General features: G+C 71.8%; 63 protein-coding genes and 1 pseudogene (1 of these 64 running past the window's edge). 32 read left to right on the top strand and 32 right to left on the bottom strand.

The genetic code is table 11. From position 1 onward, the window contains the following. The 3 genes from BLV96_RS11980 to BLV96_RS11970 form a co-directional block, all read left to right on the top strand. Positions 1 to 42, top strand: the end of a protein-coding gene (locus BLV96_RS11980) for a TetR/AcrR family transcriptional regulator (RefSeq protein ID WP_158104210.1). 495 nt of this gene lie to the left of the window's left edge; the window shows 42 of its 537 coding nt (coding positions 496-537); its start codon lies off the left edge, out of view; it ends in the stop codon at positions 40 to 42. Positions 43 to 123: 81 nt separating this feature from the next. After that, on the top strand, positions 124 to 336 hold the full coding sequence (locus BLV96_RS11975; protein WP_143050956.1) for a hypothetical protein: 213 nt from the start codon (positions 124 to 126) through the stop codon (positions 334 to 336). Next, positions 333 to 2585 carry a TOMM precursor leader peptide-binding protein gene (locus tag BLV96_RS11970; RefSeq protein ID WP_086680612.1) on the top strand — a complete coding sequence of 751 codons (2253 nt, stop codon included), beginning with the start codon at positions 333 to 335 and terminating at the stop codon, positions 2583 to 2585. Before BLV96_RS11975 ends, BLV96_RS11970 begins: the two co-directional genes overlap by 4 nt. On the opposite strand, the gene BLV96_RS11965 is transcribed toward BLV96_RS11970, so the two are convergent. Next, entirely contained in the window at positions 2582 to 3790 is a 1209-nt protein-coding gene (locus BLV96_RS11965; RefSeq protein WP_086680613.1) for an extracellular catalytic domain type 1 short-chain-length polyhydroxyalkanoate depolymerase, read from the bottom strand. The genes BLV96_RS11970 and BLV96_RS11965 overlap by 4 nt on opposite strands. 188 nt (positions 3791 to 3978) lie before the next feature. Here BLV96_RS11965 and BLV96_RS11960 point away from each other — a divergent pair, with 188 nt between their 5' ends. Continuing rightward, complete coding sequence (locus BLV96_RS11960) at positions 3979 to 5307, top strand: 3-hydroxybutyrate oligomer hydrolase family protein (RefSeq protein ID WP_086680615.1); 1329 nt, start codon at positions 3979 to 3981, stop codon at positions 5305 to 5307. A gap of 78 nt (positions 5308 to 5385) precedes the next feature. Here BLV96_RS11960 and BLV96_RS11955 read toward each other — a convergent pair whose 3' ends face one another. Next, complete coding sequence (locus tag BLV96_RS11955) at positions 5386 to 6252, bottom strand: glycoside hydrolase family 6 protein (protein ID WP_086680616.1); 867 nt, start codon at positions 6250 to 6252, stop codon at positions 5386 to 5388. Between the two features lie 284 nt (positions 6253 to 6536). Between BLV96_RS11955 and BLV96_RS11950 the strand changes: the two genes are divergently transcribed. Both BLV96_RS11950 and BLV96_RS11945 read left to right on the top strand, forming a co-directional pair. Continuing rightward, entirely contained in the window at positions 6537 to 6938 is a 402-nt protein-coding gene (locus tag BLV96_RS11950; RefSeq protein WP_086680617.1) for a hypothetical protein, read from the top strand. A 65-nt stretch (positions 6939 to 7003) separates the two neighbouring features. Next, the gene (locus tag BLV96_RS11945; RefSeq protein WP_086680619.1) at positions 7004 to 7588 is read left to right on the top strand and encodes a dihydrofolate reductase family protein; all 585 of its coding nucleotides are present in this window, start codon (positions 7004 to 7006) and stop codon (positions 7586 to 7588) included. Here BLV96_RS11945 and BLV96_RS11940 read toward each other — a convergent pair. Genes BLV96_RS11940 through BLV96_RS11930 form a run of 3 tightly spaced genes read right to left on the bottom strand, consistent with a single transcriptional unit; the run spans position 7563 to position 10676 of the window. Beyond that, entirely contained in the window at positions 7563 to 8558 is a 996-nt protein-coding gene (locus tag BLV96_RS11940) for a TolB family protein (RefSeq protein ID WP_086680621.1), read from the bottom strand. The two genes, BLV96_RS11945 and BLV96_RS11940, sit on opposite strands and share 26 nt — an antisense overlap. Beyond that, a complete protein-coding gene (locus BLV96_RS11935; RefSeq protein WP_167379579.1) occupies positions 8555 to 9799 on the bottom strand; it encodes an MFS transporter in 1245 nt (414 codons plus the stop codon). The genes BLV96_RS11940 and BLV96_RS11935 overlap by 4 nt, the downstream gene beginning before the upstream one ends. A gap of 4 nt (positions 9800 to 9803) precedes the next feature. Continuing rightward, positions 9804 to 10676 (bottom strand): alkaline phosphatase family protein, encoded by an 873-nt coding sequence (locus tag BLV96_RS11930; RefSeq protein WP_086679524.1) that lies wholly within the window; start codon positions 10674 to 10676, stop codon positions 9804 to 9806. Between the two features lie 235 nt (positions 10677 to 10911). Here BLV96_RS11930 and BLV96_RS11925 point away from each other — a divergent pair, with 235 nt between their 5' ends. The 5 genes from BLV96_RS11925 to BLV96_RS11905 are packed head-to-tail and all read left to right on the top strand — an operon-like array spanning position 10912 to position 13967. After that, the gene (locus BLV96_RS11925; protein ID WP_086679522.1) at positions 10912 to 11151 is read left to right on the top strand and encodes a hypothetical protein; all 240 of its coding nucleotides are present in this window, start codon (positions 10912 to 10914) and stop codon (positions 11149 to 11151) included. Further along, a complete protein-coding gene (locus BLV96_RS11920; protein WP_086679520.1) occupies positions 11148 to 12092 on the top strand; it encodes an FAD:protein FMN transferase in 945 nt (314 codons plus the stop codon). The genes BLV96_RS11925 and BLV96_RS11920 overlap by 4 nt, the downstream gene beginning before the upstream one ends. Then, positions 12092 to 12649, top strand: a complete 558-nt coding sequence (locus BLV96_RS11915) for a ferric reductase-like transmembrane domain-containing protein (protein WP_086679518.1) — start codon at positions 12092 to 12094, stop codon at positions 12647 to 12649. The genes BLV96_RS11920 and BLV96_RS11915 overlap by 1 nt, the downstream gene beginning before the upstream one ends. Further along, the gene (locus tag BLV96_RS11910) at positions 12646 to 13776 is read left to right on the top strand and encodes an NADH-ubiquinone oxidoreductase-F iron-sulfur binding region domain-containing protein (RefSeq protein ID WP_086679516.1); all 1131 of its coding nucleotides are present in this window, start codon (positions 12646 to 12648) and stop codon (positions 13774 to 13776) included. The genes BLV96_RS11915 and BLV96_RS11910 overlap by 4 nt, the downstream gene beginning before the upstream one ends. Beyond that, a complete protein-coding gene (locus BLV96_RS11905; protein WP_167379578.1) occupies positions 13773 to 13967 on the top strand; it encodes a ferredoxin in 195 nt (64 codons plus the stop codon). Before BLV96_RS11910 ends, BLV96_RS11905 begins: the two co-directional genes overlap by 4 nt. A gap of 2 nt (positions 13968 to 13969) precedes the next feature. Here the strand turns inward: BLV96_RS11905 and BLV96_RS11900 are convergent, their stop codons facing one another. Next, complete coding sequence (locus BLV96_RS11900) at positions 13970 to 14809, bottom strand: hypothetical protein (RefSeq protein WP_086679514.1); 840 nt, start codon at positions 14807 to 14809, stop codon at positions 13970 to 13972. Between the two features lie 107 nt (positions 14810 to 14916). On the opposite strand from BLV96_RS11900, the gene BLV96_RS11895 reads away from it, so the two are divergent. Together BLV96_RS11895 and BLV96_RS11890 are read left to right on the top strand one after the other, a co-directional pair. Next, complete coding sequence (locus BLV96_RS11895) at positions 14917 to 15654, top strand: SIR2 family NAD-dependent protein deacylase (RefSeq protein ID WP_086679512.1); 738 nt, start codon at positions 14917 to 14919, stop codon at positions 15652 to 15654. Then, positions 15651 to 16136 (top strand): GNAT family N-acetyltransferase, encoded by a 486-nt coding sequence (locus tag BLV96_RS11890; protein WP_244180175.1) that lies wholly within the window; start codon positions 15651 to 15653, stop codon positions 16134 to 16136. Before BLV96_RS11895 ends, BLV96_RS11890 begins: the two co-directional genes overlap by 4 nt. 1 nt (position 16137) lies before the next feature. On the opposite strand, the gene BLV96_RS49805 is transcribed toward BLV96_RS11890, so the two are convergent. Continuing rightward, positions 16138 to 16509: a MerR family transcriptional regulator gene (locus BLV96_RS49805; RefSeq protein WP_158104199.1), complete on the bottom strand. Its 372-nt coding sequence runs from the start codon at positions 16507 to 16509 to the stop codon at positions 16138 to 16140. A 73-nt stretch (positions 16510 to 16582) separates the two neighbouring features. On the opposite strand from BLV96_RS49805, the gene BLV96_RS49800 reads away from it, so the two are divergent. Further along, positions 16583 to 16909 (top strand): hypothetical protein, encoded by a 327-nt coding sequence (locus BLV96_RS49800; protein WP_158104198.1) that lies wholly within the window; start codon positions 16583 to 16585, stop codon positions 16907 to 16909. On the opposite strand, the gene BLV96_RS11880 is transcribed toward BLV96_RS49800, so the two are convergent. From BLV96_RS11880 to BLV96_RS11850, 8 genes and pseudogenes are all read right to left on the bottom strand, one after another. Continuing rightward, positions 16906 to 17199 (bottom strand): putative quinol monooxygenase, encoded by a 294-nt coding sequence (locus tag BLV96_RS11880; protein WP_086679508.1) that lies wholly within the window; start codon positions 17197 to 17199, stop codon positions 16906 to 16908. The two genes, BLV96_RS49800 and BLV96_RS11880, sit on opposite strands and share 4 nt — an antisense overlap. A gap of 65 nt (positions 17200 to 17264) precedes the next feature. Then, positions 17265 to 18470 (bottom strand): glycosyltransferase, encoded by a 1206-nt coding sequence (locus tag BLV96_RS11875; RefSeq protein ID WP_086679506.1) that lies wholly within the window; start codon positions 18468 to 18470, stop codon positions 17265 to 17267. A 192-nt stretch (positions 18471 to 18662) separates the two neighbouring features. Continuing rightward, positions 18663 to 19166 carry an HAD-IA family hydrolase gene (locus BLV96_RS11870; RefSeq protein WP_086679504.1) on the bottom strand — a complete coding sequence of 168 codons (504 nt, stop codon included), beginning with the start codon at positions 19164 to 19166 and terminating at the stop codon, positions 18663 to 18665. Between the two features lie 34 nt (positions 19167 to 19200). Next, positions 19201 to 19284, bottom strand: coding sequence for a hypothetical protein (locus BLV96_RS50640; RefSeq protein WP_244180193.1), 84 nt, complete (start codon positions 19282 to 19284; stop codon positions 19201 to 19203). Positions 19285 to 19484: 200 nt separating this feature from the next. Next, positions 19485 to 20027 (bottom strand): annotated as a pseudogene (locus BLV96_RS51225) (aldehyde dehydrogenase family protein); the annotation flags it as partial. A gap of 34 nt (positions 20028 to 20061) precedes the next feature. After that, positions 20062 to 20373, bottom strand: coding sequence for a hypothetical protein (locus BLV96_RS11860; RefSeq protein ID WP_091389066.1), 312 nt, complete (start codon positions 20371 to 20373; stop codon positions 20062 to 20064). 196 nt (positions 20374 to 20569) lie between these two features. Then, a complete protein-coding gene (locus BLV96_RS11855; RefSeq protein ID WP_244180174.1) occupies positions 20570 to 22156 on the bottom strand; it encodes a serine/threonine-protein kinase in 1587 nt (528 codons plus the stop codon). Positions 22157 to 22200: 44 nt separating this feature from the next. Continuing rightward, positions 22201 to 23160: an SDR family NAD(P)-dependent oxidoreductase gene (locus BLV96_RS11850; protein WP_086682821.1), complete on the bottom strand. Its 960-nt coding sequence runs from the start codon at positions 23158 to 23160 to the stop codon at positions 22201 to 22203. Positions 23161 to 23264: 104 nt separating this feature from the next. On the opposite strand from BLV96_RS11850, the gene BLV96_RS11845 reads away from it, so the two are divergent. After that, on the top strand, positions 23265 to 23804 hold the full coding sequence (locus tag BLV96_RS11845) for a DUF6069 family protein (protein WP_086682824.1): 540 nt from the start codon (positions 23265 to 23267) through the stop codon (positions 23802 to 23804). Next, positions 23801 to 24235 carry a nitroreductase/quinone reductase family protein gene (locus tag BLV96_RS11840; RefSeq protein WP_244180173.1) on the top strand — a complete coding sequence of 145 codons (435 nt, stop codon included), beginning with the start codon at positions 23801 to 23803 and terminating at the stop codon, positions 24233 to 24235. Before BLV96_RS11845 ends, BLV96_RS11840 begins: the two co-directional genes overlap by 4 nt. Positions 24236 to 24260: 25 nt before the next feature. Here the strand turns inward: BLV96_RS11840 and BLV96_RS11835 are convergent, their stop codons facing one another. The 5 genes from BLV96_RS11835 to msrA form a co-directional block, all read right to left on the bottom strand. Continuing rightward, entirely contained in the window at positions 24261 to 25064 is an 804-nt protein-coding gene (locus tag BLV96_RS11835) for an ABC transporter permease (RefSeq protein ID WP_086682826.1), read from the bottom strand. Continuing rightward, complete coding sequence (locus BLV96_RS11830; protein WP_086682829.1) at positions 25061 to 26032, bottom strand: ATP-binding cassette domain-containing protein; 972 nt, start codon at positions 26030 to 26032, stop codon at positions 25061 to 25063. Before BLV96_RS11830 ends, BLV96_RS11835 begins: the two co-directional genes overlap by 4 nt. Positions 26033 to 26096: 64 nt before the next feature. Further along, positions 26097 to 26612, bottom strand: coding sequence for an OsmC family protein (locus BLV96_RS11825; protein ID WP_086682832.1), 516 nt, complete (start codon positions 26610 to 26612; stop codon positions 26097 to 26099). A gap of 73 nt (positions 26613 to 26685) precedes the next feature. Next, positions 26686 to 28968, bottom strand: a complete 2283-nt coding sequence (locus BLV96_RS11820; RefSeq protein ID WP_086682835.1) for a M4 family metallopeptidase — start codon at positions 28966 to 28968, stop codon at positions 26686 to 26688. Positions 28969 to 29285: 317 nt separating this feature from the next. Beyond that, positions 29286 to 29801, bottom strand: a complete 516-nt coding sequence (gene msrA / locus BLV96_RS11815; protein ID WP_086682838.1) for a peptide-methionine (S)-S-oxide reductase MsrA — start codon at positions 29799 to 29801, stop codon at positions 29286 to 29288. Positions 29802 to 30103: 302 nt separating this feature from the next. Here msrA and BLV96_RS11805 point away from each other — a divergent pair, with 302 nt between their 5' ends. After that, the gene (locus tag BLV96_RS11805) at positions 30104 to 30775 is read left to right on the top strand and encodes a TetR/AcrR family transcriptional regulator (RefSeq protein ID WP_086682844.1); all 672 of its coding nucleotides are present in this window, start codon (positions 30104 to 30106) and stop codon (positions 30773 to 30775) included. A gap of 89 nt (positions 30776 to 30864) precedes the next feature. Further along, positions 30865 to 31290 carry an STAS domain-containing protein gene (locus tag BLV96_RS11800; protein ID WP_425266173.1) on the top strand — a complete coding sequence of 142 codons (426 nt, stop codon included), beginning with the start codon at positions 30865 to 30867 and terminating at the stop codon, positions 31288 to 31290. Positions 31291 to 31620: 330 nt separating this feature from the next. Here the strand turns inward: BLV96_RS11800 and BLV96_RS11795 are convergent, their stop codons facing one another. After that, a complete protein-coding gene (locus tag BLV96_RS11795) occupies positions 31621 to 31968 on the bottom strand; it encodes a type 2 periplasmic-binding domain-containing protein (RefSeq protein WP_086682852.1) in 348 nt (115 codons plus the stop codon). Between the two features lie 90 nt (positions 31969 to 32058). Here BLV96_RS11795 and BLV96_RS11790 point away from each other — a divergent pair, with 90 nt between their 5' ends. Continuing rightward, a complete protein-coding gene (locus tag BLV96_RS11790) occupies positions 32059 to 32493 on the top strand; it encodes a nuclear transport factor 2 family protein (RefSeq protein ID WP_086682855.1) in 435 nt (144 codons plus the stop codon). A 1-nt stretch (position 32494) separates the two neighbouring features. Here BLV96_RS11790 and BLV96_RS11785 read toward each other — a convergent pair whose 3' ends face one another. Next, positions 32495 to 32800, bottom strand: coding sequence for a hypothetical protein (locus tag BLV96_RS11785; RefSeq protein WP_086682858.1), 306 nt, complete (start codon positions 32798 to 32800; stop codon positions 32495 to 32497). A 9-nt stretch (positions 32801 to 32809) separates the two neighbouring features. Next, entirely contained in the window at positions 32810 to 33037 is a 228-nt protein-coding gene (locus BLV96_RS11780; protein WP_086682861.1) for a three-helix bundle dimerization domain-containing protein, read from the bottom strand. A gap of 150 nt (positions 33038 to 33187) precedes the next feature. Here BLV96_RS11780 and BLV96_RS11775 point away from each other — a divergent pair, with 150 nt between their 5' ends. Together BLV96_RS11775 and BLV96_RS11770 are read left to right on the top strand one after the other, a co-directional pair. Continuing rightward, on the top strand, positions 33188 to 34108 hold the full coding sequence (locus tag BLV96_RS11775; protein WP_086682864.1) for a hypothetical protein: 921 nt from the start codon (positions 33188 to 33190) through the stop codon (positions 34106 to 34108). A 69-nt stretch (positions 34109 to 34177) separates the two neighbouring features. After that, positions 34178 to 34621 (top strand): L,D-transpeptidase, encoded by a 444-nt coding sequence (locus tag BLV96_RS11770; RefSeq protein ID WP_086682867.1) that lies wholly within the window; start codon positions 34178 to 34180, stop codon positions 34619 to 34621. On the opposite strand, the gene BLV96_RS11765 is transcribed toward BLV96_RS11770, so the two are convergent. Continuing rightward, complete coding sequence (locus tag BLV96_RS11765; protein ID WP_244180171.1) at positions 34576 to 35040, bottom strand: hypothetical protein; 465 nt, start codon at positions 35038 to 35040, stop codon at positions 34576 to 34578. The two genes, BLV96_RS11770 and BLV96_RS11765, sit on opposite strands and share 46 nt — an antisense overlap. Beyond that, the gene (locus BLV96_RS11760) at positions 35037 to 35477 is read right to left on the bottom strand and encodes a hypothetical protein (RefSeq protein WP_086682870.1); all 441 of its coding nucleotides are present in this window, start codon (positions 35475 to 35477) and stop codon (positions 35037 to 35039) included. The genes BLV96_RS11765 and BLV96_RS11760 overlap by 4 nt, the downstream gene beginning before the upstream one ends. A 103-nt stretch (positions 35478 to 35580) precedes the next feature. Here BLV96_RS11760 and BLV96_RS11755 point away from each other — a divergent pair, with 103 nt between their 5' ends. Further along, positions 35581 to 36942, top strand: coding sequence for an NAD-dependent succinate-semialdehyde dehydrogenase (locus BLV96_RS11755; RefSeq protein ID WP_086682873.1), 1362 nt, complete (start codon positions 35581 to 35583; stop codon positions 36940 to 36942). Positions 36943 to 37064: 122 nt separating this feature from the next. On the opposite strand, the gene BLV96_RS11750 is transcribed toward BLV96_RS11755, so the two are convergent. Both BLV96_RS11750 and BLV96_RS11745 read right to left on the bottom strand, forming a co-directional pair. Then, positions 37065 to 37298 carry a hypothetical protein gene (locus BLV96_RS11750; RefSeq protein ID WP_086682875.1) on the bottom strand — a complete coding sequence of 78 codons (234 nt, stop codon included), beginning with the start codon at positions 37296 to 37298 and terminating at the stop codon, positions 37065 to 37067. 29 nt (positions 37299 to 37327) lie between these two features. Next, positions 37328 to 38614, bottom strand: coding sequence for an ABC transporter substrate-binding protein (locus tag BLV96_RS11745; protein WP_086682878.1), 1287 nt, complete (start codon positions 38612 to 38614; stop codon positions 37328 to 37330). A 128-nt stretch (positions 38615 to 38742) separates the two neighbouring features. On the opposite strand from BLV96_RS11745, the gene BLV96_RS11740 reads away from it, so the two are divergent. After that, a complete protein-coding gene (locus BLV96_RS11740; RefSeq protein ID WP_086682881.1) occupies positions 38743 to 39765 on the top strand; it encodes a LacI family DNA-binding transcriptional regulator in 1023 nt (340 codons plus the stop codon). 102 nt (positions 39766 to 39867) lie between these two features. After that, positions 39868 to 40236, top strand: coding sequence for a DUF742 domain-containing protein (locus BLV96_RS11735; RefSeq protein ID WP_091389064.1), 369 nt, complete (start codon positions 39868 to 39870; stop codon positions 40234 to 40236). On the opposite strand, the gene BLV96_RS11730 is transcribed toward BLV96_RS11735, so the two are convergent. Both BLV96_RS11730 and BLV96_RS11725 read right to left on the bottom strand, forming a co-directional pair. Next, on the bottom strand, positions 40223 to 41053 hold the full coding sequence (locus tag BLV96_RS11730; protein WP_086682883.1) for an alpha/beta fold hydrolase: 831 nt from the start codon (positions 41051 to 41053) through the stop codon (positions 40223 to 40225). The two genes, BLV96_RS11735 and BLV96_RS11730, sit on opposite strands and share 14 nt — an antisense overlap. Positions 41054 to 41074: 21 nt before the next feature. Further along, a complete protein-coding gene (locus BLV96_RS11725) occupies positions 41075 to 41686 on the bottom strand; it encodes a TetR/AcrR family transcriptional regulator (RefSeq protein WP_086682886.1) in 612 nt (203 codons plus the stop codon). A 32-nt stretch (positions 41687 to 41718) separates the two neighbouring features. On the opposite strand from BLV96_RS11725, the gene BLV96_RS11720 reads away from it, so the two are divergent. The 8 genes from BLV96_RS11720 to BLV96_RS11685 all read left to right on the top strand — a co-directional run bounded on the left by BLV96_RS11720 (position 41719) and on the right by BLV96_RS11685 (position 51090). Continuing rightward, complete coding sequence (locus BLV96_RS11720) at positions 41719 to 42582, top strand: SDR family NAD(P)-dependent oxidoreductase (protein ID WP_086682888.1); 864 nt, start codon at positions 41719 to 41721, stop codon at positions 42580 to 42582. Between the two features lie 104 nt (positions 42583 to 42686). Further along, entirely contained in the window at positions 42687 to 44012 is a 1326-nt protein-coding gene (locus tag BLV96_RS11715; protein WP_086682891.1) for a purine-cytosine permease family protein, read from the top strand. Positions 44013 to 44027: 15 nt separating this feature from the next. After that, the gene (locus BLV96_RS11710) at positions 44028 to 45569 is read left to right on the top strand and encodes a hydantoinase/oxoprolinase N-terminal domain-containing protein (RefSeq protein ID WP_091389061.1); all 1542 of its coding nucleotides are present in this window, start codon (positions 44028 to 44030) and stop codon (positions 45567 to 45569) included. Next, on the top strand, positions 45569 to 46639 hold the full coding sequence (locus BLV96_RS11705; RefSeq protein ID WP_086672251.1) for a DUF917 domain-containing protein: 1071 nt from the start codon (positions 45569 to 45571) through the stop codon (positions 46637 to 46639). The genes BLV96_RS11710 and BLV96_RS11705 overlap by 1 nt, the downstream gene beginning before the upstream one ends. Next, a complete protein-coding gene (locus BLV96_RS11700; protein ID WP_086672253.1) occupies positions 46636 to 47730 on the top strand; it encodes a DUF917 domain-containing protein in 1095 nt (364 codons plus the stop codon). Before BLV96_RS11705 ends, BLV96_RS11700 begins: the two co-directional genes overlap by 4 nt. Further along, the gene (locus tag BLV96_RS11695; RefSeq protein WP_086672255.1) at positions 47727 to 48437 is read left to right on the top strand and encodes an SDR family oxidoreductase; all 711 of its coding nucleotides are present in this window, start codon (positions 47727 to 47729) and stop codon (positions 48435 to 48437) included. Before BLV96_RS11700 ends, BLV96_RS11695 begins: the two co-directional genes overlap by 4 nt. Before the next feature lie 21 nt (positions 48438 to 48458). Beyond that, complete coding sequence (locus BLV96_RS11690; RefSeq protein ID WP_086672256.1) at positions 48459 to 49520, top strand: DUF917 domain-containing protein; 1062 nt, start codon at positions 48459 to 48461, stop codon at positions 49518 to 49520. Positions 49521 to 49614: 94 nt separating this feature from the next. Further along, positions 49615 to 51090: a PucR family transcriptional regulator gene (locus BLV96_RS11685; RefSeq protein ID WP_086672257.1), complete on the top strand. Its 1476-nt coding sequence runs from the start codon at positions 49615 to 49617 to the stop codon at positions 51088 to 51090. On the opposite strand, the gene BLV96_RS49160 is transcribed toward BLV96_RS11685, so the two are convergent. From BLV96_RS49160 to BLV96_RS11670, 3 genes are read right to left on the bottom strand one after another with little or no spacing between them, the layout of a single operon-like run. Beyond that, positions 51091 to 52821 (bottom strand): WXG100 family type VII secretion target, encoded by a 1731-nt coding sequence (locus BLV96_RS49160; RefSeq protein ID WP_143050955.1) that lies wholly within the window; start codon positions 52819 to 52821, stop codon positions 51091 to 51093. Next, a complete protein-coding gene (locus BLV96_RS11675; RefSeq protein WP_091389058.1) occupies positions 52821 to 53135 on the bottom strand; it encodes a hypothetical protein in 315 nt (104 codons plus the stop codon). The genes BLV96_RS49160 and BLV96_RS11675 overlap by 1 nt, the downstream gene beginning before the upstream one ends. Beyond that, positions 53132 to 53644 (bottom strand): YbaB/EbfC family nucleoid-associated protein, encoded by a 513-nt coding sequence (locus tag BLV96_RS11670; RefSeq protein WP_091389055.1) that lies wholly within the window; start codon positions 53642 to 53644, stop codon positions 53132 to 53134. The genes BLV96_RS11675 and BLV96_RS11670 overlap by 4 nt, the downstream gene beginning before the upstream one ends. Positions 53645 to 53702 lie beyond the last annotated feature (58 nt).

Genomic DNA, 53702 nt, shown 5'->3' with positions numbered 1-53702 from the left:
CGGCGGCTGACCAGGGTGCTGCTGACCGGGCTGCTGCGCTGATTGCCCCCATCCGGCCCTGGTGGACCCCCGGAACACCAGGGCACGATGGAAGTTGCCGGGAACGACATCGAGGGGGATTTCGTGGACGAGTTCACACACGCGCTCGAGACGGCCTTCGGGGCCGGGCCGGCCGGGTCGGCGGAGCTGACGGTCGACCGGCTGGACGGCCGGGCGGCGACGGGCGTCGGCGGGAACGACCCGGTGCGGCCGTCGGTCAGCCCCTGCCGGCTGGAACACCCGGGCACCTATTGCCTGTGCCAGGCCGGGACGCCGGTGGCCGCGATCCGCGGGTGACCGAACCGCGCCGGCCGCTCGTCGGGTTCAAGCGCCACCTGAGCGTCGCGGTGGTGCCCGGCGACGCCGTGTACGTGCTTTCCGAAGACGAGGCCGCGGCCCTGCGCGGTCCGCACCTGGAGTCCCTGGTCCCGTTGCTGGACGGCACCCGGGACTTCACCGCGGTGCGCCGCGAGTTGCCCGGGGACATCCCCGCCGAGCAGGCGGCCGGCCTGCTGACCCGGCTCGCGGAGACGCAGGTGGTCGGTCTGCGCGCCGCGGCCGGTTCCGCGGCGGACCCGGCCGCCCTGGCCTACTGGGACGCCATGGGCGGCGACGGCGAAGCCGCGACGGCCGCGGTCGCGCGCGGCCGGGTCGCACTGGCCGGCGCGGCTGCCACGCCGGCCGCGGCGGAAGCCTTGCGCGCGTCGGGACTCACCGTGGTCGAGCGAGCCGGGGAAGCGGACCTCTCCGTCGTGCTGTGCCGGGACTACCTCGAGGCCGGTCTGTCCGAAGTGGACGCACGGCAGCGGGCGGCCGGGCGGCCCTGGCTGCTCGCCAAGCCGGCCGGGGCGTGGCTGTCGATCGGCCCGTTCTTCACCCCCGGCGACGGCCCCTGCTGGCACTGCCTGGCCACGCGGCTGTGGGGCAACCGCCCCGCCGAAGCGCACGTCCGGGACAGCCTCGGCCTGCCGGGGCCGCTACCGCGCCCGGAGGCCACGCTCACCCCGCTCACCGCCGTCGCGGTGAACCTCGTCGCCCTGGAAGCGGTCAAATGGCTGGCCGGACAGCGAACTCCCGCCCAACGTGCACTGTGGACGTTCGACAGCAGCGACCTGACCGGGGAACGGCACGAGGTCCGCGCCCGTCCGCAGTGCGCCTCCTGCGGGAACCCGGAGCTGGTGCGCGAGCGGACCCGCCGGCCCGTGTGCCTGGCACCCAGGGCGAAGGCCGACACCGCGGGCGGCGGGCACCGCGCGGTACCGCCGGAGCAGGTGCTCGGGACCTACCGGCACCTCGTCAGCCCGCTGACCGGCGTCGTCAAGGAGCTGCGGCGCGACACGCGCGGCCCCGCCCTGTTCGCCACCTACCGCTCCGGTCCCAACATCGCGCTGGGCCGGCGCGGCGCCGACCGGTTGCGCACGGCCCTGCGGAGCCAGAACGGCGGCAAAGGCGTCACCCCGGTCCAGGCCGAGGTGGGAGCGCTGTGCGAGGCCCTCGAGCGGCACAGCGGCCACTACGACGGCGACGAAGAACGGGTGCGGGGCAGTTTCCGTTCACTGGGCGACGCGGCGGTGCACCCCGACACCTGCCAGCTGTTCCACGAGCGCCAGTACCCCGACCGGGTGCGGGCCCGCGAGCGCCACGGCCCGTTCCAGTTCGTCTGCGACCCGTTCGACGACGACGCCGAGCAGGACTGGACGCCGGTGTGGTCGCTCACCCGCGGCGAGCACCGGTTGTTCCCGACCGCGATGCTGTACTTCGGCGTGCCCGCCGAACCGGGGCCGGTGTCCGTGTTCGCGGACTCCAACGGCAACGCGGCGGGGAGCACGCTCGAAGACGCCGTGCTGCAGGGGCTGCTCGAGGTCGTGGAGCGCGACGCCGTCGCGCTGTGGTGGTACAACCGCACCCGCCGGCCGGGCGTCGACCTCGACGCGTTCGGTGATCCGTGGCTCGGCGAGCTTCGCCGGGTGTACGCCGGGGTGGGCCGGGACGTCTGGGTGCTGGACGTGACCTCCGACATCGGGGTACCCGTCTTCGTCGCGCTGTCCCGGTGCGTCGCCGGACCGTCCGAGAAGATCATGCTGGGCTTCGGCGCGCACCCCGACCCGGCCGTCGCTCTGCGGCGCGCGCTGACCGAGCTGAACCAGATGATGCCCGCCGTCCTCGACGGGTGGGACGGCGGCGACGACCCGGACGCGGCCCGGTGGCTGCGCGAAGCCACGGTGGCCGAGCAGCGGTACCTCCTGCCCGATCCGGCGCGACGGGCGGTCGGACCGGCCGACCACGGCTACGCGTACTCGGCCGACCTGCTGACGGATCTGCGGCTGGTACGGGCGAAGGTGGAGCGCGCCGGGCTGGAGGTGTTCGTGCTCGACCAGACGCGCCCGGACATCGGCCTGCCGGTGGTGAAGGTGCTCGTCCCGGGGATGCGCGGGCTCTGGGCGCGGTTCGCGCCGGGCCGGCTCTACGACGTGCCGGTGCGGCTCGGCCGGCTGGCCGAGCCGCACGGCTACGACGACCTCAACCCCTTCCCGATCTTCCTCTAGCACTGCCCGTCGGCGAGGACCCAGTAACCCGGGGACGTTTCGCGCAGGGCGTGCGTGGTGAACGTGTTCCACAGGCCCATGGCCTGGTTGGAGCCGTTCGCATACGTCTGGCCGGCGCTCTGGTGCGCGCGACCCGCCTGAGTGTGGGCGTAGTTGCTGGCGTTCACGCAGGCGCCCGCCGGCGGGGTGGACGTCGTCGTCGTGGTCGTCGGCGGCGGGGTGGCGGTCGTCGTCGTGCCGCCGGATCCCTTGTCCAGGCCCCAGAACACGCCCGTGTAGTAGCTGGAGCAGATGCCCGCGAGGAAGTACGCGCCGGTGCTGCCGCACTGCGTCGCGCCGGTGCCGGGGTCGACGGCCGTGCCGTGGCCCATGCCCGCGATCGAGTACAGCTGGACCTTGTCGGCGTAGTTCGTCAACGTGGTGCTCCCGGGCAGGGACTGGGTGCTCGTCGGGGTCTGGGAGACGCCGTGCACCGCGGTCCACTGGTCACGCAGCTCGGTACCGTTGACCGGGTAGACCGTGTAGTCGCCGGTGCCCTGCCAGATCGCGACGCGCGGCCACGGGCCGCTGTAGCCGGGGTACTGGGCCTTCGCGCGGGACGCCCACTGCGCCGGCGTCAGGTTCTGGTTGTTCTGCTGGCAGTTCGTCGCCTCGGTGACGCTCGTGGCGCACTGCGCGGGCAGCCCGGCGTTGATGCCACCGCCGGCGAAGACGTCCGGGTAGGCCGCGAGCAGGTCCGCCGTCATGCCGCCGCCCGCCGACAGGCCGGTGACGAAGACGCGCGAACGGTCCGAGCCGTGGTCGGCGATCGCTTTGTCCACCATGGACTTGACGGACGCGGCCTCGCCGTTGCCCCGGGTGTCGTCGGCGGTGCCGAACCAGTTGAAGCACTTGAGCGAGTTGTTCGCGGTCGACTGCTGCGGGAACACGACCTCGAAACGCCACTTGTCGGCGAGCTGGGGCCAGCCGGAGTGGGCGTAGTAGTCCGACGCGCTCTGCGTGCAGCCGTGCAGGGCGACGACGACCGGGCGGCCGCTCTCGAGCCCGGACGGCGTGTAGGTGTACATCGCGAGGGCGCCCGGGTTGGCGCCGAAGTTCGAGACCTGGACCAGGGACGACGCCGGCGGGTCGGCGCTCGCCACCCCGACGGTGGTGAGCACGGCGGCGGTGATCGCGGCCAGTCCGGCGAGGGCGAGTTTGCGCATGGGGAGTCCTTCTCGTCGTTGAGAGGGTTTCCAGCGACGCTAGGTCGGTCCGGTGGCCTGGACCATGTGGCCGTCCACCACATCCCCGCGGCGATTCATGGTGACCGCCGGGGTGGCTCTCGGCGGGCGCACGCGCTTGGGTTCTGTTCCATCGAGACCGGAGGTGAGCCGTGCGCAGATGGCTGGTTGTGGTTCTGGCGGGGGCGCTCGCGGCGGGGTTGCCCGCTTCGGCGTCGGCTTCGGCCGGGGGCTGCCGGGTGAGCGTGCCCGGGGCTTCGAAGGCCGTTTCCGTGTGCCTGGACGACCTGACGACGACCGGGACGCTCGCGTCCGGGCACACGGTCGAGGCCGACTGGGCCGGGCTGACGTCGGCCGGGCTGCCGACGTACGGGCGCGTCCCCGGCGTCCAGGTCGACGGGTACTTCCCGGACACGTCGACGGCCAACACGAACAACGGCTGGAACCACGACTCGCAGTTCGTGCTGCGCCTGCCGGCGCACTGGAACGGCGGCCTCGTCGTCTCCGGCTCGCCGGGTGTGCGGCGCCAGTACGCGAACGACCGCGCGATCGGCGACCAGGCGCTGGCCGAGGGGTACGCGTTCGCGGCGACCGACAAGGGCAACACCGGCGCGGCCTTCTACGACGACGGCGTCCGGCCGGGTGACGCGCTGGCCGAGTGGAACACGCGCGTCACGCAGCTGACGCTGGCGGCTCGCGCGGCCGCGGTCGCGCACTACCGCCGTCCGGTGACGCGGACGCTCGCGGCGGGGTTGTCCAACGGCGGCTACCTCGTGCGGTGGCAGCTGGAGAACCGGCCGTGGCTCTACGACGGGGGCGTCGACTGGGAGGGGACGCTGTGGCGTGCCGATGGACCGAACTTGCTGACGTTCCTGCCGCCGGCACTCCGCGCGTACCCGGCTTACGCGGCGGGATCTCCCGCTGCCCACCAGTCCATTTTGGACGCCGGGTTCGCGCCGGGGTCGGAGTTCCTGTGGGACTACCACTACCGCGTCTACTGGGACCTGACCCAGCGGATCTACCGGGAGGAGGTGGACCCGTCGTTCGACGGGTCGACGTCGGCCGGAACTCCGTTCTGCGCCTCGGGAACGCCGTCGTGTGACGCGGATTACGCGTACGCGTCCCGGCCGGCGTCGGTGGCGCGGGCGGTGGAGCGGATTTCGTTGAGCGGGCGGATCGGCAAGCCGCTGCTCACCCTGCACGGCACGTTGGACACGTTGCTGCCGATCACTCGCGATTCGGACGTGTACGACCGGATGATCACCTCGGCAGGGCGCGGGTCGCTGCACCGGTACTACCGGGTGGAGGGCGGCAACCACGTGGACGGGCTGGTCGACGCGTACCCGGACCGGCTCCGGCCGTTGGGGCCGTGTTTCCGCACGGCGTTCGACGCTTTGGGCGGCTGGCTGCGCGGGGCGCGACCCCCGGCTTCGGCCACGATCGCCCGCCCTGCGGACGCGACCCCGGCCGACCTGGCTCGCAGCTGCTCGCTGGGCTGAGTCCCAAGCCGAAGGCCGTGAATGGCACATCGAGGGACGTAGTGTCCGTGAATGTGCCATTCACGGCCTTGCGCTGGGTCAGTCGCCCTGGATGAGGTGGGTGGCCAGCGCCGGGCTGAACGTGCCTGCCTGGGTGCCCGTTCCGTAGCCGCAGTCGCCGTCCGAATCGCCTGGGACCTTGACCCACAGCTGCATCTCCGGGCCGCCGCCCAGCTGGGACTCCGTGCCCAGTTTGCGCTTCGGCGGGTTGCACCACTCGGTGTCCGTTCCGTGGCCCTTGCCGTTGCGGCTCGTGTCCACCACGAACGGCGCCGCGTACTCCAGCGCCGCGTCCACCGCCTTGCCGTACGTCGTCGAGTCCGCCGTCGTGTCGAAGTTGGACACGTTGAGCACGAACCCGTGGATCGACCGCACGCCCGCCGACTTCAGCCGGGTGGCCATCGTCGCCGCCGGGATCCACGTCGCGTTGCCGCCATCGAGATACGTCCACGTGTTCGGTGCCTTCGCCGCGAACTGCGCCGCCGCGTAGTTCAGCAGGTCGAGGCGGGTCTGGCGGGCGTCGCCGGGCAGGCAGTCGAGCTGGGCGAGCGCGTCCGGCTCGATGATCACCAGCGCCGGCTTGCCGCCGATGCCGTCGGCGAACGCCGAGATCCAGTCGCGGTAGGCCTGCGGGCTGCCCGCGCCGCCGGTCGACTCGCCGCCGCAGTCGCGGCCCGGGATGCTGTACGCGACCAGCACCGGCAGCCTGTCCGCGACGTCGGCCGCGTAGGTGAACCCGGCCACCGACGTGCGGATGTCGCCGCTCCAGTTGCCGAACCAGCGGGCGCCGGGCTTGCTCGCGATCGACGTCCTGATCGGGCCGGCCAGGCGGTCGCCGGGGTGGTCGCGGACCCAGACCGCCGGGTCGTTGTGCGCATTCGGCGAGTTTGCCGGGGCGGCGTACAGGGGACGTACAAAAAGAAACTGAACCGGATCCCGCCGGGGCCCGTACTACCAGGTGAGGGGCCTTGTTCCGGCTACCCGAAAACCGGCCTTGACCTGCTGTTCCACCGCCCGGACGGGGCACCCCGTTCGGCCGCTTGCGGGATCGTTGCCCGTCGTTCAGGATGGGCCTCCGGGGTCCGCGAAAACATTCGTTCACGTCGAATATCCAGGTGTCGGCCATGCTTCGGAAGAACCGCAAGTCCGGAAGTGAACGCCATGCTGCTACCCGTCGCCGGGGCCTCCTGATGGCCGCGGACCTGCCAGGCTTCGCCATCGTCGCCGGCCTGCTGCTGCCGGTGCTCGCCGCGGCGGCGTGGGCCGTCGCGCTCGAACGCCGGCCGCGCCGGGCCGACCCCGGCCCCGACACCGAGCCCGACTGGACGGTGGCCGGCATCCAGGCCCGCCTGCGCTTCGAACAGGCGGCGGTCCGGGTGGCCGAAGCGGGCACGATCGCGCTGCCGACCCTGCCGATCCCGGAGCAGACGCGCCGCGACTCGTCCCCGGACCGGCTGCCGTGGCGGACCCCGCGCACGCTCCCGCCACCGCGTCCGCCGTCGGGCCGCTTCCTCGTGCCGCAGCTGGCGTTCGCGGCCCCGGACAACGAGCTGATGCGGCGCATCCTCGACGGTCTGCGCAAAATGGACTGACCGCGCTGTCGATCCCGGCGTCCGCCGTTCGTGTGGGAGGTGACCACGAACGGAAGGACCCCCCCATGCGCTCGATCCACGTCACCATGAACGTCACCCTCGACGGCGTCGTGCAGGGCCTCGGCCGGCCCGACGAAGACACCCGCGGCGGCTTCGCCCACGGCGGCTGGGGCACCCGCTACCAGGACGACGTCCTGGCCGAGGAGATGGCCGCGGGCATGAACCGCCCCGGCGACCTGCTCTTCGGCCGCCGGACCTGGCAAGACTTCATCGGCGCCTGGGCCCACCGCGAAGACGGCAACCCCTTCACCAGCCACCTGAACGCCGTCACCAAGTACGTCGCCTCGACCACCCTCGACGACGTCGCCGCGTGGCAGAACTCGATCCTCCTGCCGGGTGACGCCGAGAAGACCGTCGCCGAGCTGAAGACCGAGCCCGGCCGGGACCTGTCCGTCATCGGCAGCGCCTCGCTCGTGCACACCCTGCACGCCGCCGGCCTGGTCGACCGCTACACGCTGCTGATCTTCCCGCTGACCCTGGGCTCCGGGCACCGCCTCTTCGACGGGCCGGCGCCGCTCACCGAGTTCGAGCTCACCCGCAGCGTCACGACCACGAAGGGCGTCATCATCGCCCACTACCGGCGTCGCTGAGCGCCGCCGGAGACTCGGCCTCCGGGATCAGCAGCCGCGGCGCGCCCGAGCCGTCGGCCGGGACCGACCACACGTCCGCGTGACCCGGGCCGCGTGGCACGCCGTAGCCGATCGTGTGGTCGCCGAGCCACGCCGGCTGGTCGTCGACGCTGCGGGTCTCGGCCAGCGGCGTCACCTTCGACGTCGCCAGGTCGAGCACCGACAGCCGCCACCCGCGCGCCGGGTCACCGTCCACAGCGGACTTGAACGCCACCCGCTTCTGGTCCGGCGACAGGGACGGGCACTCGACGTTCTCCCGCAGCGTCCGGACCGTGTGCGCAGCGAAGTCGCCCGCGACGAGGTAGCGGTGGCCCGCAGTCGACATCGTCGCGTAGAAGTGGCGGTCGTCGCGGGTGAACGTGACGCCCCAGAAGTTGAGGTCCGCCGCCTGGTAGGGCTTGCCGTCGAGGGTCACGGCGTAGTCCTCCAGCGTGCCGGCCAGGTCGCCGGTCGCCGTGTCGAGGATGCCGGCGCGGGTGGAGAACATGCCGCCGTTGTAGGAGTCGCCGGTGACGAACACCGTCCACGCGAGCATCCGGCCGCTCGCCGACACCCGCGCCCGGTTCGGCAGCCCGACCAGCGGGATCTCGCGCTTCGACGTCAGCCCCGCGTCGAGCACCACCAGCTGGTAGGTGGTCAGGTCGCCGTCCGGGCGCAGGCAGAGCCCGGTGCCGCCGGCGGCGTAGACGCGGCTGCAGGACAGCGGCGACACCGTCCGCGCGCCGCCCGGGTCGGCGGCGGACACCGTGGCGACGTGCCCGCGGTCGGCGTCGGCGGTGCTGCGGAACAGCAGCCGCGGGCCGGGGGCGAGGCTGACCACGCCGGTCGCGGCGACGTCGTGACTGCGCGCGCTCGCCAGCCCGACGTACGCCACCGCCGCCCCGGCCAGCACGAGCACGCCGGCGACCGCGATCAGGATCCGGGCTTTCACGCGGCCACCTTCCTGGGCGAAAGGACTACGAACGTGACGGCGATCGCGACCACGGCCGCCCCGGCGGCGACGCCGATCGCGAGCCCCGGGCCCCAGAACTGCCACGCCAGTCCGAAGAGGACGGACGAGACGAAGTACGCAAGCGCTTGCGCCGTCTGCACCAGGGAAATCCCCGTGGTGCGCAACGACTCCGGGAGCAGCGGACCGGCCAGCGCCATCAGGACGCCGTCGGTCGCCGCGTAGAACGCGCCGTACAACGCCAGCGCCAGGACGAACAGCGGCCAGCCGGAGACCGGGCCGGCCAGCAGCAGGTAGACGACCGCGAGCGCGCCGTAGCCGCCGAGCACCACCGGCAGGCGTCCGACCCGGTCGGCCAGCGCGCCCAGCGGCGCGGCCAGCAGGAGGTAGCTCAGGTTGGTGCCCACCGCGAGCAGCGGGAACCAGCCCGTCGCGATGTCCTCCTTGTGCTGCAGCAGCAGGTAGACGAACCCGTCGCCGACGGTCGCCAGCCCGAGCACGCTCGCGGCGACGAGCAGGCGACGCACGCCCTTGCCGCGCAGCAGGGCCGCCGCGGCGCGGGGCGAGACCGGGTTCGCCGCGGCTTTCGGTGTCCGGTGGTCGCGGACGAACAGCACCAGCAGCAGCACGCCGATCGCGGCGACGCAGAAGCTGACGACGAACACGGCGTCGAACGCTTCGGGGTTCGTCGCGCCGACCGCGGCCAGCACGGCGAGCGCGACCAGCGGCCCGGCGAACGCGCCCATGCTGTCCATCGCCCGGTGCACGCCGAAGGCGCGCCCGAGCAGCGGCTCCGGTGCCGAGAGCGTGATCAGCGCGTCGCGCGGCGCCGTCCGAAGGCCCTTGCCGGTGCGGTCGAGCGTGATGACGGCGCCGATCGCGGCCGCCGACGACCCGGCGGCGAGCAGGCCGAGCTTCATCACCGCGGACAGCGCGTAGCCCGTGCCGGCGACGACCTTGCGGCGGCGGACCCGGTCGGCAATGTACCCGCCGACGATCCGCAGGAGGGCCGTCGCGCCGGTGTAGAGGCCGTCGACCAGGCCGTACGCTGCCGGGCTGAGGTGCAGCCCGAGCACGAGGTACACCGGGAGGACCGCGGTGACCATCTCGGAAGAGACGTCGGTGACCAGACTGACGGCGCCGAGCGCGAAGACGTTCGCGCCGACCGCCGAGAGCTTCCCCTTCGCGGAGTGCTCTCGGCGGCCGATGGTGGCGAGGTACACGCGGTTACTGCCAGACGTCGAGGATCGGCGACTTGCTCGCGGCGCCGCCGATGCCCGGCAGGCCGTAGGACGCCTCGATCGTGCGCAGCACGGTGTAGTGGTTGATCGATTCGCTGTAGCTGCCGACCTTGACGTGCGCGCCGGTGAAGCTGGTGAAGATCTGGTTGACCGACGTGCCGCTGTCCTCGTCGAAGGTGGTGATCAGCAGGCTGTTGTGCGTCTTGGCCCACTGGGCGTAGGCGTCGAGGTGATTCTTCAGCCAGGTGTCGCCGGTGCCGACGCTGCAGTCGTGCATGTCGTTGCACATGTCCGGCGTGACGAAGGCGACGGTCGGCAGCTGGGTGAAGTCGGACGGGAAGGCGGAGTAGCGGACGTTGCTCGCGGCCGGGACGTTCGAGAAGTCGACCCAGCTGTTGTGCTTGCGCCGGTAGGTGCCGCTGGAGCAGCCGGTGTAGCCGTCCGACGGCATGGCCTCGGAGTAGCCCTTGAAGGACTTGCCGGCGCCGATCAGCTGCTGGCCGAGGTTCGCCTTCGCGCCGAGGTTGGCCGGGCAGCTGTCGTCGGTGACGCCCTGCGTCGCGCCGGAGAAGAGGGCGACGTAGTTGGGCTGGCTCGGGTGGGTGATCGCGAAGGAGTTGGTGAACTTCGCGCTCTGCGAGGCGAGGGTGTTGAAGTAGGGCGCGCTGGAACTGCCGTTGATCGAGGAGTACTTCTTGTTCTCGAACATCACGAGGACGATGTGGTCGAACGCCGGCACGGTGGCCGCCGTCGGCTGCACGGCGGGCTCCTCCGTCCGGGTGACGACCGTGGTCGTGACCGCCCCGGCCGTGACGAGCGCGGCGGCGGCGAACACGGCGAAGATCCGCTTGCGGATCATGGGTCCTCCAGCTGTGGTGGGTGAGGGCGCCTCATGATGCCCGGACCGGAGGGCCGGTGCGTGCCGTGTCGTGGTCCGGTTCGTGAACACCAGGGAACCTCCGGCGGACTAGGAAAAGAGTGGGTTAACGGTTTTCCGGTGTCAACCTCCTTTGGTAGGTGTCCACTGTGGACGGCCAGGGAGTTGACAGGTCGCTCCCAGGCCGTTCAAAGGAACGGTGTCGAGACTCAGGTCCATGGACCCCTACACGACAAGCGGCGCGGCCCGCCGCGAGCGCGGCCGCCGCAAGGCCGCGCTGGTCACGGCCACGGTGGCGGTGCTGGGCGCGGCCACGGCGGGCGCGATCGGCTTCGGCCTCTCGACGGCTTCCGTTTCGACCAGCACCTCGACCGGCTCCCAGGACCAGCTGCAGTCTTCGGACAGCGGGCTGAGCTCGGGAACGGGCAGCGCGCACACGGGCTCGGGTGCGTCGTGACGACGGCGGCGCGCGCGTTCCCGGGACTCGGCACGACGGCGGAGGTGGTGGTCACCGTCCCCGGCCTGCTCGGCGCGGCGGTGGATCTGCTTTCGGCGGAGCTGGCCGCGATCGATTTGGCGTGCAGCCGGTTCCGGGAGGATTCGGAGATCTCGCGGCTGCACGAGACGGCGGGGCGGCAGGTCCGGGTGGGGGCGTTGCTGGCGGAGGCGCTGGGAGCGGCGCTGCGCGCGGCCCGGCTGACGGATGGGTTGGTGGACCCGACGGTCGGAGCGGCGATCCGGGCGCTGGGTTACGACCGCGACTTCGCCCAGCTCGCGGGCGCGCCGGTCTTGAATGAGTCATTCGCGACCTCGGCGGAACCGATTCCCGCGCCCGGGTGGCACCGCGTGCTCTTCGACCCCGCCCAACGCCTCGTCGTCCTCCCGCGCGGTGTCCACCTCGACCTCGGCGCCACCGCGAAAGCCCTCGCCGCCGATCGCGCGGCCCGGCGGATCCACTCCGAGCTCGGCTGCGGGGTCCTCGTCAACCTCGGCGGTGACCTGCGCGCCGCCGGTCCGGAACCCGCCGGCGGCTGGCAGATCGCGCTCGGCGACGACCACGCCGAGGCCGTCGTCCGGCCCGACACCACCGTCGCCCTGCACCGGGATTTCGCCCTCGCCAGCTCCGGGACCACCCGGCGGCGGTGGCGGTACGGCGGCCGGACCGTGCACCACATCGTCGACCCGCGCACCGGGGACGCCGCCGAATCCCGGTGGCGCACCGTCACCGTCGCCGCGAAGTCCACTGTGGACGCCAATACCGCGAGCACCGCGGCCGTCGTCCTCGGCGCCGAAGCTCCAGGCTGGCTCGAAGAACGCCGGCTGCCCGCGCGGCTCGTCGGCGTCGGCGGCGACGTCGTCACGACACCCGGCTGGCCCCGCGAAAGGAAGGCCGCCTGATGTGGTACTTCAGCCGCGCGACCGGGCTCGTCTCGCTCGTCCTCTTCACCGCCGTCGTCGTCCTCGGTGCGCTCGGCGCCGGCCGGTTCGGGACGCGGGCGTGGCCGCGCTTCACCGTTGCCGCCGTGCACCGGAACCTCGCGCTGACCAGCGTCGCATTCCTCGTCGCGCACATCGCGACGGCGATCCTCGACGGCTACGTCCCGCTGGGCTGGCTCGACGTGCTCGTCCCGTTCGGCTCGGCCTACCGGCCGGTGTGGGTCGGCCTCGGCGCCGTCGCCGTCGACCTGCTGCTCGCGATCGTCGTCACCAGCCTGCTGCGCACGCGCATCCCGGCGCGGGCCTGGCGCGCCGTGCACTGGCTGGCCTACCTCTGCTGGCCCGTCGCGCTGGCGCACGGCTTCGGCATGGCCGAAGACGACGCCGCGTACGGCTGGATCGTCGCGCTCGACGTGGTGTGCGTGCTGGCCGTGCTCGGCGCCGTCGCCTACCGCGCCACCCGGCACGACGCCGACACCGCGACCCGCAAGCTCTCGCCGCTCGGAGGCACCCGATGACCATCCTCCCGCCCCACCGCCTCGACCTGGCCGGTCACCGGCGCCGCAACGGCGTCGTGCCGTGGGTCGCCTACCACGGCGAGGACGGCCGCGACCGGCTGATCGAAGCCGTCGCCGCGGCGGACCTGCGCGGCCGCGGCGGCGCGGGCTTCCCGACCGCGCGCAAGCTGCGGGCCGCCCGCGAACCGCGTTCGATCGTCGTCGCGAACGGGTGCGAAGGCGACCCGCTCAGCCACAAGGACGCCGCGCTGCTCACGTTGTCGCCGCACCTGGTGCTGGACGGCCTGCAGCTCGCCGCGCACGCCACCGGCGCCACGGAGACCATCCTTTGTGTACACCAGGGAAGTCCGGTGCGGTCAAGCGTTCGGGCGGCACTCGCCGAACGCGACGACCGGGTCCCGGTGCGCGTCGAGGAGATCCCGCGCCGGTACGTCGCCAGCGAGGAGAGCGCGCTGGTCCACCACCTGACGTCGGGGGACGCGCGGCCGCTCGGCAAGTCGCCGCGCCCCGACGAACGCGGGGTGCGCGGCCGGCCGACGCTCGTGGACAACGTGGACACGTTGGCGCAGCTGGCATTGGTGATCCTCCAGGGCCCGCAGCACTACCGCGCGGCGCGGGCCGACCTGGTCACGGTGACCGGCGCGGTCCGGCGGCCGGGAGTGGTCGAGGTGGCGCCGGGCGTGTCGCTGTCGGCGGTGCTGGCCGCGGCGGGCGGCGAGGCCGAGCCGGTGCGGGCGGTGCTCGTCGGCGGCTACGGCGGGACGTGGACGTCGGACTTCCGCTCCGGCGTCACGGGAATCTCGGCGGTGTACGCGCTGCCGGCGCGGGCGTGCGGGCTCGAGTACACGGCGAAGGTGCTGGCGTTCCTGGCGGCGGAGTCGGCCCGGCAGTGCGGGCCGTGCATGTTCGGCCTCCCGGCGATCGCGGCGGACTTCGCGGAGCTGCTCCGCGGCGGTCCCGCGACGGACCGGCTGGCCCGCAGGTTGCCGTTGCTGAGCGGTCGCGGGGCGTGCGCCCACCCGGACGGCGCGGCCCGCCTCGCGTCGAGCGCGTTGCGGGTGTTCGAGGCCGACGTCGTCGCGCACACGGCCGGCGGCCGGTGCCGGATCCTGGAGAGTGTCGCGTGAGGGTGACAGTGGACCCGATCGGGTGCCGTGGGCACGGGTTGTGCGCGGACCTGCTGCCGGAGGCCGTCCGGTTGGACGAGTGGGGGTATCCGGTGGTGGCGTCGGGCCCGGTGCCGGCGGAGCTGGTGGCGGAGGCCCGGCGAGCGGCGGCGGCTTGTCCGGCGTTGGCGTTGCGGTTGCGGAAGGACTGAGTTCAGACGGCGGTCGCCAGGCTGGAAGCCGGGTCCACTTGTTCGCAGGCGTGTGCCCACGAGCACAGCTTCTTGCACCGGTCGTCGACCATGCGGTCGAGATAGCCGTCCGGGTTGTGAGTCCCACTCGCGGCGGCCTTTTCCAGCTCGCACAGGAGCACTGTCTCCTTGCCCTGCATGAAGTCGAGATATCCGAGCTTTCGCAGGGCCGGGACCACCGAGCCGATCAGCCGGCCGACACATCCCCGGACGCGCGGATTCTTGTCGTGGCTCCACACGCCGTAGAGGCGGACCGCGACGGACCGCAAGGCGTCCTCGGTGCTCGGGTGCGCGAGAGTCATGCCGATGAGCGCGTCGATCAAGAGAAGTTTCGTCTTGGGACAGAAATCCGGGTCCCAGTCGCCGTCCACGGCGCTTGGCCAATGCAGCGAATGGCAGGAATTCAGCCGATGCGCGTTGCGGCACAGCAGTTCTGCGGCGACCAACTGGGCGTTGCCGGTCGACCGCAAGGCGGCATCGATGACCAGCACAGCCGTCTCGGGTGCCACTTGCGGTTCTTTTTCCGACCACAGATCGACCAGAAGCGCGACCGCGAGTTCGGCGTTGTCCAGCTTCGTGAGGGCGAGAAGACCGGATACCACTGCGGCGGGATCGGCCGGATTGTCGTCTTTCGCCGAGAACAATTCTCCGGCTCGCATCGCCGCATCCAGCCGCAACCGTGCTTCCTCATCGGCGTGCTCCTGACGGAGCCGGCGATTCGCCTGCCGGGTGGTGAGCACGCTGACCAGCACTCCGGACAGAGAGACCAGCGCCGTCAGCACGCCGACCGATACCGCGTTCACAGAGTTCCTCCTCGGCTTTCCCAGTGAGTCGCCGGAAGCGGGCCCGGTGTGACATCGGCCGGAAAACCGCTCGTCGGAGTGCCCGATCGGTCGTTAACCTCCGGTCCATGAAGCTCACCGACCGGATCCGTGGTGCCCGGCTCGTCGGCGTGCTCACCGGGGCCGGGATCTCCACCGCCTCCGGCATCCCCGACTACCGCGGCCCCGACGGCGTCTGGACGCGCGAGCCGAGTGCCGTCGACGCCTTCACCCTCGACAACTTCATGGCCCACGCCGAAACGCGCCGGGCGTTCTGGCGCAGCTACCGCGGTCACGCCGCCTGGCGCGCCGAGCCGAACGCCGCCCATCGCGCCCTCGCCGAGCTGGATGGCGACGGTTCCGCCGTGCGCGTGCTCACCCAGAACGTCGATGGCCTGCACCAGAAAGCCGGTCTCGCCGCGCGCAAGGTCCTCGAACTGCACGGCAGCATGCACACCACGCGCTGCACCGGCTGTGCGGCCCGGTTCCCGACCACCGAAGTCCTGGAGCGCGACGACGACGATCCGCATTGCCCGCACTGCGCGGGCATCCTGCAGCCCGACATCGTCCTCTTCGGACAGAAGCTGGACAGCGAGGTCCTCGATCGCGCGCGGAACGTCGCCGCGGCGAGTGAGGTCTTCCTGGCCGTCGGGAGCTCGCTGCAGGTGGAGCCGGCCGCGTCCCTGTGCACCGTCGCCGTGCGGTCGAGGGCGACGTTCGTCATCGTCAACCGCCAGCCCACGCCGTACGACGAGGACGCCGACTTCGTGCTGCGTGACGACATCGAGACGGTCGTCCCGGAACTCTGCGCGGCGGTCCGCGCGTGATCCGCGAGGCCCGTGACGGCGACTGGCCGGGCATCTGGCCGATCGTCCACGACGTCGTCACCGAGCAGCGGACCTTCGCCTACGACCCCGCCCTGACCGAACCCGAGGCCCGGCGGCTCTGGCTGCTGGAACCGCCGGCCCGGGTGGTCGTCGCCGTCGAGGGGGAGCGGGTGACGGGTTCCGCGAACATGTACGCCAACCGGCCGGGACCCGGGAGCCACGTCGCGTCCGGCAGCCTGATGGTCGCCAAGGAGGCGCGCGGCACGGGGGTCGGCCGCGCGCTCGCCACCGATCTGGTCGCCTGGGCGCGGCGGAGCGGGTTCGCGGCCATCCAGTTCAACGCCGTCGTCGAGGTGAACACCGCGGCGATCCGGCTGTACGAAAGCCTCGGGTTCGGCACGCTCGGCACGGCGCCGGGCGCGTTCCGCCACCCGGACCACGGCGACGTCGGCCTGCGCATCATGTGGCTGGACCTGCGCTGAGTCACGCGTCGCCGACCAGGCGGCAGCAGCCCGCCCGGCAGTCTTCGAGGCAGTCCGCCGCGTTGCGCCGGACCCGTTGCAGCCGGGCGATCCGCTCGTCCAGCCGCGCCACGACCGCCTCCAGGCGCCAGCGTTCCGTCTCGCACGTCGCGTCGCCCGTGTCGTGCGCGTGCATCGCGTCGACGACCTCGTCGAGCGTGAAACCCAAGTCCTGCAACGACTTCGCCGAGCGGATCCGGTCGGCCGCCGATGCCGGGAACTCCCGGTAGCCCGACGGGCGGCGCGCCGCGGCGGGCAGCACACCGCGGCGCTCGTAGAAGCGGACCGTGTCCACGCTGACCCCCGCCTCGCGGGCGACCTCGCCGATCTTCATACCGGTTCTCCCTTGACTCTGGAGTCGAGTCCAGACTCTAGGGTCGGCTCTCCGAGACCACAAGGAGGCCGTCATGCAGATCCCGCCCGCGTCGACCCCGATCGCCTGCGACATGTCGAACGCCCGCGACACGCCCGAAGAACGGCTGGCCGAGTACCGCCGGCTGTTCGCCGAGGCGCTCGTCGCGCGGGAGCGGACCGAGATCGGCATCCGGTTCCGGTTCCGCGCGGACCTGGGCGTCGAGGACTGGGTCCGTGACCTCGCCGCCCGTGAGAAGGCGTGCTGCCCGTTCTTCGGCTTCGACATCGCTGCCGAGGCTGGGGAAGTCCGGTGGGACGCCGCGGTTCCCGACACCGACGAGGCCCGTGCCGTGCTCGAAGACTTCTACGCGCTCACCTAGTCGAACGGGCCGCTCGTCCGCGCGACGACGTGCTTGCGGACCCCGCCGTCCTCGAACGGCAGCCGCACCTGCGGCCGTGGCGCCTTCGCGCGCCACGCGTCGAGCACCTCCGCCGACTCCCAGTACTCGAAGATGTTCACCCGGCCCGGCTCGACCGGGTCGGGTGAGATCGACACGTCGAGGCAGCCCGGGTGCCGCCGGGCCTCTTCGACGACGATCCGGTGGCCGGCGACGAACCGGTCGCGGTCGGCCGGCTCGACGTACACCGGTCCGGCGATGATCACGGTCATGCGGAAGTCCTTTCCCGGGGTGCTGGTCACCCCACCGACGAACGGCACCCCGGGAAACCGACAACTCAGGCGGACGCGAGCGGCACCGTCGTCAGCAGGTGGCGAGCCGCGACGCTCGCGCCGTCCCCGCGCACCCGGCCCGAGAACGCCTTCGCCCGCGAAGCCACCTCGGGTCGCAACGCCACTTCGAGCGCCGAAGTCAGCGACGACACGGTCGGTACGCCCGGGTCGGTCGCCGCGCCGAGGCCGAGCGACCGGATCCGGCCGGCGAAGTAGTGCTGGTCGTACATCTGCGGCACGACCACCTGGGGCGCGCCCGCGCGGGCGGCCGCCGTCGTCGTGCCCGCGCCGCCGTGGTGGACGACCGCGGCCACGCGCTTGAACAGCGCCTGCTGGTTGACCTCGCCGACGCCGAGGCAGTCCGGCGCGTCGGCGGCGACGAGGTCCGCCCACCCGCGGGCGACGACCGCCTGGCGGCCGTGCGCCCGGGCCGCCGCGAGCGCGGCCTCGGCGACCGCGCCCGGCGCGCGCATGCTGCCGAACCCGAAGTACACCGGCGGCTCGCCCGCGTCGAGGAACTCCCGCAGCTCGTCCGGCAGCGGCCGCTCGTCCGGCCAGATCCAGGCCCCCGTCTGGACGATCCGCGGGTCGCCCGGCTCGGGCCACGGCGCCAGCGCGGCGTCGGCGGCGAGCCACGGCCGGTCGCCGAACACGTGGCCCGGCAGGTCGTCGACCGGAGCCTGGCCGGCGGCCGCCCGGAATTCGTTGACCTTGCCGCCGAAGAAACTGTTCCAGCGCTGCGCGTCTTCGGCCCAGAGGGCGCGGTTTTCCTTTTCCCCGGGTGACCGCCACGGCATCGGCGGCGGCGCGTGGAGGTCGGACGGCAAGGTGATGGGGCAGAAGCTCGCGTAGACGTAGGCGGCGCCCGACCGCTGCGCGATCGAACGCGTCGCGAACTGCAGGGCACCGCCGGCGACGAGGACGTCACAGCCCTCGGCGGCCACGGAGATCGTCTCGAACTGGGTCGTGACCGTGTCCTCAGTGGACTTCCGGATCTGTTCGGGTGTCGGCTTGCCGTGGTGCGAAGACCCGGTCGCGCGCAGTTCGGGGCCGATCGGCACGACGTCGAAGCCCAGCTCGTCGAGCCAGTCCCGGAAGTCGGGCGGCACGCACAGGCGGACGTCCTGCCCGAGCGCTCTCAGCTCCGAGGCCAGCGCCAGCACCGGCTGCACCTCGCCCCGCGAGCCGATCGTGGACAGCAGCACACGCATGACGGAATCCCCTCGGCAGAAAATGGTGAGCCCGAATTGTGGACCCGCACCGGGGTCTTGCCACAAGTCCCGGGGTCGGCTATAAATTTGAATGGGGAGAGGGAAATCCTTCGTCGATGAGCGCCAGGCGGAAGCCGGTGACGTCCCGGAACCAGTGCGTGCGGAACCCCAGCGCGGCCGCCGCGTCGACGTTCACCGGGTGTCGTCGACGAACAGGCATCGAGGCGGTGGCGCCCCGGCCGCCTCGCCGGCCCGGCGGAAGATCTCCGGGTCGGGTTTGGCCAGGCCGAGGTCGCAGGAGAGCAGCACGTCGTCGAACAGGCCCAGCTCCGGTTGCATCGCCCGGACGACCCGCCAGTAGTAGGCATCCACATTGGACAGCAGCACCAGCCGGTATCGCGTGGCGAGCGGCGCGACCAGCTCGGCCATGCCCGGCATCGGGTCGGAGTAGGGCGTCAGCCACGCCTCTTCGAAATCCGCGTAAGGCCGGGCGTAGCCGTGCTCGGCCACGATCCGTTCGTGGAGGTCCGCCAGCGTGACGCGCCCGGTGATGACCTCGCGCCGCGCCATCAGCCCCGCGAGGTCCCCGGCGGCGGCGTCGGGGTCCGCGCAGTGCTTCGCGAGCCGAGCGGGCACCAAGCCGTTGTCGAACCGGGTGAAGACCCCGAAGAGGTCCATGATGAGCGCGTCCGGCATCAGCCAAGGGTAAACGGGTCCCGCGTGCCGCCGGTCAGCTCCACCCACACCGCCCCGAGTTCTTCACCCCGCCGAACGGCACCGACGGTGCCACCACCCGGTACGCGTTGATCCACACCGTCCCGGCCTTGAGCTTCGCCGCGACCCGGCCATGCACGTATGGCCTGTCGCGGCGAGCACGCCGGCGACGACGCCGTTGGCCGCCGCGGCCGCCAGCGCGACCGCGCGGCCGGTGGCGGTCGAGCCGGTGAACGCGACCTTGATCAGCTCGGCCAGCCCGAGCGTCGAGACGGGGGAGTGCTCGGACGGCTTGACCACGACCGTGCACCCGGCGGCCGGCGCGGACGCGAGCTTCCAGGTCAGCAGGAGCAGCGGCGAGTTCCACGGCGTGATGGCCGCGACGACGCCCACCGGCTCGTGGCGGGCGTGGACGAGGTAGTCCGGGTTCGGGCCGGGATCCGGCGGCCCTCGATCTTGTCGGCGAGGCCCGCGAAGTAGTGGTACCAGCCGCCGAGCCCGGTGAGCTGGCCGATCAGCTCGCGGTAGAGCTTGCCGGAGTCGTTCACCAAGAGCCGCGCGAGCCGCCGCGACGGCGTCGTCGACGTCTTCAGGACTGCCGTCCGGGACGAGCGCCCACGGTTCGCCGGTGTACGGGTTCTGCGACGCGAATTGCGCGGGCGCGCCGGCACCGGATACGGCGCTCGCGCGGCCGGCTTCCCCGGCGGCGAGCGATTTCGCCTGCGATTCCAGGTCGTGCCGGTCGACGCGGGGGTTGCGGGATCGGCCATGATGACTCCCCGAAGTCGGTGGCGCTGTGCCCGACCCGTTGCCGGGGCCGGGCGCGGTCACCAGGGCTGTCATCCCTTTACCGAGGAGCAATTTTGGGGCGCGAAAGTCAGGAGATCTCGATGCCTTCGCCGGTTTCGGGAACCGTTTCCCGTGACAGTTCTTCGGCGAAGATCGTGTCGATCTTCCGGGCCGCGGTCCGCAGTTTCGTGACGCTCGCGACGAGCAGCAGCAGGACGGCGGCGGGGACGACGAGCAGCACGGGCGGCCAGCCGGCGAGCACGACCACACCGGCGGAGGTCAGGGCGATCACGAGGAAGAACGTCCTGGCGACGACGCGCGGCCACGCGGGGAGCGGCTTGGCGTGCCGCCCGCGGGGTGTTCCGGAAACCGGCCGCGCGAGGGCAGCGTGGACGCTCATCAAGGACCTCCGAGGAGTCGGGTACGGGGTTTCCCGGCGGGAGTGCCGAGCCGGAGCGCAGCCGGTCGGACACGTGGTGTTTGTCGGGGATCGGCCGGTTCCGGTTACGGCTCGTTATTGGTTCGAGTCCGAATTCGGGAAAACAATTCCGCGCTATTCCGGATCGGTTTCGCGCACTAGGGCCATTGGGCCCGGATCAGGCCCGGCCGGAGGTCCCGGGGCCCTTGCCCTTGCCGTGGTTGCGGGTGCGCTGGGGGTTGGCGGGCTTGCCGGGCTTCGGCTTGTCGTCGTGGGTTACGGCGGCGGGTTCGAGCTCGGCGGACTCGGTGGCGCGGGGACCCGGATCGGGGGTCCCGGGGGCGGCGAGGGGCGCGGAGGACGGCGGCGCGGACGAGCTGGGCGCCGGACGCTGGGCCGGGGTGGTGGTGCCGGAGTCCGGAGCGGAGAGAACGAGAGTGGAAACGGCGACGACAGCGGCGGCGGTCAACCCGGCGGCCGCGGTGAACCGGCGGCGGTTCGCGGGGGCGCTTGTCGGCGAAAGGCCGATTGCGGCGAGGATCTTCCGCGGGCCGGCCGGGGAAGGCACGCTGGTATCGCTCACGGTGGGAGCGGGGAAGGGGCGGCCGGAGACGGTCGCTCCAGGATCGAGGTGGTCGCCGGGCGCGTGGCCGTAGTTGCCCGTTGTGGAGGCGAGCAAACCGGCCATGTCGGGGCCGCTCGTCGTAGGGGCGTGCTCGCCGAAATCACCCGCCGCAGAGGCGAACTGACCCGTATCGCCCCTGGCACCACTCACCGCGGCGAGGCGCTCGCCCTTCCCACCGCCCACCGGTGCCGCGCGGTGGCGTCTCAACGCCTCACCGAGCCGCCCCGCGGGCCACGGCCGCGCCGGCACCGGGGCGTGCAGCAGCTCCCGGACCTCCGCCGCCGTCGGGCGGTCGGCCGGGTCGCGGCGCGTCATCCGGCGCAGCGTGTGCGCCAGCGACGGCGGCAGTCCCTCCGGGATCCGAGGGGCCCGGGTCAACCGGGCCATCGCCGCCTCGACCATCGTGCCCGGGTACTCGCGGCGGCCCGTCACGCACTCCAGCAGGATCAGCCCCAGCGCGTACACGTCCGCCGGTGGGCCCGCCCGCTCGCCGCCGACCTGCTCCGGCGCGAGGTACGCCGCCGTGCCGGGGACCACGCCCGTGCCCGTGATGTGCGTCGTGTCGAGGGCGTGCGCGATGCCGAAGTCGCCGATCAACGGGCCGTCCGCGGACAGGAACACGTTGGCGGGCTTGAGGTCCCGGTGGACGACGCGCCGCGCGTGCACGTGGGCCAGCGCCTCCGCCAGCCCGTCCGCCAGCGCCGTCGCCTCCGCCACCGGCATCGGGCCACCCAGCAGCCGCTCCGCCAGGTTCTCGCCCTCGACGAGCTGCATCACCAGGTACGTCCGGCCGTGGTCGGTGCCGCTGTCGAGCAGCGCCACGACGCCCGGGTGGGTGATGCTGCCCTGGATGCTCATCTCCCGCAGCCGGCGCCGCTGGTCGAGCGCGACGGCGTCCCGGTCGTAGATCTTGACCGCGACCTCACGCTGCAACCGCAGGTCGTAGGCGCGGTACACCCGCGCCGTCCCGCCGCTGCCGACCAGCCGGCCGACCTCGTACCGCCCGGCCAGCAGGCCGGGCGGGGCGTCGTCGAGGGATCGCGGGGCGGCGGTGAACTCGCCGAGGGCGAAGCGCGCGTACGTGACGTCGTCCGCGTCGCCCATCGGCGCGTTTTCCGTTCTGCCGGCTTCGTCGGCCACGGCCGCGATGTACCCCGATCACGTGCCGGGCAAACGTCAAAAGATCACGCGAAAGCGTCCACGCCGGTCAGCTCCGCCGACAGCGTCCACAGTCGACGGGCCTCGTCGCGGTCCACGGCGTACCGGCGGACGCCCGACTCGGCCAGGCCTTCGGCGTCCTCGGCGGCGAGCTCGGCGACGTCGCAGTCTTCGAGGTACAGCCCACCCAGCCCGGCGAGCTGCGGCGACGTCGCCGCCCAGACCGTCGTCGCCGCGCCCTGCTCCGGCGTCTTGAACTTCACCAGGTAGTTGCCGGCCTCGTCGATCCAGCCGCGGGCGATGTGCTCCTCCCGGGACAGGTGCCGCTGCAACGGCGTCATGATGCCGCCGGGGTGCAGCGCGAAGGCGCGGACGCCCTTCTCCGCGCCCAGCTCGTCCAGCCGGACGGCGAAGAGCGCGTTGGCCGTCTTGGCCTGCCCGTAGGCGGCCCACTTGTCGTAACCGCGCTCGAACTGGACGTCGTCCCAGCGGATCGGCGAGTAGTGGTGACCGCGCGAGGACAGGGAGACGACCCGGGCACCGTCGGCGACGGCCGGCCACAGGCGGTTGACCAGGGCGAAGTGGCCGAGGTGGTTGGTGGCGAACTGGGCTTCCCAGCCGGGACCGACGCGGGTCTCGGGGCAGGCCATCACGCCCGCGTTGTTGATCAGGAGGTCGATCCGCCGTCCGGAGGCGAGGAAGCGCTCCGCGAAGGCGCGGACGCTGTCGAGGTCGCCCAGGTCCAGCTCGTCGACCTCGACGTTCTCCAGGTCGGCGAGGGCTTCTTCGGCGGTCTCGCGGCGGCGGGCCGGGACGACGACGTGCGCACCCGCGCCGGTCAGCGCGCGGGTGGTCTCGAGGCCGATCCCGGAGTACCCGCCGGTGACGACGGCGAGCTTGCCCGTGAGGTCGACGCCTGCGACGGCTTCGGCGGCCGTGGTGGTGGCGCCGAAACCCGAACCGATCTTGTGCTGTGCGGTGGTCATGCCCCGACGCTACGAGCTGGAGTGCGCTCCAGCGCAAGTCGCGCGGACGCGGCCGAAAGAGGGGACAATCGCGGGGGAGAGGCAGCCGACCCAGGAAGGCTCTGATGTCCGACTACTACGGGAACCAGCCCCAGGACGTCCGCCCGGGGATCGACGCGCGCCGGCTGTGGGCCGGCGGAGTGGCGACGGCGGTGATCGCGGCCCTGCTCGCCGTGGTCGGGCTGCTGATCGCGCGCGGCGTCTTCGAGGTCGAAGTGCTGGCCCCAAAAGGCGAGGGCGTCTGGGGCAACGCGAGCACCACGACGTACGCGCTGGTCGCCGCCGCGGTGGCCCTGCTCGCCACCGGGCTGATGCACCTGCTGAGCGTCGCGACGCCGGCGCCGTCCCAGTTCTTCGGCTGGATCATGGTGCTGGTGACGCTGATCGCGGTGGTCCTGCCGCTGACGTTGACGGTCGCCCCGAGCGCGAAGATCGCCACGGCCGCGATCAACCTCGTCATCGGGCTCGTCATCGCCGCGGTCGTGAACAGCATGGCGGCCAGCGCCCGGACCCTGCACCGGCGCCGGCAGAGCGCGGCGCCGCCGCCGGCGACCCGGCAGTACCCGCAGCAGCAGCCCCCGCCGACCCGCTACTACGACCAGTGACCGCCGTGGACACCGTGGACGTCCGGGAGACGAACCGCCGCGTGATCGAGCAGTTCCGCGCGGGCGGCGAGGTCGAGGGCATGCACCGCGAGCGCCTGGTGCTGCTCACGACGACGGGCCGGAACTCCGGGAAACCGCGCACGGTCCCGATGATGTACCACCGCGACGGCGACCGGCTGCTGGTCGTGGCGTCCAACATCGGGGCGCCGAAGCACCCGGGCTGGTACCTGAACCTGATCGCCGACTCCCGGGTCAAGGTGGAGGTGGACGGCCACGAGTTCGACGGGGAGGCGCTGCCGCTGCTGGGGGCGGACTACGTGCGGACGTGGATCGAGCTGGAGAAGCAGTACCCGTTCCTGGTGGACCACCAGGCCAAGGCCCGGAAGGCCAAGCGGGTGATCCCGATCGTGGAGCTGTCCGAAGAGGACTGACCAGATCAGTCCTCTTCGGACGGTATTACTTGCTCGCCACCCGGCGGTACTTGGCCGTCGCCAGGGGAGCGAACACCGCGATGATCGCCACGCAGCACAGGATCGCGTACAGCGCCGCGTGCTCCGCCGGCCAGCCCGTCTGCGCCGGGCCGAAGCGGTTGCCGAACAGGTCCCTCGTCGCGTTGATCACCGCCGTGAACGGGTTCCAGTCCGCGATCGCCTTGAGGAACGGCGGCAGCGTCCCCGTCGGGACGAACGCCGAGGAGATGAAGCTCAGCGGGAACATCCAGATCAGCCCGAGGCTCTGCGCCACCTCGACACTGCGCGCCGCCAGGCCGATCAGCGCGCCCACCCAGGACAAGGCCCACGCAAACATCAGCATCACCAGGTAGCCCAGCAGCGCGTCCCAGAAACTGCCGCGGATGCGCCAGCCCACGATCAGCCCGCACGCCGACATCACGACCAGCGCCACCACGCTGACCACCAGGTCCGACGTCGTCCGGCCGAGGACCACCGCGATGCGGGACATCGGCAGCGAGCGGAACCGGTCGATGATGCCCTTCTGCAGGTCGTTGGCGAAGCCGATCACCGTGAACGCCGAGTTGAACGCCACCGTCTGCGCGAAGATCCCCGCGATGAGGAACTCCCGGTAGGCCGCGCCGCCCGCTTCGCCGCCGATCGCGTTGCCGAAGACGTACGCGAACAGCAGCACGAACATGATCGGCTGCAGCGTCGCCGCCATCAGCCAGTCGGGGTTGCGGCGGACGTTCATCAGGTTGCGCCACGTGATGATGCCGCCGTCGGAAATGCCCTTCGCGAGCGCGTTCACTTGGCCACCTCCTCGGCGGACTCGGCGCCGTGGCCGGTCAGGGACAGGAAGACGTCGTCGAGGGTCGGCCGGTGCAGGGCGACGTCCTGGACGGCGATGCCCTGCGCGTCCAGCCGCCGCAGGGCCTCGATGAGCGCCTTCGGGCCGGTGTCGACGAGGATCTCCGCGCGCCGCGTGTGGTCGTCGCCGGACGGCTCGCCCGTCCCCACTTCGCGCAGCACCTCCAGCGTCGCCGGCAGGTCCGCGGGGGAGGCGACGACCAGCTCCAGCCGTTCGCCGCCGATCTGGGCCTTGAGCTCGTCGGCCGTGCCGCGCGCGATCACCCGGCCGTGGTCGATCACCACGATCGAGTCGGCCAGCTGGTCGGCCTCTTCGAGGTACTGCGTGGTCAGCAGCACGGTCGTGCCGTCCGCGACCAGCTCCTTGATGACGCCCCACGTGTCGAGCCGCCCACCCGGGTCGAGACCGGTGGTCGGCTCGTCGAGGACGACGACGGTCGGCTCCGCGACCAGCGCGCCGGCCAGGTCGAGCCGCCGGCGCATGCCGCCCGAGTAGCCCTTCGCCGGCCGGTCGGCGGCCTCTTCGAGCGCGAACCGCGCCAGCAGCTCCCGGGCGCGCGAGCGGGCCGCGGACTTCGGCCGGCCGTAGAGCCGCCCGACCATGTAGAGGTTCTCGAACCCGGTGAGGTTCTCGTCGACGGCCGCGTACTGCCCGGACAGCCCGATCCGCTGCCGCACCTCGTCGGGCTGGGCCAGGACGTCGTAGCCGGCCACGTGCGCCGACCCGGAGTCCGGCCGCAGCAGCGTCGTCAGGATGCGGACCGTGGTGGTCTTGCCGGCGCCGTTCGGGCCGAGCAGGCCGAGCACGCGCCCGGCCGGGATGTCGAGGTCGACGCCGTCGAGCGCGCGGGTCGACCCGTAGGTTTTGACGAGCCCGCGCACCTGGACGGCGTTGTCCGGTTCCGGCATGACGGTTTCCCCTCTCGGTGACCCCGCCAAGCTAGGCCAAGTGCGTCCGGTTTGTCCTCCGGGTTTATCCCTGAGCCGCCGACAGGCTGACGGCGAACTCCGGCGGCGTCCGCAGCGTCTGGAAAACGACGCAGTACCGCTCGGTCAGCTTCTTCAGCGTGGCGAGCTGCTCCTCGGAGGCGTCGGTGTCCAACGCGAACGACAGCCGGATCGCGCGGAAGCCCACCGGGGTGTCCTTGGCGACGGCGAGGGTGCCGCGGAAGTCGAGGTCGCCTTCGGCCCGCACGCGCCCGCCGCGCACCTCGAGCCCCAACGACGTCGCGACCGCCCGCAGCGTCACCCCGGCACACGCGGCGAGCGCTTCCAGCAGCATGTCGCCCGAACAGGCGAGGCTGCCGTCGCCACCCGTGGCCGGGTGTAGCCCGGCTTCGACGACCGCGCGGGCGGTCTCGACCTTGCAGGAGATGCCGAGGCCGTCCAGTTCGGCGTCGGCGTGCAGCGTGACGAGCGCGCTCTCGGGCTGCTCGCGGTACTTGTCCTTCAGCGGGGCCTGGGTCGCGCGCAGCTCTTCGGTGTCCATGCGCCGATTCTGCCCCCGGGACACGAAAACGGGGAGGCCGGAATCCCGGCCTCCCCGCTTCAGTGGTTCAGCTTCAGCTCAGGGTGACAGCCACGTCGTCGATGACGAACGAGGTCTGCAGCGAGCTGTCCTCGGTGCCGGTGAACTTCAGCGCCAGGGTGCCGCCGGCGGCCGACGAGACGTCGACCGTCTTGAGCGCGTACCCGGAAGCCTTGTTCAGGTTGGAGTAGCTGCCCAGCGTCGCGCTGCCGTTGGTGACGGTCAGCTTGTCGTAGGCGGTGGTGGTGGTCGTCTCCGCGGAGTCGATGTGCAGGTAGAACGTCAGGCTGGCGTGGCAGCCGGCCGGGATGCTCACCGACTGCGCGAGCGTGTCGGTGTGCGTCGTGCCGTACCCGTCGAGCCACGCGTTGTAGGTGCCGCCGTGCGCGGGCTCGCTGGAGCCGTTCTGCCCGATCACGCCGCTGGTCTGCGTCCAGCTCGCCGCGCCCGACTCGAAGCCGCCGTTGACGATCTTCTGGCCGGAGCAGCCGCCGGTGGTGCCGACGGTCCAGGAGAACGACGCCGTGCCGGTCTTGTTGGCCGCGTCCTTGGCCGTCACCGTGACGTTCGAGGTGCCCGCGGTGGTCGCGGTGCCCGAGATCGTGCCGGTGGAGGCGTTGATGGACAGGCCGGCCGGGAGGCCGGTGGCCGACCAGGTGTACGGCGCGGTGCCGCCCGAAGCCGACAGCGGCAGGTTGACCGAAGCGCCGGTCACGGTGGACTGGTTGCCCGGGTTCGAAACCGTGACGGTGCCGGTCGCCGAGCAGGTCGGGTCGGCCGACTGCGCCGGGACGGAGATCGCGTCCCACGCCGCCTTGACGGTGTTGAACTCGGTGCAGCTGCCCGGGAACAGGTTCTTCGCCGCGGTCAGCGTCCAGGTGCGGTACTTCAGGTACGAGCTGCTGGAGGTCTTGAGCAGCATCGCGTTGTAGAAGATCTTCACCGCGTTCTGGACACCGATGCCGGTGACCGACGAGCTGTTGCACGTGGTGCTGGTCGGCTGGCCGTTGGTCGGGTTGGTGCCTTCGGCCAGCAGGTAGAACCAGTGGTTGCCGGGGCCGGCGGCCGCGTGCACCTCACCGTTGGGGACGGAGCTGTCGTAGCAGTTCTTGTCGCCCAGCGCCGACGGGTTGTACATGTTGCGGATCGGGCCGGAGCCGACGAGGTTCACCGACTCGCCGACGAGGAAGTCCGGCACGTCGCCGCCCGCGGGCTCGTTCGCGAACCACTCGGTGGAGGCGCCGAAGACGTCCGCGACGAACTCCTGCGTGCCCGCGCCCGAGATGCCGCCCGGGGTGTGGTCGTCGATGCCGTGGCCGTGCTCGTGCGCGACGACGTCGATCGAGCCGATCCACTGGTTCTGCGTGTTGTGGCCGATCTGGACCTGGGTGCCGTCGTAGTAGGCGTTCTCGTCGTTCAGGCCGACGCGGATCGGCCAGCCACCGCCGTTGCCGTCGAAGCCGTTGCGGCCCAGCCACTGCGAGAGCATCTTGTTCTCGGTCTGGGCGGCGAACAGCGCGTCGACGCAGCCGGTTTCGCGGCTGGTGGCGTTGCCGTTGCCCCAGGCGTCGTCCGGGCCGCTGAAGGTGGTGTTGTTGGCCGCGTCCTGGCAGGACGTGTTGGTGATGGCCGGGTCCTTCATCGTGTACGTGCTGCCCGAGTGGGTGGTGTCGAGGTGCACCGGGTTCGGGCGGTTGTAGGCGCTGGTGCCGTCACCGTTCATGACGTGCTCTTGGGTCTTGAGCACCTTGCCGGTGGCGGCGTCGACGATGACGTCGAGCCGGCTCGGGCCCTCGGCGTCACGGCCGACGACCGTGCTCTTCCAGGCCAGCGTCGGCGCGCCGAGCGCGTAGACGACCTGCTGCGCGGGGCTCACGCTGTCCACGGCGGACAGCTGCTGCCGCGCGGTCGCCTCGGCGGCGGCCTTCGTCACCTTGGCGCCGGTGGTGGCGAGGTTGATGGTCTGGTCCTGCGCGACGGAGGTGCCGAGCACCTGGCCCGTCGAGTTCGTCGCGACGACGAAGTCGCCGCCGACCACCGGCAGGCCCTTGTAGCTGCGCTCGTACGGGATGTACTGCAGCCCGTTGGTGGCGGAAATCGCTTTCTGGGCCAGGAAGACGTCGTCCGCGCTGGCGTGCAGCGCGGCCGGCCGGCTCGCCACCAGACCGGCGGCCGCGGTCGCGGCCTGGGCCACGGCGCTCGGCGCCGCCGCGGGGGTGGCGTTCGGGGTGGGTTGTGCCTGTGCGGTGCCGGTGATGCACAGCGCGCCGACGAGCACGCCGGTTGCTGCCAAGACGACAGGACGTCTCAGATCCATCGAGGTATTCCCTCCGGGCAGGGTGAAGCAGGCCCGGGGTCGAGGCCGGGCCGGCTCAAGGGGACGAGAGGTGGTGCTGTGGAACGGAAATCAGAATCCGGTGCCGGAGCCTCGTGAACAAGCGACTAACGTACGGTCTTATCTACCGAACGCAATACTTCCCAAAAAGGACATTTCCCACCATTGGGATTCCCGGGTTGCCAGTCCACTTAGGACTGAACGGGGATCACCGCCGTTCGGGTGATCTTTCCCGCGTCCGAAACGGCGAAGGCCCCTTCACCGGGAATCGGTGAAGGGGCCTTCTTGGTACGACTGTGTCAGGCGGTCGTCTCGCGCTTCGGGAGCTTCCAGCCCGGGCGCACGAAGTGGCAGGTGTACCCGTTCGGAATGCGCTGCAGGTAGTCCTGGTGCTCTGGCTCGGCCTCCCAGAAGTCGCCGACGGGGCTGACTTCGGTGACGACCTTGCCCGGCCACAACCCGGACGCCTCGACATCGGCGATCGTGTCTTCGGCGACGCGCTTCTGCTCGTCGTTTTCGAAGAAGATCGCCGACCGGTAGCTCAGGCCGATGTCGTTGCCCTGGCGGTTCTTCGTCGTCGGGTCGTGCACCTGGAAGAAGAACTCGAGCAGGTCGCGGAACGTCGTCTGGGTGGGGTCGTAGACCACCTCGATGGCCTCGGCGTGCGTGCCGTGGTTGCGGTAGGTGGCGTTCGGGACGTCGCCGCCGCTGTAACCGACCCGGGTCGAGATCACCCCGGGCTGACGGCGGAACAGCTCCTGCATGCCCCAGAAGCAGCCGCCGGCCAGGACGGCCCTTTCGGTTGACGTGGTCACGGCGTCACTCCTTCTCCTCGTGTGGTGCTGCCACCTGTACAACTTCGGTGGCCGATCGATGATTCCACGAGGTGGTTACGAAAGCCTGACGTCACCCGGCCTGGAGCTTCGCGAGGGTGAGCACGTCCCCGCCGATGCCCCAGCCGCCGTCGGCGACCTCTTCGACCAGCACCATCGTGTTCGCGTGGGCGCGTCCTTCGGTATCAGTGTTCTCGGCTTGGCGTAATCGACGCTAACACAACTTCCGAATCGTCGCTACCCCAAACTTGATATCGATGGTATCCGCTGGTAGCGTCGGTGTCGTGGACGTGCGGACGCGGATCCTGGAGGCGGCGGCCGAGCTGCTGGCGCACTCGGGCGAGTTCTCCACGCGGGCGGTCTGCGAGGCCGCGGGGGTCGGCGCGCCGGCGCTGTACCGGCAGTTCGGCGACAAAGACGGTCTGCTCGCCGCCGTCGTCGACCACGCCTTCGAGGCGTACCTCGCCGGCAAACGGGCCGCGAAGGCGTCCGACGACCCGGTGCGCGACCTGCGCGACGGCTGGGACAACCACGTCGCCTTCGCGCTGGCGCACCCCAACCACTACCGCGTGCTCTACGCCGGCCTGTCGACCCCGCCGGGGGCGGCGGCCGAGGCGCACGGGCTGTTGCTCGCCATCCTCGAGCGCTGCGCGGCGGCCGGGCGGCTGAAGGTGCCGCCGCCGCTCGCCGCGCAGATGGTGATGGCGGCCAACGCCGGCGTCGCGCTGTCGATGATCACCCGGCCGGAGCTGTACCCGGATCCGGAGTTTTCCGTGCGGGTGCGGGAAAGCGTGCTCTCCGGGATCCTCGCGGAGACCTCGCCGGAGCCCGGCGGCGTCGCGGTGACGGCGACGACGCTCGCGGCCCGGCTGACCGGCGACACGCCGCTGTCCGCGGCCGAGCTGACGATGCTGCGGGAGTGGCTGGGGCGGTTGAGCGTCCACAATGGACGCTGAGCCGGACGGCCGCGCCCGGCTGGGCCGTTTGCTTGCGGCGCCGGGTTTCTTCGCGTTCTGCCCGGCCGCGGCCCGGCGGCGGTGGGACCATGAGCCGGGGCCGCCCCGAACCGGCCCCGGGGAGGCGCGCGATGCGTGAGCACGAGGGAGCCGTCTCGGAACGGACCAGCGGCGTGCTGGTCATCGAAATCCGCGGCGAACTGGACATCGACACCGTGCTTCGGTGGACGACGCTGATCGAAGCGGCGCTTTGCGAACTGCCGGCGCCGCACCTGCTCGTGCTGGACCTGGCAACGCTCGAATTCCTGACGGCGCGCGGCGCGCGGGGACTGCTCGACGCGATGGAGTCCTGCCGCGACCGCGGAATAGCCGGTTGCCTGATCGTGACACCGGGGAGCGTGGCCGACCGCGTGGTCCGGTTGACGGGCCTCGGCGACCGGGCCCGCGTGTTCCCGAACCGCCTGGCGGCGATCGCCGCCAGCCAGCCGGTGGCGATGCGCTGGCTGCCTGGCTGAGGGCCGTTGGACGCGGCCGGCCTGGAGCGGCGGGTTGGCCGGCGGTGTGGTGCCGGTCCGGTTGGCCGGCGGTCTCCGGCTGGAGGTCGACCGGGCGCGGTTGATTGCGGGATTGCTCGGTTGCCGGCTTGGCGCCGGCCGCTGTCGCGGTCTGCTGAGCCCGCCCGGCTGCTATCGCCGCAGTTCCCCACCGGCCCGCCGTTGCCGCCTGGCCGCTGTCGTCGCCGCTGCTCGCCGGGTCGCCGTCCCGCCCGGCCCGGCGTTCCCGCCTGGCCGCTATCGTCGCCGCTGCTCGCCGGGGCGCCGTTCCCGACCGGCGCGAGCCGCCCGTCAAGCCGGTTCGCGCACCAACTCGGCCGCCGCCTCGGTGAACGCCCGCCCCCGCGCCGTCGCCGAACCCTCCCGCCACACCAGACCCCACTCCAGCCGCAGCGCGTCGGCCAGCGGGACGTACGCCACGTCCGGCCGCGGGTAGTACCGCCGGATGTGCGCGCCGACCGGCGGTACCCCTTCGCCCGCGCCCGCCAACGTCAACAGCTCCTGCAGCCCTGCCCGCGGTCGCGTCGCCGCGCCGGGAGCGTGCTCGTCCAGCCACGGGTCCGGCAGCCGCTCCGCCGTGCGGCCGAAGTGCAGCTCGTCGGCCAGCGTCAGGAACGACTCGACCTCACGCGTCTCCACCAGCGAGCCCCCGGTATCGTCAACTCCTGCTTAACGATCGTGGCACAGAAGTGCGTTGATCGGCTGCGCGGGCGCCGTGAAGCTGGCGGCATGGACATCGACGACCGCACCGAAATCATCGACGCGCTGTACCGCTTCGGCCTCGGCCAAGACCTCAAGGACCGCGAGCTGTTCGCGTCGTCCTTCGCCGCCGACGCCGAGCTGCACTTCCGGCCGGCCGCTGCCCGCTGGGGCGCGGAGCCGCCGCTGATGACGGGCCGCGACACGATCCTCGCGTTGTTCGCGGGCCGGGTCGACACGACGCACCAGGTCACCAACCCGCGCGTCACCCTCGACGGCGACACCGCGCGGCTGACGGCCCTGGTCGAAGCCCAGCACCTGCTCAGCGCCGACCACGGCACGCACGCGCTGCTGAGGAACCGCTACGACGTGCGGCTCGTCCGCGCCGGCGACCGCTGGGTCATGCGCCGCGTGGTGATCGAAAACGCCTGGTACACCGGCGATCCGAGCGCGATCTTCGGGTGAGCTACTCCCCGCGCATCGAGCGGCGGATCTCGGCCAGCCGGTCTTTCGCCGCCTGGTCGCGGTCGGCGATCTTCTTGTCGAGGGCCTCGGCGGTGTTCTCGGTGCCCAGCCCGGCCACTTCCGCCGAGCCGACCGAAGTGGTGTACCGGTTTTCGATCTTGTCCCGGACGAAGTCGAAGCTCGGGACACCGCCCGCGCTGTAGTCCGGGTCGGGCAGCGGCGGCGAGGGGATCGCGAGCGCCGCGGTCGGTGTCTCGTCGACGAGCTCACCGTCCACGACGTCCGCGTCGTCTTGGGGTTTGTCCATCTCCCGACTCTAGCGCCGGTGCTTGCCCGCCGGCTCCCGCAGGAACTCGCGGACGGCCCGTTCGACGAGGATGGGGACGAACGCGTGGATGCGCGCCGCGTCGAACCGGTGGCGCTCCCGTTCGACGAGCGTGTGGACCTCCACCCCTTCGTAGTCCTGCCGCAGCCGGTCTTCGACGATGTCCAGCTGCAGGTCGAGCTGTTCGGACGCGATCGTGTCGAGCGTCTGGGTAGTCATGCCGGGTTAAGTACCGCGCGAGAAGAACCACGAATGAACGGAAGATGAACGACAGGTGAGACTCGGCCAGTGGGTAATTCGGCCGTGGGGCGGCCCGGCCCGGGTGGGCAATGCTCTTCGCGCACAGCCGGTGTCCGGAGGGAGCAGACCATGAGTGCCGGGGCCTACCGCGCCGAAACCACGGAAATGGGGACGGTCGCCAAGGCGGTCGAGGAAGTGGGGTCGTCCTTCCTGTCGACCACGCGCGACCTGGAAGGCCTGGTGCTGGACGCGTTGTCGTTCGCCGGCATCGGCAGCGGGGTGGCCGCCGCGAACTCGGCGTTGCACTCGACGCTGGGCAGCGCGCTGCAGAAGTTCCTGAGCCTGATCACGAACGTGAACCAGAACGTCCAGACGGCCGCGAACGGCTACAACGCGGCCGACTCCGACGTCGCCCAGGCCTACGGCGGCGGCCAGGCGCAGGGCGGGCAGGGCGGCGGGGGAGCGGCGGCCGCGGCGGCGCCGCAGCAGCTCGACCCGCGCGTCGTCGACTCGATCATGCGCTCCGAAGGCGCGACGGGCGAGCAGGGCGGCGTGCCCGAGGCGTACGGCTTCCGGCAGAACATGCACAACGGCTACGACCGGATCATCGCCGCGCGCGAGCAGTACGGCATCGGCAGTGCGGAGGAACGCGCCGTCGTGTCGGACCTGATGACGGCGAACGCGCGCACCGCGGGCGCGCTGAACTTCACCGACCCGGGCACGCAGGCCGCGATCATGTCGGGCGCGCACATGCGCGGCGCGGGCGGTGTCCGCTCGATCCTCAACCACATGGCGGGCGACGACATCGTCCGCAGCTCGCGCACGATCAGCGACGCGGCGGTCCAGCACGCGCAGGGCCTCACGCCCGAGCAGTTCCAGCAGGAGTTCCACGACGCGCGCATCGAGTACGACCGCCAGGTCTACGGGGACACGACCACCCGCCAGGGCGGCCACACCGCTAACTGGTGGGACCGCTACGGCAACGGTCTGACCCAGCGCTACGACCGTGAGCAGAACGAGTTCCTGCAGTTGTCGCAACCGGCTCGGTGATCGCCGGTTCGAAGATCGGAAAACTGGGCACCCTACATCGCGTAGCCGAACGACAACGGGAGGCACGCGATGAACCGGAGGATGATCGCACTACTGGGCGGGGTCGCCGCGATGGCGGGGACCGTGGCGTTCGCGGGAACGGCCGAAGCAACGGTGTCGTCGACGCCGTGCAGCGCCGAAGCGAAGGCCTGCGTCCAGCGCAGTTCGAATACGGCGTGGTTGACGGACGGCGCCGGGAACGTCACCTACGGCGGCGTTCCGATCACCGTCGGGCTGGCGAAGTACCCGACGCCGGTGGGGAAGTTCCACGTGCAGTACAAGGACATCGACCACTACAGCAAGCAGTACAACGGGCCGATGCCGTACTCGGTGTTCTTCACGAACACGGGCGTGGCGTTCCACCAGGGGAGTCTCAAGGTGAAGTCCCACGGGTGCGTGCACCTTTCGCACGCGGCCGCGGTGATGTTCTACAACTCGCTGCACCCGGGTGACGTCGTCGAGGTCGTGCGCTGATCCGTCCCGTGTGGACGGTCGAGCAGCGCGCCGGCGACGGCGCCGAACACGAGGTGGTCCAGGACCTGCGGGGCGCGGGGAAGCGCCCGCACGGCCGGGTAGGCCCGGCCGGCTACGCAAAGGTCCAGCGCCGCGATCGCGAGCCCGGCTCCGGCGCCTCGGAGCGGTCCGAGGCGCCTGCGCCGGGCGATCGCGGCGAGGACCGCCGTCCAGAAGGTGGAAACCAGGACGTGCGCGACCAGTCCGGCGAGGATGCCGGGCCGGTCGCGCCGGCCTGGGAGGAGGGTGCCTGCCGCTCGGGTGGCGGCCAGGACTTCTTGGCCGGACAGCAGGGCGTGGGTGGTGGAGGGGATGCCGCTGACGACGGCGGCGACGGCTCCCGCGCGGACGGCTCGGTGGACCACGTCGTTGCGGGTCACCCCGTCGCCAGGTACGCGGCCACCCGGATCCGCAACCCCCGGACGTGCGGCAACGCGATCGTGAACTCCGTCGCGGGCCGGTAGCCCGGCCACCGGTCGCCGTGTGTGCATGGGCCGCCGAAGTACACGAAGCCGTCTTCGTCGTCGTAGCGGCCGAAGGTCCAGCGCGCCGCGTCGCCCGCTCGGCGGTCCGCGCACGCCGCCCGGGCGATCCAGTACTTCTCGTGCTTCATGACGCGGCGCAGCTGCGCGGCGAACCCCGGCAGGTCGTCCTCCGGCAGGCCGAGACCCCGGGCGCTCCAGACGCGCGGGGTGCGGTCGGCGGAGCGGGCGGGGCAGCCGAACGTGACCTCACTGCCCGTGTAACTGCGGGTCCAGCGCGGTTTTTCCGTTGCCAGCGCGGCGAATTCGGGTCCGCCGGTGATCTCCAGCGTCATGGGGGAACGATAGTCGATCACGCGCCGACGGGTACCGCCGCGCGGGTGTCGATCTCTGATCTCATGGTGTATACAGTATGCAGTAGGCTATCAGGAGGCCGCCATGTACTCAGTCACCAACCCCGCCACCGGTGAACTCGTGGAGGAGATCCCGAACGCGACCGACGAGGAGGTCCGCGCGGCGATCGACCGCGTCCACGCCGGGTTCGCGACCTGGCGCGCGCGGCCGGTGGCCGAGCGTGCGGCGATCGTGCTGCGCGCGGCGGAGCTGTTCGCCGAACGCGCCGGCGAGCTGGCCGCGATCATGACCCTCGAGATGGGGAAGCGGATCAACGAAGGCCGCGGCGAGGTCGGCGTCGTCGTCGACATCTTCCGGTACTACGGCGAGCGCGGGCCCGACCTGCTGGCCGACGAGCCGCTGGCCCTGCGTGGCGGCGAGGCCGTGCTGACGAAGGAGCCGATCGGGGCGCTGCTGGGCGTCATGCCGTGGAACTTCCCGTGCTACCAGGTCGCCCGGTTCGTCGCGCCGAACCTGGTGCTGGGCAACACGATCCTGCTCAAGCACGCGTCGATCTGCCCCCGTTCGGCTGCGGCGATCGAGAGCGTGCTCCGCGACGCGGGAGTGCCGTCGGACGCGTACGTGAACGTGTTCGCCTCGAGCCGGCAGGTGCCGTGGATGCTCGCGGACCCGCGCCTGGTCGGGGTGTCGCTCACGGGCAGCGAGCAGGCCGGCATCTCGGTGGCGGCGGAGGCCGGGCGCAACCTCAAGAAGTGCGTCCTGGAGCTCGGCGGCTCGGACCCGCTGATCGTCCTGGACACCGACGACCTGGACGAGACGGTCAAGGCGACGGCGACGGCCCGCATGCGCAACTGCGGCCAGTCGTGCAACGCGCCGAAGCGCATGATCGTGCTGGGCGAGCTGTACGACGAGTTCGTCGACCGGCTGGCCAAGAGGGTGACGGAGTACTACGTACCAGGCGACCCGGCCGACCCGGCGACAACGTTGCCCCCACTGGCCTCGATCGCGGCGGCGGACGAGGTGGCGGCCCAGGTGGAAACGGCGATCCGCGAGGGGGCGACGCTGCGCGCGGGTGGGCGTCGGGTGCCCGGCGGTGGGGCGTTTTTGGAGGCGACGGTGCTCACGGACGTGACTCCGGGGATGGCGGCGTACCACGAGGAGATCTTCGGGCCGGTGGTGCTGGTGTTCCGGGCCGAGAGCGAGGACGAGGCGGTCGCGTTGGCGAACGACACGCCGTTCGGGCTGGGTGCGAGTGTGTTCGGGACGGATCGGGTGCGGGCCACGCGGGTGGCTCGGCGGATCGAGGCGGGGATGGTTTATCTGAACAAGTCGGGTGGGTCGGAGGCGGATTTGCCCTTCGGGGGGATCAAGCGGTCGGGGATCGGGCGGGAACTCGGGGCGTTGGGAATTGAAGAGTTCATGAACAAGAAACCGATCCGCCTCTGACCCGGCCCGAACCCCTGCTTCTTGACCGACTGCATGCAGAACGTCGTCACCGGGAAAAAGCCGGGGTACGGCGCGTACTGCGGGGCCGGCGGCTGGCACTGAACATGACCGGCAGCCGGAGGTCAGCCGTCGACGCGGTTGTCCCGGCCTGAGCGGGCCATCTCGCGGTCGATCTCCGCCTGCTCGCGCTTCGTGCGGTCCGACGTCGCCGTCAACCGGTCCTTCGCCCGGTTCACCTCGGCCCCCGCCCGGTCGAGCGACTGGCGGTCGAGGTCGGCCAAGTTCGCCTCGGATCCCGATGTCGCGCTCGTCGGCGGTGCGTTCGCGATCGCGTGCAGCTGGCTCGGCCGTACCACCCACGATACTGCCGATGAGCGGCCCCCGATCAGGGGATGATGCCCCGCGAGTTCAGCGCGTCGGTCAGCCGGTCGCGCAACTCCTGGGCCGTCGCCTGGACGTCGATTTCCGCCGGCGGGGACAGCACCTTCGAAATCACCGTCGACAGGTTCTGGTACGCCGGGGTCAGCGGGCGGACCGCCGCGTCCGTCAGGGCCGCCTGGATGTCGCCCTTCATCGGGTACTGGTCCGCCATCGTCGGGTTCTCCTTCGGGTCCGCCGGTCGAGAAGCGTCCAAGGGCGCGTTGTCGCGGTAGATCGACGCGATGCTCGGCGGGATTCCGTCCACCAGCGCCTGGTACTTCTGCGAAGTCGCGTTTCGCAGGCACAGCGCCGCTTCGAACGCTTCCGGCTTGTGCTGCGAATACGTCGACACGGCCAGGTTGAACCCGCCGATCGTCACCCGGCTCGGCTGGCCGGCGGTCACCGACGGGTACCGCGTCCACTTGAAGTGCGCCAGGTCCTGCGGCTTCTCCTTCGCGTAGGAGGCGTAGACGAACGGCCAGTTCAGCTCGGTCGCCGCCTGGCCGCGCTGGAACGCCTGGCGGATGTCGTCCTCTTTCTGGTTCGTCAGCGACGGGTCCGTGATCCCCGCCGTGGTGAGCTTCTTCAGCAGCTCCAGAGCGCGCACCGCGCCGTCGTCCATCACCACGGACTTGCCGTCGTCGGACAGGATGTGCCCGCCCGCCGACGCGACCAGCGTGTTGTAGAAGACGACCAGGCCTTCGTACTGCGCACCGGTGAACACGACCTGGTACGGCTTCCCGGCCGCCTTCAGCTGCTGCGCCTGCGTCATCAGCTCGTCGAACGACTTCGGCGGCGACGGCGTGATCCGGTCGTCGTACCAGAGCAGCTGGACGTTCGTGTTCTTCGTGGCGCCGTAGAGCTTTCCGTTCCACTTCGCGGTGGCCAGCGGCCCGGGCAGCACGTCGTTCGTGGCCGCCGCCGCGTTCGCGCCCGTCCACTCCTCGGCCCAGCCCGCTTCGGCGAACTCCGGCACCCACGTGACGTCGAGGCCGAGCACGTCCAGCGAGGTGTCGCCCGCGGCGAGCCGGCGGACCATCTGCTCGCGCTGGCCGTCCGCGCCGCGCGGGAGCTTGTTGTAGACGATCTTGTACTTGCCCGCGGCCTCCTGCGTGCACCGGTCGACGACCGTCTGCAGGTGGTCCTCCGGCGAGATGTACAGGTTGATCGTCAGCCCGCTCGCCGACGAGCAGGCGGCGAGCGCGGTGGCGGCCAGCAGGGTCGCACCGGTGAGCGGGAGGAGCTGGCGCATGTCGGCCTCCTTGCCGGACAGGCGACGCCATTGCAAGCGCTTGCATCGATGATTAGCCTTGATCAAGCCAGGTGTCAATGGTAGTGACGCGGATGGTTGCAAGCGCTTGCAACGGACGGGGCCAGGAGATGCCGGACAAGCTCGACGACGTCGCCCGGCTCGCGGGCGTCTCGGCCGCCACCGTGTCGCGGGCCCTGCGCGGGGTGCCCGGCGTCGCCGAGCGCACGCGGACCCGGGTGCTCGCGGCCGCCGCCGAGCTCGGGTACGCCATCTCGCCCGCCGCGTCGAGCCTGGCCACCGGGCGGACCGGCACGGTGGGCGTGATCGTCCCCTACGTCGACCGCTGGTACTTCGCGCGCCTGATCTCCGGGGTCGAGCGGGTGCTGCGCGACGCCGGGCTGAGCCTGCTGCTCTACAACCTCGGCGACGACCCGGGCCGCGCGCGCTTCTTCGCCGACCTGCCGCTGCGCCGCCGGGTCGACGCGGTGCTCGTGCTTTCCCTGCCGTTGAAGGAATCCGAACGCGAACTGCTGCGAGGACTCGGCACCCCGCTCGTCACGATCGGCACCGAGGAGCCCGGCGCGGACTCGGTCGGGATCGACGACCACGGGGCCGCGGTGACCGCGATGCGCCACCTCGTCCAGCTGGGCCACCGCGAGATCGCGTTCATCGGCGAGAACGCCCCGATCCCGCTCGGGTTCACGACGCCGTTGCGGCGGCTGGCGGCCTACCGCGAGGTCTACCACGGCGCCTGCCGGGAGGACGGCCGCGCGCCGGACCCGGCGTTCGAGACCGGGGGCGGGTTCACCGTCGCGGGCGGGGAACGGGCGATGGGCGCGCTCCTCGGCCTGCGCCGCCGTCCGACGGCGGTGTTCGCCGCCTCGGACGAGATGGCGTTCGGGGCGCTGCGGACGCTGCGCCGGGCCGGGCTGCGGGTGCCGGCGGACGTCTCGGTGCTCGGGTTCGACGACCACGACCTCGCCGACCTGCTCGAGCTGAGCACGGTCGCCCAGCCCGTCGCCGAGCTCGGGGAGCGGGCCGGGAAGCTGATCCTGGCGCGATTGTCCGGCGGAAAAATCGCGACATCGCCGTCGATTCTCGGGACACGACTAGTCCTTCGCGGCAGTACTGCACCACTGGCAGGGCGTTGACCTGCGGTTTTTCCGGCGTTGCTCTGTTCGGTCGATTGCGGCCTACTCGATCATTAGGTCAAATAATCGCCGACAAGGATTAATCGCTGTGAGGAGCTGGCTGTGCACTGGGGGTCCGTGCTCGAAGAAGGCGGGGCGGGGATGGTCCGCCCGTACTTCCGCACCCATGGCCGCACGCGTCCGACCCGGGACCTCCCGATCGAGACGCTCGTGTCGATCACCCAGCGGGGGCGGGCGGTCGTGCGGGGGAGCACGACGGAGGAGTCGGAGATCTGCGCGCTGCTGGGGACGTCCCAGTCGGTCGCCGAGGTTGCGGCGCGGCGGCGGATCCCGCTGGGGGTCGCGCGGGTGCTGCTGTCGGACCTGGCCGACCGCGGGCTGGTCGCGGTGCACACGGCCCGGCGCGGTTCGGGGAACCGGCCGAGCCTCGAACTGATGGAGCGCATCCTGCACGGCCTCAGCCGGCTGTGAACTCACCGACCAGCCGGGCGAACTCCGCCGGCTGGTCGAGTGGCAGCAGTGTGTAGCTGTCGTCGACGTACACGAGCTTTCCCTTCGGCAGCAACGCGGCCAGCCGTTCGCCGTGCTCGGGTGGCATCACGCGGTCCTCGCTCGCCCAGACCACCAGGGCCGGCCGGTCGAACGCCGGGAGCCGTTCGGCCACTTCCAGCAGAACCTCCGGGGTCGCGGCGAAAGCCCGCAGTAGGCGAACCGTGTCCCGCCGGATGGCTGCTTCGCGAAGCAAAGGCCGCAGCCAGCCCGCGGACACCGCGTCACCACGTTTGGTCAGCCAGCCGAACGCGATCGGGAGCCGGCGCACCGCGCGCAGCCGCATTTGCTGCATGAACAGCCCGAACAGCCCCGGCGACAGCTTCCCCGTCAGGAACAGCGTCTTGCCGGTGAGCCCGGGCGGGAAGTTGTCGAACGCGTCGCACGACGCCAGCACGACCCGGCTCACCCGTGCGCCACCGTCCACCATTGCCAGTTGGACCAGCGCGCCGCCGGTGTCGACGCCGACCAGCGTCACTTCGCGCAGGTCGAGGCGCTCGAGGAACTCCGTGAGCAGCGCGGCGATCCCGGACAGCGAAAGGTCGGTCTCGGGACGCATCGGCTGCCGGTGCGCGCCCAGGGGCAGCGTCGGGACGACGCACCGGTGGCCCGGCAGCGACGCGACCACGCTGTCCCACAACGTGCCGTCCATCAGCAGGCCGTGGACGAAAACCAGCACCGGGCCCGGCCCGCCCGTGTCGGTGTACTCGACGGTTCCCGCCCCCAGCTCGATCTCCATGCCGGAAGTGAACCACGCGGTTCACAAAGTGTCGAGTGCTTCCTCTCGTTCGACCGCGCGCAGCAGCGCTTCGAAGCCGGCCGCCGCGCCCGCGCCGTCCGAGCTGGTCAGCAGGTCGACGAGGAAGCCGCGCAAGGTCGCCAGAATCATCGACGCGACCTCGAACTTCCGCTGCTCCGGCCAGGCGGGCGGGCAGAACGACACCAGCGTCGGCAGGTACTGCTGGGACGCGCCGTGGCCGAGCGCCGCGTACCGGCCCGGGTCGTACATCGCCAGGCCCATCGCCTGGTCGAGCACGCGCCGCAGCTGCGACTCCTCGTCGCGCAGGCTCTCCCACGCGGCCCGGACGCGGTCGGTCAAGGTGGCGGGCGACGCGGCGATCGCCGTCAGCGCGTTGCCGATCCGCCGTTCCCGCAACGCGAAGACCACCTGCCGGAGCAGGTCTTCGACGCCGTCGAAGTGGTAGAGCAGCACCTTGTGCGTCGTCCCGGCCGACCGCGCCGCGCGCCGCAGCGAGAAGTCGACGAGCCCATTCTCGGCGACCTCGTCGGTGATCTTCGCCAGCAGCTCCCGGCGCCGGGCCTCGCCGCGGGCCGAGCCGGTCGACCGCCGGTAGCCGGTAGCGTTGTCCATGGCGGACAGCTTGGCACGGGGAGGGAACGCCGATGCGCGTGCTGGTGACCGGCGGCAACGCCGGGATCGGCTACTTCGTTGCCGAACAGCTCGCCTCGGCGGGTGCGGAAGTGGTCATCGGCAGCCGCGACCCGGCGAAGGCGGAAGCCGCGAAGACCGCCATCCGTGCGGGAGTTTCCGGGGCGAAGGTCGAACACGTCCGGCTCGACCTCGCCGACCTGGCCCAGGTCGCCGGCGTCGATCCGGGTCCGCTCGACGCCGTCGTCTGCAACGCCGGGGTCATGCTCGACCACCCGCCGCGCCGGGAGACCGAAGCCGGGCACGAGCTGATGTTCGGCACCAACCACCTCGGCCACTTCGCGCTGGTCGCCCGGCTGCTGCCGGACCTGGCGCAGGACGCGCGGATCGTCACCACCGGCAGCTTCGCGGCGAAGTCCGCGAAGCTCGACTTCGCCGACCTCCAGAGCGAACGCGACTACGTCCCGAAGCGCGCGTATGAGCGCTCGAAGTTGGCCCAGATGCTCTTCGCGCTCGAACTCGACCGGCGGCTGCGCGAAACCGGCTCGAAGCGGCTGAGCGTCCTCGCCCACCCCGGTGGCGCGCTCGACTCGCTGACGCCGTCGCGCCCGCCGGTGCACGTCCGCACCGCCGGCCAGTGGCTGCGCGGCCGGCCGGCCCGGGTCCTCCTGCAGGGCAAGGACGCCGGCGCGCGGCCCGCCGTCCGCGCGGTCCTCGGCCCGGACGTCACGGGTGGCCAGCTGTGGGGCCCGCGCGTGTTCGGCCTGCGCGGGCGGCCGCACCTCGAAGAGCGGTGGGCGAACCTGACCGACGACGCCGCTGCCGGACGGCTCTGGGCGGAAAGTGTCACGTTGACCGGTGCCGAGCCGTTGGGCTGAGTGCACAGTGCCAACGCGCTGACTGTGCACATCGCACGGTGACGCCGCCGGGACCGCTGCTTACGGTTCGGGGAACGTTCCCCTTCCCGGATTAGGAGGTCGGCGTGGCCTCAACAGTCGGTGTCGATGACTATGCCCTCACCAGAGTGCCGGACCACGCCCGGTACTCGTGGTGGTCGGTCGCCGTCCAGCGGTTCGGCCAGGTGTCCGCGCTTTCCCAGTTCCTGCTCGGAGCCACCGTCGGCTTCGGGATGAGCTTCTGGAACGCGGTCCTGGCCTTCACGCTCGGCTCGGTCATCCTGGAGCTCATCACCATCCTCGTCGGCGTCATCGGCGTCCGCGAGGGCCTCTCGACGTCCATGATCGCCCGCTGGACCGGCTTCGGCCGCGGCGGCTCGGCGCTCATCGGGCTCGCCATCGGGATCAGCCTCATCGGCTGGTTCGGCATCCAGTCCGCGGTGTCCGCGCAGGGGCTCGTCTCGCTCATCGGCGGCCTGCCGGAATGGGGCTGGGCGCTCGTGTTCGGCCTGCTCGTCACCGCGATCGTGGTCCGCGGCTTCCACTCCATGGCCTGGACGGCGTACCTGACCGTGCCGGCGTTCCTGATCCTCGTCGGCTGGTCGATCATCTCGGAGCTGACCCGCCACGACCTCGGCGCGCTCGTGTCCTCGGCCCCGCCCGGGCCGGCGCTGAGCCTGCTGCAGGGCACCACGCTGGTGGCCGGCGGCTTCATCGTCGGCGCGGTCATCACGCCGGACATGACCCGTTTCAACCGGTCCACGTCGGACGTCGTCAAGCAGACGCTCGTCGGCATCACCCTCGGCGAGTACGTCATCGGCCTCTCCGGCGTCCTGCTCGCGCACGCCGTCGGCAGCGCCGGGATCACCACCATCGTGACGTCGTCGGTCGGCTGGGTCGGCCTGCTCATCGTCATCGCCGGCACGATGAAGATCAACGACTGGAACCTGTACTCCTCGGGGCTCGGGGTCGTGAACTTCATCGGCACGGTGTCCGGTCGCAAGGCCCACCGCGGGCTCGTCACGGCGGTGCTCGGGGTCGCGGGCAGCCTGCTCGCCGCGGCCGGGATCCTGGCCAAGTTCACCGACTTCCTCACGGTGCTGGGCGTTGCGTTCCCGCCGATCGCCGGGATCATGGTCGCCGAGTACTTCGTGGTGAAGAAGTGGCGCGGTGACCTGGAAAGCGCCCGGGCCCGGGGCACGGTTCCCGAAGACGCGCCGGTGTGGGTGCCCGCCACGATCGTCGTCTGGATCGCCGCGGCGCTCTTCGGCGAGTTCGTCGAGTGGGGCCTGCCGAGCATCAACTCGCTCGTCGTGGCCTTCGTCCTGTACGTCGTCGCCGGGAAGCTCGGCTGGGTGCGGGGGATCGGCAGCAGCCGGACCGCCGACGCCGAGCCCGCTCCCGCAGTCTGAAAAGGAGATTCTTTCGTGCGCATCGGCATCGACGTCGGCGGCACCAACACCGACGCTGTCCTCCTCGACGGCCGTCAGGTGCTCGCCTCGGTCAAGACCAGCACGACCGCGGACGTCACCTCGGGCATCGTCGCCGCGATCGACGGCCTGCAGCGGCAACGCGCGTTCGACCCGGCGGCGGTGCGGGCGGTGATGATCGGCACCACGCACTTCATCAACGCGCTCGTCGAGGCCCACCGGCTCGCGCCGACCGCGGCCGTGCGGCTGAGCCTGCCGGCCGGGGCGTCGCTGCCGCCGATGGTCGACTGGCCGCAGCGGCTCGTCGACGCGGTGTCGGGGCGCAGCTACCTGGTCCACGGTGGACACGAGTTCGACGGCCGCCACATCGCGGAGCTCGACGAGAGCGAGCTGCGCAAGGCCGCCGACGACATGGGGGAAGCCGGGGTGCGCAGCGTCGCGATCACCTCGGTCTTCTCCCCGGTCAACGCCGAGTTCGAGGCCCGCGCGGCCGAGATCATCGGCGCGCAGCTGCCGGACGTCGCGATCTCGCTGTCCCACGAGATCGGCCGGATCGGCTTGCTGGAACGGGAAAACGCGACGGTGATCAACGCGGCGCTGCGCGAGCTGGCCGCGCACATCGTCGACGGCCTGTCCGCGTCGGTCACCGGCGCGGGCATCACCGCGCCGCTGTATCTGAGCCAGAACGACGGCACGCTGATGGACGTCGACTTCGCCCGCCGTTACCCGGTGGCCACCTTCGCCTCGGGGCCGACGAACTCCATGCGCGGCGCGGCCGTGCTGTCCGGTTTGGACACCTGCGCGGTGGTCGACGTCGGCGGCACGACGTCGGACGTCGGCGTGCTGCGGCAGGGCTTCCCGCGCGAGGCGACCACGGACGTGAGTGTCGCCGGGATCCGGACCAACTTCCGGATGCCGGACGTGCTGTCGATCGGTATCGGCGGCGGCAGCCGGGTGCGCGGGAACGTCACCGTGGGCCCGGACTCGGTCGGTTACGAGCTGACGTCGAAGGCCCTGGTCTTCGGCGGGGACACGCTCACCGCGACCGACATCGCCGTCGCCGCCGGGCGCGCGGACATCGGTGACCCGTCGCTCGTGTCCCATTTGGACAAGTCGCTGGTGCGGGCCGCGCTGGATCGGATCGCCGCCGACGTGTCCGATGTGGTCGAACGGATGCGGACGTCCGCCGAGCCGCTGCCGGTCGTCGCCGTCGGCGGTGGTTCGGTGCTGCTGCCGGACGAACTGGCCGGCTGTGGTGAAGTGCACCGGCCGGAGAACTACGCCGTGGCCAACGCGATCGGCGCGGCCATCGCGCAGATCGGCGGTGAAGTGGACCGCGTCTACGTGATCGAGCCCGGTCGTCGTGAGGCTGTCGTCGACGAGGCGAAGCAGGAGGCCGTCGACCGCGCGGTGGCGGCCGGCGCGTCGCCGGCGTCGGTCGGCATCGTCGACTTCGACGAGGTGCCCATCCCGTACCTGCCCGGCAACGCCACGCGCATCCGCGTCAAGGCCGTCGGCGACCTGCAGCTGGGGGCGTGATGCGCGAGATCACCGAGCACGACCTCGGCGACATCGCCCGCGGTGCCGCCATCCTCGGCACCGGGGGCGGTGGCGACCCGTACATCGGCCGGCTGCTGGCCTCCTCGGCGGTGCGCACCCACGGATCGGTGCCGCTGGTGCCGCTTTCCGAAGTGCCGGACGACGCCGTCGTGCTGCCGGTCGCCATGATGGGCGCGCCGACGGTCATGGTGGAGAAGCTGCCGTCGGCCGAGCAGGTCGGCCTCGCGGCCCGCACCCTCGCCGGCTACCTCGGCAAGGAGCTGACGCACATCGCGTGCGCCGAGGCGGGCGGCGTCAACTCGCTGATCCCGGTCGTCGCGGCCGCGCAGCTGGGCCTGCCGCTGGTCGACGCCGACGGCATGGGCCGGGCCTTCCCGGAGCTGCAAATGGTTTTGCCGACTTTGTACGGCATCCGCGCGACTCCAATGTCCATTGCGGACGAGAAGGGCAACCGCGGGGTACTGGACACTGTGGACAACCGGTGGGCCGAGCGGCTGGCCCGCTCGGCGACCATCGACATGGGCTGCTCGGCGATGATCAGCAACTACGCGATGTCCGGCGGCCAGGCGCGGGAGTCGCTCGTGCCCGGCACGCTCAGCCTGTGCGCCGAGCTGGGCGCGCTGGTCCGGGCCGCGCGCGCGGCGCACGAGGACCCGGTCGCGAAGGTCGTTTCGCGCCTGGGCGGACGGCGGCTGTTCAGCGGCAAGGTCGTCGACGTCGCCCGCCGGACGGTCACCGGGTTCGCCCGCGGCGAGGCCCGCCTGTCCGGAATGGACGGCGACACCGGCGCGGAACTGGTGCTGCGCTTCCAGAACGAGCACCTGGTGGCCGAGCGCGACGGCGTCGTCGAAGCGTCGGTGCCCGACCTGATCTGCACGCTGGAACGCGAGTCCGGCGAGGCCGTGACGACCGAGGGCCTGCGCTACGGCCAGCGCGTCACGGTGATCGCCGCGCCCGCCGACCCGCGCTGGCACACCCCGGAAGGCATCGCGCTGGCCGGGCCGCGGTACTTCGGCTACGACATCGACCCGATCGGAGTGGCCGGGTGAGCTGGACCCTGACCGAAGCCGACCTGCCCGACCTCGCCCGCGGCGCCGCCGTGCTCGGCACCGGCGGCGGGGGCGACCCGTACGTCGGGCGGCTGCTCGTGCGCGAGGCCATCCGCGAGCACGGGCCGATCACGATCCTCGACCCGTCCGAAGTGGACGACGACGCCCTGGTCATCCCGACCGCGCAGATGGGCGCGCCGACCGTGGTGCACGAGAAGCTGCCCAACGGCGCCGAGCCCGTGCTGGCGCTGCGGACGCTGGAGCAGCACCTCGGCCGGACCGCGGACGCGACCATGCCGATCGAGTGCGGCGGCATCAACTCGATGATCCCGCTGATCGTCGGCGCCCGGCTCGGGCTGCCCGTCGTCGACGCCGACGGCATGGGCCGGGCGTTTCCCGAGCTGCAGATGGAGACGTTCGGCGTCTACGGCGTCACCGGGTCGCCGATGGCCATCGGCGGCGAGCGCGGCGAGACCACGGTGATCGACACCGGCGCGGACAACAAGCGGATGGAATGGCTGGCCCGCGGCGTCACCATCCGGCTCGGCGGGGTCGCGCACATCGCCGAATACGCGATGAGCGGGGCCGAAGTCAAGCGGACGGCGGTGCCGCAAACGCTTTCGCTGGCGTTGACCGTGGGCCGGACGATCCGGGAGGCGCGCTCGGCGAACGAAGATCCGATCGACCGGCTGGCTTCGGCGTTGCGCTCGACGCCGTACGAGCACCTGCGGGTGCTCTTCCGCGGTAAAGTGTCCGATGTGGAGCGGCGGACCGAAGCCGGCTTCGCACGCGGCCGGGCCGCGGCGGTGTCGTTCGACGGTTCGAGCAAGCTGGAGATCCTGTTCCAGAACGAGAACCTGCTGGCCACCGTGGACGGTTCCGTGCGGTGCCTCGTGCCCGACCTGATCTGCGTGCTGGAGTCGGCGACGGCCGAGCCGATCACCACCGAGACGCTGCGGTACGGCCAGCGCGTCACCGTCGTCGGCATCTCGACCCCGCCGTTGATGCGGACTCCGGAGGCGCTGGACACGTTCGGCCCGGGTGCGTTCGGCCTGCCGCACGACTTCGTTCCCGTGGAGGAGATCGGATGAGCCTGGCCGGGAAGCACGTCGTGATCGTCGGTGGTGGCTCGGGGATCGGTCTCGAGGTGGCCCGGCGGGCGGCCGCGGCGGGTGCGTCGGTCCACCTCGGCGGGCGCACGGCGGAGAAGCTGTCGACGGCGGCCGGCTCGGTGGGGGCGACCTGGCAGGTCGTCGACAGCACCGACCAGGAGTCCCTGGCCGCGTTCTTCGGTGCGCTGGAGCGCGTCGACTGCCTGTTCACGCCCGGCGCGTCCTACACGGTCGGGCCGCTGCGGGAACTCTCCGACGAGGACGCGGCGAGCCCGTTCGTGACGAAGTTCTGGGGCCAGTACCACGCCGTCAAGCACGCGGTGCCGCGGTTGGCCCCGGACGCGTCGATCGTGCTGATGTCGGGTGCGGCGAGCGTCCGGCCGCCGGGGGCGGCGCCGGCGTACGTCGCCTGCAACGCCGCCGTCGAAGGGCTCGGGCGCGGGCTGGCGGTCGAACTCGCCCCGGTCCGGGTGAACGTCGTCGCGCCGGGCACGATCGACGGCAACCTGTGGGCCGGGCGGCCCGCGGCCGTGCGGGAGGCGAGCTTCGGCCAGTACTCGCGCGACACGCTGCTGCACCGCGTCGGCAAGGAGTCCGAAGTGGCCGATGCGGTGCTGTACCTGTTCGGCAGCACGTACACCACCGGGTCGACGCTCTACCCCGACGGTGGCTACGCGCTGCGCTGAGCTCGTCTACTGTGGTCAGTCATGCGCATCGCCGCCGGTGACGTGGCCGCCCTCGAACGCGGGGTGGCCCTGCTCGGGTCCGGCGGTGGCGGGGACACCGTCACCGCCGCCGTGCTGCTGCGCCGGCTGCTCGCCGACGGCCGCTCGCTCGACGTCTCGCCGGTGGCGGAGCTGGCGCCGTCGGCCCGGGTGGTGCCGATCGGCGTGGTCGGCGCGACGGCGGCGTTCACCGAGAAGCTGCCGGGCGGCGACGAGTTCGCGTCCGCGGTGGCGGCGATCGAGCGCTGGACGGGCGAGCGCGCCGACGCGCTGATGTCCATCGAGATCGGCGGGCTCAACGGGCTGCTGCCGCTGGTCGTGGCCGAGCAGCTCGGGCTGGGGTACGTCGACGCGGACCTTTCGGGGCGGGGGTTGCCCCGGCTCGACCAGTTCTCGGTGGCCGCGACCGGCCGCGGGGTTGCGCCGGCGGCACTGGCCGAGCCCGGCGGGCAGGTGGTGGTGCTGGCGGCCGGGTCCGACGCGGTGATCGAGCGGGGGACGCGGGCGTTCCTGGCCAGCTCGGGCGGGTGGGCGGCGTTCGCACTGGCCCCGATCCCGGCGGGCGAGCTGGCCGCGTGTTCGGTGGACGGGACGACGAGCGGCGCGCTGGAGCTGGGCCGCCGGGTGCTGGCGGCGGGGGAGAGCCCGCCGCGCTCTCTCTTGGAAGAGGCGCTGGCGGGCTCGGTGCTGGCCCGCGGCCGGGTCCTGGAGGTGGCGCGGCACCGGGGGAAGGGGCGCCACGGCTTCGGCCGCGGCAGTGTGACGTTGGCCGACCACCGCGACGGCGCGCTGCTGCGCGTGGAGATGGAGAACGAGTACCTGCTGGCGTTGCGGGACGGCGCGCCGGTGGCCTCGACGCCGGACGTGCTGTCGGTGCTGGACCACCGGACGGGGGTGCCGGTGTCGTGCGACGCGATCCGCGCGGGGGTGGAGGTGGACGTGGTCAGGTTGGCGGCAGCCGAGTTCTGGACCGATCCCCGCTGGCTCCCGGTGGTCCGGCCCCGGGCCTACGGCATCGACTGCGACCCGGTGGTGGCGGAATGACCCGGCTTCGAGCGCCCCAATGTGGCCTTCGGTGCGTGAGACGCAACCAAGGCCACATTGGGGCGCTTGGGTCGGGCCGGGCGGTGAGGTCGTCGTGAGTCTGCGTCGCGTTCTTTCCCTGCCCGGCTGGGGCGAACACGTTCGCGTGCTCGCCGGTTCTTCCGGGCTCGACCGTCCACTCCGGACCGTTCAGGCCACTTTGGACGCTTCGCACCTGCCCGCGCCCGGGGAGCTCACCGTCGTCGCGCGGCCGGTCGCCGGGACCGACTGGCAGATCGATGCCCTTCTTCGCCGCTGTGCCGATGCCGGGGCCACCGCCGTCCTGCTCTCCGGGACCGAGCCGCTCAGCGCGTCTCGGCTGCTGGCCGATCGGCTTGCCGTTCCGTTGCTCGTCACCTCGGCGGCGCCGCTCGACCTGCTCGTCGAGGCGCGATTGCTGCTCACCGCGCCCGAACTCGACCGGGCCGAGCTGCTGCTCGCCACGCACCGCGCGCTCGGGGATCGGCTGCGGCCGCCCGAAGAGGTCGTTGCCGTGCTGCGGCGGCTGCTGCGGTCGGGCGTCGCCGTGCTCGATGACCGTGGGGTGCCGCTCGCCGGGGAAGTCGGTGGGCGCGTCCGGCTCGACGAGGCCGTGCCGCAGCGGACCGAGCTCGACGACGGTGTCCTGCTCGCCCACCCCGTCCTCCTCCAGCGGCCCGCGCTGTGGCTCGCCGCCGAGCTGCGCGGGACCGAGGCCGCGCGCGCCGACGTCGTGCCGCCCGCGCTCGCCGTCGCCGCCGGGGCGTTGCAGCGGTGGCTCCTGGCCAACCGCCTCGAGCTGGAACGCGACGCGCGCTCGCGCACCGCGCTGCTCGGCGACCTGCTGCGCCTCGACACCGAGCCGGGCGCGGACCTGCGCCGCCGCGTCGCCGACGCCGGCTGGCGGCTCGGCGGCTGGCACGTCGGGCTGCACCTCGGCGTCCCGGCGGCCGTCGACACCGTTGCGCGCACCCAGGAGGTCATGCGGGCGCTGGACGTCGAGGCGGTCGTCGAACACGGCGACGGCTGGACCGGCTGGGTCACCTTCGACCACGAACCCACGGCGGAGCGGGTGCGCGCCCTCGCGACCCGGCTCCAGGCGGCGCACCGGACGCTGCACCTGGGCGCGCACATGGGTGTCGGGCGGCCGCACCCGCGTCCGGAAGGACTGGCCACGACGGTCGCCGAAGCCCTCGACGCCGCCCGCCTCGCCGCGACCCGGCCCGAGACCGGGCACTTCCTGCACGTCGACCAGCTCGGCATGGCCCAGCTGCTGCTGGAGTGGACCCGCACGGACACGTTCGAACCGGCCGCGCGAGCGCTGGTCGCGCCACTGCGGGACGCGCCGGGCGACCTGGTCCGGACGCTCGCCGCCTACCTCGACGCGGAGTCGTCGATCGCCGAAACCGCCACGGTGCTGGGCGTGCACCGCAACACCGTGGCGGCCCGGATCGCGCGGATCGAGCAGCTGCTCGGGGTGGACCTGTCCCGCCCGGACGAGCGGCTGGCGCTGCACCTGGCGTCCCGGGCGGTGATCCTCGCGGGGGAGTGACTAGTCGTCGTCCCCGCCGCCGGTGACGTTCCCGATGCTGGCCGGCACGCCCTTGATCATGTCGACGACGGTCTTGCCCGCCAGCCCCGACTTCCCGAACCAGGGGTCGGTCATGATCTTGATGGCCGACTCGAACTTCTCGGCGCCTTCCTTGCCGAAGACCTTGCCGAGCTGTTCGACGGAGAAGTTGTTGATCTTGTCGAACTTCGCCATGATCTCGGGGGTGACGCCGTCCACTTTGGACAGCTTGTCCTTGATGGCGGCGGTCATCTGATCGGTGAACGGCTTGTGTGGCTTGGGATCGGGGGTCGGAGTGGACGAAGACGGCGCGGGGTCGGGTTTGGCCGGCTCCGGCTTGGGTTCCGGGGTTGCCGAGGAAGACGACGGCGCGGGTTCCGGCTTGGGTTCCGGAGTGGCCGAGGACGGCTTGGGTTCCGGCGTGGCCGAGGAAGACGACGGTGCCGGTTCGGGCTTGGGCTCGGGCTTCGGGTCGGGCTTGGGTTCCGGCTTCGGCTCGGGCTTCGGCTCGGGGGTCGCCGAAGACGACGAGGGTGCGGGTTCCGGCTTCGGCTCGGGAGTGGGCTCGGGTTTCGGCTCCGGCTTGGGTTCGGGCTTGGGTTCCGGAGTGGCCGAGGACGGCTTGGGTTCCGGCTCGGGGGTCGCCGAGGAGGACGAGGGCGCGGGTTCCGGTTTCGGGTCGGGCTTGGGTTCCGGCTTCGGTTCGGGCTTGGGCTCCGGCGTTGCCGACGAGGGCTTGGGCTCCGGAGTAGCCGAGGAGGACGACGGCGCGGGTTCCGGCTTCGGCTCGGGCTTCGGCTCCGGCTTGGGTTCCGGCGTTGCCGACGAGGGCTTGGGTTCCGGAGTGGCCGACGACGGCTTCGGCCCCGGCGTCGTATCCGGCTTGGGCGTCGCCGGTGGTTTGGGCGTCGGGGTCGGGGTCAAGCTGCTCGTCGGCGGCTTGGCCCCCGCGATCTCGTCGCCCGCCTTGCCCATCTTCGCCAGCGCCTTCACCAGCTCGCCGAGCTTCTTCGCCAGCTGCATCAGCTTCGTGCCGATCTTGCCCAGCGCCGTGGCCACCGTGCCGATCGTCGTCGTGACGAACAGCGCGATCGACGCGCCGAACGTCACCGGGGCCAGCGCCGCCGCGATCAGCGCTCCCTTGATGATCGTCGCCAGGAGCATCGCGATCAGGTCGCGCAGGATGCCGCGGAACGCTCCCACGATGCCGCCGGCGATCATCATGTTCTTGCCGGCCTGGTCGAGGTAGCCACCCAGAGACGTGAGCTGCTCGGTGACCGCGTCCATGTCCTTCTTGAACTGGTCCGCCGCCTTGCCGGACCAGTCCTTCATGAGCGTGTCGAGGGCGTCCTTGTGCTGCTGGGACCACCCTTCGAGCTTCTTCTTCTCGTCCTTGAGCGCCTCGCTGGCCGCCTGGATGCCGATCGGGTCGCCCATCAGGATGTCCAGCGGCCACCGCAGGATCGTGATGTGCTCGATCAGCCAGCCGATGCCGGCCGTGAGCAGGCTGCCGATCGGGTCCAGCACGAGACCGATCGTCTCCAGTGCCATGCCCGCGGCGCCGATGCCGATCGCGACCTGGTCGTTCTCCTTGACGGCCTTGTCGAGACCGACCGCCGCCTCGAAGAACCCGGCTCCGGCGGCCCGGTTGTCGTCGTCGAAGAGTTCGGAGCCGTGGAGGCTGACGTCTTTGCTCTGGTAGTCGTCGCCCACTATTCGAACCTCACGATCGAGTCGACGGCGTCTTCCTCGCCCGACTGGTAGCGCTTCGCGGCCTCGGCGACCTTGTCCGCGAACTCGCCGATGGTCTTGGCGTAGTCGCCGAACTGGTGGTGTGCCTTGTCGGTCCACGTGCTCGCGCCCGCGGCCATCAGCTGGCACGCCGGGTTGATGCCGAACATGCCCGGGTCGCAGACCATCCCGCCGACGAGGTCGGAGGTGCTCTGCAAGTTGCTCTGGAGCTCGTCGAGGTGCTTCCCGAAGGTGGCCAACGGCTCCGAATTGACCTTGAAGCCGCCGCCGCTCACCAGGGGTTCGATTCGTCGTCGAAGCGGTCGTCGGCCGAGGGACGCCGACGCGGGGCCGGCCCACCGGACGGCGGTGCGGGCGGCCGGGGCGGCGCGGCGGGCGGCGGGGGCGGCTCGACCGGGCTTTCCGGCGCCGCGAAGTCGCCGTCCGGCGGCGGGTCCGGCGGCAGGAACGACCGGACCATGTCGGTCGACTCGCTGTCGCCGTTGATGGTGGCGAAGGAGTCCGCGACGCTGCGGGCGGTCTGCCGCTGGGCCTCGCGCACCGTGCCCATGATCGCCGCGGTCAGCCGCGCCGGGCCCAGTTCGCACGCCCGGTGGCCGAGCTCGAGGTTGGTGAGCGCGCCGTTCGGCGCGAGCGTGACGGTGACCGCGCCGTCGCGGGAGCGGACCGTGGCGCCGGCGGCGGAAAGCGCTTCACTCAGCGCGGCCGCCTTGCCCTGCATGTCCCGGACCTGCCGTTCGAGCAGCAGCTGGAAGTCCTCGCCTGGCCCCAGGTTCGGTTGCACGAATTCGACTCCTCGCCACGCCGGGGTGCGGGGCCGCGGGCCCCGTGATCGCGCCAGA

The organism is Amycolatopsis pretoriensis (genome assembly GCF_900107925.1).
Classification (GTDB): domain Bacteria; phylum Actinomycetota; class Actinomycetes; order Mycobacteriales; family Pseudonocardiaceae; genus Amycolatopsis; species Amycolatopsis pretoriensis.
Note: the sequence above shows the minus strand (reverse complement) of the source record. Positions and strands in the feature narration are given on the sequence as shown.

Excerpts from the sequence above, each read along its gene's own strand:
- BLV96_RS11965 (WP_086680613.1), bottom strand. The coding sequence starts at position 3,790 with ATGCGCAAACTCGCCCTCGCCGGACTGGCCGCGATCACCGCCGCCGTG.
- BLV96_RS11950 (WP_086680617.1), top strand. The coding sequence starts at position 6,537 with ATGGCCGCGGACCTGCCAGGCTTCGCCATCGTCGCCGGCCTGCTGCTG.
- BLV96_RS11945 (WP_086680619.1), top strand. The coding sequence starts at position 7,004 with ATGCGCTCGATCCACGTCACCATGAACGTCACCCTCGACGGCGTCGTG.
- BLV96_RS11930 (WP_086679524.1), bottom strand. The coding sequence starts at position 10,676 with ATGATCCGCAAGCGGATCTTCGCCGTGTTCGCCGCCGCCGCGCTCGTC.
- BLV96_RS11925 (WP_086679522.1), top strand. The coding sequence starts at position 10,912 with ATGGACCCCTACACGACAAGCGGCGCGGCCCGCCGCGAGCGCGGCCGC.
- BLV96_RS11915 (WP_086679518.1), top strand. The coding sequence starts at position 12,092 with ATGTGGTACTTCAGCCGCGCGACCGGGCTCGTCTCGCTCGTCCTCTTC.
- BLV96_RS11910 (WP_086679516.1), top strand. The coding sequence starts at position 12,646 with ATGACCATCCTCCCGCCCCACCGCCTCGACCTGGCCGGTCACCGGCGC.
- BLV96_RS11895 (WP_086679512.1), top strand. The coding sequence starts at position 14,917 with ATGAAGCTCACCGACCGGATCCGTGGTGCCCGGCTCGTCGGCGTGCTC.
- BLV96_RS49805 (WP_158104199.1), bottom strand. The coding sequence starts at position 16,509 with ATGAAGATCGGCGAGGTCGCCCGCGAGGCGGGGGTCAGCGTGGACACG.
- BLV96_RS49800 (WP_158104198.1), top strand. The coding sequence starts at position 16,583 with ATGCAGATCCCGCCCGCGTCGACCCCGATCGCCTGCGACATGTCGAAC.
- BLV96_RS11880 (WP_086679508.1), bottom strand. The coding sequence starts at position 17,199 with ATGACCGTGATCATCGCCGGACCGGTGTACGTCGAGCCGGCCGACCGC.
- BLV96_RS11875 (WP_086679506.1), bottom strand. The coding sequence starts at position 18,470 with ATGCGTGTGCTGCTGTCCACGATCGGCTCGCGGGGCGAGGTGCAGCCG.
- BLV96_RS11870 (WP_086679504.1), bottom strand. The coding sequence starts at position 19,166 with ATGCCGGACGCGCTCATCATGGACCTCTTCGGGGTCTTCACCCGGTTC.
- BLV96_RS11860 (WP_091389066.1), bottom strand. The coding sequence starts at position 20,373 with ATGAGCGTCCACGCTGCCCTCGCGCGGCCGGTTTCCGGAACACCCCGC.
- BLV96_RS11850 (WP_086682821.1), bottom strand. The coding sequence starts at position 23,160 with ATGACCACCGCACAGCACAAGATCGGTTCGGGTTTCGGCGCCACCACC.
- BLV96_RS11845 (WP_086682824.1), top strand. The coding sequence starts at position 23,265 with ATGTCCGACTACTACGGGAACCAGCCCCAGGACGTCCGCCCGGGGATC.
- BLV96_RS11830 (WP_086682829.1), bottom strand. The coding sequence starts at position 26,032 with ATGCCGGAACCGGACAACGCCGTCCAGGTGCGCGGGCTCGTCAAAACC.
- BLV96_RS11825 (WP_086682832.1), bottom strand. The coding sequence starts at position 26,612 with ATGGACACCGAAGAGCTGCGCGCGACCCAGGCCCCGCTGAAGGACAAG.
- BLV96_RS11820 (WP_086682835.1), bottom strand. The coding sequence starts at position 28,968 with ATGGATCTGAGACGTCCTGTCGTCTTGGCAGCAACCGGCGTGCTCGTC.
- BLV96_RS11800 (WP_425266173.1), top strand. The coding sequence starts at position 30,865 with ATGAGCCGGGGCCGCCCCGAACCGGCCCCGGGGAGGCGCGCGATGCGT.
- BLV96_RS11790 (WP_086682855.1), top strand. The coding sequence starts at position 32,059 with ATGGACATCGACGACCGCACCGAAATCATCGACGCGCTGTACCGCTTC.
- BLV96_RS11785 (WP_086682858.1), bottom strand. The coding sequence starts at position 32,800 with ATGGACAAACCCCAAGACGACGCGGACGTCGTGGACGGTGAGCTCGTC.
- BLV96_RS11780 (WP_086682861.1), bottom strand. The coding sequence starts at position 33,037 with ATGACTACCCAGACGCTCGACACGATCGCGTCCGAACAGCTCGACCTG.
- BLV96_RS11775 (WP_086682864.1), top strand. The coding sequence starts at position 33,188 with ATGAGTGCCGGGGCCTACCGCGCCGAAACCACGGAAATGGGGACGGTC.
- BLV96_RS11770 (WP_086682867.1), top strand. The coding sequence starts at position 34,178 with ATGAACCGGAGGATGATCGCACTACTGGGCGGGGTCGCCGCGATGGCG.
- BLV96_RS11760 (WP_086682870.1), bottom strand. The coding sequence starts at position 35,477 with ATGACGCTGGAGATCACCGGCGGACCCGAATTCGCCGCGCTGGCAACG.
- BLV96_RS11755 (WP_086682873.1), top strand. The coding sequence starts at position 35,581 with ATGTACTCAGTCACCAACCCCGCCACCGGTGAACTCGTGGAGGAGATC.
- BLV96_RS11745 (WP_086682878.1), bottom strand. The coding sequence starts at position 38,614 with ATGCGCCAGCTCCTCCCGCTCACCGGTGCGACCCTGCTGGCCGCCACC.
- BLV96_RS11740 (WP_086682881.1), top strand. The coding sequence starts at position 38,743 with ATGCCGGACAAGCTCGACGACGTCGCCCGGCTCGCGGGCGTCTCGGCC.
- BLV96_RS11730 (WP_086682883.1), bottom strand. The coding sequence starts at position 41,053 with ATGGAGATCGAGCTGGGGGCGGGAACCGTCGAGTACACCGACACGGGC.
- BLV96_RS11725 (WP_086682886.1), bottom strand. The coding sequence starts at position 41,686 with ATGGACAACGCTACCGGCTACCGGCGGTCGACCGGCTCGGCCCGCGGC.
- BLV96_RS11720 (WP_086682888.1), top strand. The coding sequence starts at position 41,719 with ATGCGCGTGCTGGTGACCGGCGGCAACGCCGGGATCGGCTACTTCGTT.
- BLV96_RS11705 (WP_086672251.1), top strand. The coding sequence starts at position 45,569 with ATGCGCGAGATCACCGAGCACGACCTCGGCGACATCGCCCGCGGTGCC.
- BLV96_RS11695 (WP_086672255.1), top strand. The coding sequence starts at position 47,727 with ATGAGCCTGGCCGGGAAGCACGTCGTGATCGTCGGTGGTGGCTCGGGG.
- BLV96_RS11690 (WP_086672256.1), top strand. The coding sequence starts at position 48,459 with ATGCGCATCGCCGCCGGTGACGTGGCCGCCCTCGAACGCGGGGTGGCC.